Source organism: Sphingomonas sp., assembly GCF_050725575.1.
Taxonomy (GTDB): domain Bacteria; phylum Pseudomonadota; class Alphaproteobacteria; order Sphingomonadales; family Sphingomonadaceae; genus Sphingomonas.
This window is the reverse complement of the sequence record NZ_JBOHHW010000008.1, coordinates 1-56855: the sequence shown is the minus strand read 5'-3', so window position 1 is coordinate 56855 and position 56855 is coordinate 1. Positions and strand designations below refer to the sequence as shown.

Annotated in this window: 56 protein-coding genes and 2 tRNA genes (1 of these 58 running past the window's edge); 24 read left to right on the top strand and 34 right to left on the bottom strand. The window is 63.9% G+C overall.

All coding sequences use genetic code 11. The features are described 5' to 3' along the window. The 6 genes from ACRECS_RS07855 to ACRECS_RS07830 form a co-directional block, all read right to left on the bottom strand. Positions 1–1927: the 5' portion of a TonB-dependent receptor gene (locus tag ACRECS_RS07855; protein ID WP_431582407.1), read on the bottom strand. It extends 575 nt beyond the left edge of the window; 1927 of the gene's 2502 nt are visible here — the first part of the coding sequence; the start codon lies at positions 1925–1927; its stop codon lies beyond the left edge, outside the window. Between the two features lie 590 nt (positions 1928–2517). Then, positions 2518–3219, bottom strand: a complete 702-nt coding sequence (locus ACRECS_RS07850) for a class I SAM-dependent methyltransferase (RefSeq protein WP_431582406.1) — start codon at positions 3217–3219, stop codon at positions 2518–2520. Between the two features lie 203 nt (positions 3220–3422). Then, positions 3423–3499: transfer RNA gene (locus ACRECS_RS07845), tRNA-Pro, on the bottom strand. A 174-nt stretch (positions 3500–3673) separates the two neighbouring features. After that, positions 3674–3750, bottom strand: a tRNA-Ile gene (locus tag ACRECS_RS07840). A gap of 49 nt (positions 3751–3799) precedes the next feature. Then, positions 3800–4810 (bottom strand): polysaccharide deacetylase family protein, encoded by a 1011-nt coding sequence (locus ACRECS_RS07835; RefSeq protein ID WP_431582483.1) that lies wholly within the window; start codon positions 4808–4810, stop codon positions 3800–3802. An 11-nt stretch (positions 4811–4821) separates the two neighbouring features. Continuing rightward, positions 4822–6750 carry a histidine kinase dimerization/phospho-acceptor domain-containing protein gene (locus tag ACRECS_RS07830; RefSeq protein ID WP_431582405.1) on the bottom strand — a complete coding sequence of 643 codons (1929 nt, stop codon included), beginning with the start codon at positions 6748–6750 and terminating at the stop codon, positions 4822–4824. A gap of 185 nt (positions 6751–6935) precedes the next feature. On the opposite strand from ACRECS_RS07830, the gene ACRECS_RS07825 reads away from it, so the two are divergent. Further along, on the top strand, positions 6936–7403 hold the full coding sequence (locus ACRECS_RS07825; protein ID WP_431582404.1) for an Lrp/AsnC family transcriptional regulator: 468 nt from the start codon (positions 6936–6938) through the stop codon (positions 7401–7403). Between the two features lie 71 nt (positions 7404–7474). On the opposite strand, the gene ACRECS_RS07820 is transcribed toward ACRECS_RS07825, so the two are convergent. Continuing rightward, on the bottom strand, positions 7475–8800 hold the full coding sequence (locus tag ACRECS_RS07820; RefSeq protein ID WP_431582403.1) for a hypothetical protein: 1326 nt from the start codon (positions 8798–8800) through the stop codon (positions 7475–7477). Between the two features lie 196 nt (positions 8801–8996). Here ACRECS_RS07820 and yaaA point away from each other — a divergent pair, with 196 nt between their 5' ends. From yaaA to ACRECS_RS07795, 5 genes are all read left to right on the top strand, one after another. After that, positions 8997–9758, top strand: a complete 762-nt coding sequence (gene yaaA / locus ACRECS_RS07815; RefSeq protein WP_431582402.1) for a peroxide stress protein YaaA — start codon at positions 8997–8999, stop codon at positions 9756–9758. Next, positions 9731–10453, top strand: coding sequence for an SDR family NAD(P)-dependent oxidoreductase (locus tag ACRECS_RS07810; protein WP_431582401.1), 723 nt, complete (start codon positions 9731–9733; stop codon positions 10451–10453). The genes yaaA and ACRECS_RS07810 overlap by 28 nt, the downstream gene beginning before the upstream one ends. A gap of 99 nt (positions 10454–10552) precedes the next feature. Beyond that, positions 10553–10864 (top strand): hypothetical protein, encoded by a 312-nt coding sequence (locus ACRECS_RS07805; protein ID WP_431582400.1) that lies wholly within the window; start codon positions 10553–10555, stop codon positions 10862–10864. Between the two features lie 114 nt (positions 10865–10978). Beyond that, complete coding sequence (gene gyrA / locus ACRECS_RS07800; protein ID WP_431582399.1) at positions 10979–13750, top strand: DNA gyrase subunit A; 2772 nt, start codon at positions 10979–10981, stop codon at positions 13748–13750. Continuing rightward, on the top strand, positions 13747–14100 hold the full coding sequence (locus tag ACRECS_RS07795; RefSeq protein ID WP_431582398.1) for a DUF952 domain-containing protein: 354 nt from the start codon (positions 13747–13749) through the stop codon (positions 14098–14100). The genes gyrA and ACRECS_RS07795 overlap by 4 nt, the downstream gene beginning before the upstream one ends. 368 nt (positions 14101–14468) lie before the next feature. On the opposite strand, the gene ACRECS_RS07790 is transcribed toward ACRECS_RS07795, so the two are convergent. The 6 genes from ACRECS_RS07790 to ACRECS_RS07765 form a co-directional block, all read right to left on the bottom strand. Beyond that, complete coding sequence (locus tag ACRECS_RS07790) at positions 14469–15407, bottom strand: alpha/beta hydrolase family protein (RefSeq protein WP_431582397.1); 939 nt, start codon at positions 15405–15407, stop codon at positions 14469–14471. A 50-nt stretch (positions 15408–15457) separates the two neighbouring features. Next, positions 15458–16609 carry an AAA family ATPase gene (locus tag ACRECS_RS07785; RefSeq protein WP_431582396.1) on the bottom strand — a complete coding sequence of 384 codons (1152 nt, stop codon included), beginning with the start codon at positions 16607–16609 and terminating at the stop codon, positions 15458–15460. Then, the gene (locus ACRECS_RS07780; protein ID WP_431582395.1) at positions 16606–17037 is read right to left on the bottom strand and encodes a DUF488 family protein; all 432 of its coding nucleotides are present in this window, start codon (positions 17035–17037) and stop codon (positions 16606–16608) included. The genes ACRECS_RS07785 and ACRECS_RS07780 overlap by 4 nt, the downstream gene beginning before the upstream one ends. Continuing rightward, on the bottom strand, positions 17034–17675 hold the full coding sequence (locus ACRECS_RS07775) for a lysoplasmalogenase family protein (RefSeq protein WP_431582394.1): 642 nt from the start codon (positions 17673–17675) through the stop codon (positions 17034–17036). Before ACRECS_RS07775 ends, ACRECS_RS07780 begins: the two co-directional genes overlap by 4 nt. 52 nt (positions 17676–17727) lie before the next feature. Beyond that, positions 17728–18117: a VOC family protein gene (locus ACRECS_RS07770; protein WP_431582393.1), complete on the bottom strand. Its 390-nt coding sequence runs from the start codon at positions 18115–18117 to the stop codon at positions 17728–17730. A 133-nt stretch (positions 18118–18250) separates the two neighbouring features. Beyond that, entirely contained in the window at positions 18251–19339 is a 1089-nt protein-coding gene (locus tag ACRECS_RS07765) for an aspartate-semialdehyde dehydrogenase (protein ID WP_431582392.1), read from the bottom strand. A 287-nt stretch (positions 19340–19626) separates the two neighbouring features. Here ACRECS_RS07765 and ACRECS_RS07760 point away from each other — a divergent pair, with 287 nt between their 5' ends. From ACRECS_RS07760 to ACRECS_RS07750, 3 genes are all read left to right on the top strand, one after another. Beyond that, positions 19627–20169 carry a GbsR/MarR family transcriptional regulator gene (locus ACRECS_RS07760; protein WP_431582391.1) on the top strand — a complete coding sequence of 181 codons (543 nt, stop codon included), beginning with the start codon at positions 19627–19629 and terminating at the stop codon, positions 20167–20169. 87 nt (positions 20170–20256) lie between these two features. Then, positions 20257–20637, top strand: a complete 381-nt coding sequence (locus ACRECS_RS07755; RefSeq protein ID WP_431582390.1) for a hypothetical protein — start codon at positions 20257–20259, stop codon at positions 20635–20637. A gap of 55 nt (positions 20638–20692) precedes the next feature. Next, a complete protein-coding gene (locus ACRECS_RS07750; protein ID WP_431582389.1) occupies positions 20693–21145 on the top strand; it encodes a hypothetical protein in 453 nt (150 codons plus the stop codon). A 97-nt stretch (positions 21146–21242) separates the two neighbouring features. Here ACRECS_RS07750 and ACRECS_RS07745 read toward each other — a convergent pair whose 3' ends face one another. After that, positions 21243–21632 carry a hypothetical protein gene (locus tag ACRECS_RS07745; RefSeq protein ID WP_431582388.1) on the bottom strand — a complete coding sequence of 130 codons (390 nt, stop codon included), beginning with the start codon at positions 21630–21632 and terminating at the stop codon, positions 21243–21245. Between the two features lie 248 nt (positions 21633–21880). Between ACRECS_RS07745 and trmFO the strand changes: the two genes are divergently transcribed. Beyond that, positions 21881–23215 (top strand): methylenetetrahydrofolate--tRNA-(uracil(54)-C(5))-methyltransferase (FADH(2)-oxidizing) TrmFO, encoded by a 1335-nt coding sequence (gene trmFO, locus ACRECS_RS07740; RefSeq protein WP_431582387.1) that lies wholly within the window; start codon positions 21881–21883, stop codon positions 23213–23215. A gap of 17 nt (positions 23216–23232) precedes the next feature. On the opposite strand, the gene ACRECS_RS07735 is transcribed toward trmFO, so the two are convergent. Then, a complete protein-coding gene (locus ACRECS_RS07735; RefSeq protein WP_431582386.1) occupies positions 23233–23703 on the bottom strand; it encodes a histidine kinase in 471 nt (156 codons plus the stop codon). A 61-nt stretch (positions 23704–23764) separates the two neighbouring features. Continuing rightward, on the bottom strand, positions 23765–24427 hold the full coding sequence (locus ACRECS_RS07730; protein WP_431582385.1) for a squalene/phytoene synthase family protein: 663 nt from the start codon (positions 24425–24427) through the stop codon (positions 23765–23767). Positions 24428–24544: 117 nt separating this feature from the next. Here ACRECS_RS07730 and ACRECS_RS07725 point away from each other — a divergent pair, with 117 nt between their 5' ends. From ACRECS_RS07725 to ACRECS_RS07715, 3 genes are read left to right on the top strand one after another with little or no spacing between them, the layout of a single operon-like run. After that, the gene (locus ACRECS_RS07725; RefSeq protein WP_431582384.1) at positions 24545–26548 is read left to right on the top strand and encodes a TadE/TadG family type IV pilus assembly protein; all 2004 of its coding nucleotides are present in this window, start codon (positions 24545–24547) and stop codon (positions 26546–26548) included. Next, positions 26545–27216, top strand: a complete 672-nt coding sequence (locus tag ACRECS_RS07720) for a TadE/TadG family type IV pilus assembly protein (RefSeq protein ID WP_431582383.1) — start codon at positions 26545–26547, stop codon at positions 27214–27216. Before ACRECS_RS07725 ends, ACRECS_RS07720 begins: the two co-directional genes overlap by 4 nt. Further along, complete coding sequence (locus ACRECS_RS07715; RefSeq protein ID WP_431582382.1) at positions 27213–27905, top strand: TadE/TadG family type IV pilus assembly protein; 693 nt, start codon at positions 27213–27215, stop codon at positions 27903–27905. Before ACRECS_RS07720 ends, ACRECS_RS07715 begins: the two co-directional genes overlap by 4 nt. Before the next feature lie 52 nt (positions 27906–27957). Here the strand turns inward: ACRECS_RS07715 and ACRECS_RS07710 are convergent, their stop codons facing one another. After that, positions 27958–29373, bottom strand: a complete 1416-nt coding sequence (locus tag ACRECS_RS07710) for a pyruvate dehydrogenase complex E1 component subunit beta (protein WP_431582381.1) — start codon at positions 29371–29373, stop codon at positions 27958–27960. Further along, entirely contained in the window at positions 29373–30431 is a 1059-nt protein-coding gene (pdhA, locus tag ACRECS_RS07705; protein WP_431582380.1) for a pyruvate dehydrogenase (acetyl-transferring) E1 component subunit alpha, read from the bottom strand. Before pdhA ends, ACRECS_RS07710 begins: the two co-directional genes overlap by 1 nt. A gap of 153 nt (positions 30432–30584) precedes the next feature. Here pdhA and ACRECS_RS07700 point away from each other — a divergent pair, with 153 nt between their 5' ends. From ACRECS_RS07700 to ACRECS_RS07690, 3 genes are all read left to right on the top strand, one after another. Further along, entirely contained in the window at positions 30585–31868 is a 1284-nt protein-coding gene (locus ACRECS_RS07700; protein ID WP_431582379.1) for an MFS transporter, read from the top strand. Further along, entirely contained in the window at positions 31865–32785 is a 921-nt protein-coding gene (gene cysK / locus ACRECS_RS07695) for a cysteine synthase A (protein WP_431582378.1), read from the top strand. The genes ACRECS_RS07700 and cysK overlap by 4 nt, the downstream gene beginning before the upstream one ends. A gap of 202 nt (positions 32786–32987) precedes the next feature. Beyond that, on the top strand, positions 32988–34325 hold the full coding sequence (locus tag ACRECS_RS07690; RefSeq protein WP_431582377.1) for a cell wall hydrolase: 1338 nt from the start codon (positions 32988–32990) through the stop codon (positions 34323–34325). Positions 34326–34546: 221 nt separating this feature from the next. Here ACRECS_RS07690 and ACRECS_RS07685 read toward each other — a convergent pair whose 3' ends face one another. The 5 genes from ACRECS_RS07685 to ACRECS_RS07665 are packed head-to-tail and all read right to left on the bottom strand — an operon-like array spanning position 34547 to position 37997. Then, on the bottom strand, positions 34547–36349 hold the full coding sequence (locus ACRECS_RS07685; RefSeq protein WP_431582376.1) for an acyl-CoA dehydrogenase C-terminal domain-containing protein: 1803 nt from the start codon (positions 36347–36349) through the stop codon (positions 34547–34549). Between the two features lie 25 nt (positions 36350–36374). Next, the gene (locus ACRECS_RS07680) at positions 36375–36788 is read right to left on the bottom strand and encodes a MerR family transcriptional regulator (RefSeq protein ID WP_431582375.1); all 414 of its coding nucleotides are present in this window, start codon (positions 36786–36788) and stop codon (positions 36375–36377) included. 37 nt (positions 36789–36825) lie between these two features. Beyond that, entirely contained in the window at positions 36826–37335 is a 510-nt protein-coding gene (locus tag ACRECS_RS07675; protein WP_431582374.1) for a hypothetical protein, read from the bottom strand. Next, positions 37332–37694: a phosphoribosyl-AMP cyclohydrolase gene (hisI, locus tag ACRECS_RS07670; RefSeq protein ID WP_431582373.1), complete on the bottom strand. Its 363-nt coding sequence runs from the start codon at positions 37692–37694 to the stop codon at positions 37332–37334. The genes ACRECS_RS07675 and hisI overlap by 4 nt, the downstream gene beginning before the upstream one ends. Before the next feature lie 54 nt (positions 37695–37748). Beyond that, positions 37749–37997 carry a DUF7218 family protein gene (locus ACRECS_RS07665; RefSeq protein WP_431582372.1) on the bottom strand — a complete coding sequence of 83 codons (249 nt, stop codon included), beginning with the start codon at positions 37995–37997 and terminating at the stop codon, positions 37749–37751. Between the two features lie 129 nt (positions 37998–38126). Between ACRECS_RS07665 and purF the strand changes: the two genes are divergently transcribed. Together purF and ACRECS_RS07655 are read left to right on the top strand one after the other, a co-directional pair. Then, positions 38127–39599 carry an amidophosphoribosyltransferase gene (gene purF, locus ACRECS_RS07660; protein ID WP_431582371.1) on the top strand — a complete coding sequence of 491 codons (1473 nt, stop codon included), beginning with the start codon at positions 38127–38129 and terminating at the stop codon, positions 39597–39599. A gap of 226 nt (positions 39600–39825) precedes the next feature. Then, complete coding sequence (locus tag ACRECS_RS07655) at positions 39826–40536, top strand: SDR family NAD(P)-dependent oxidoreductase (RefSeq protein WP_431582370.1); 711 nt, start codon at positions 39826–39828, stop codon at positions 40534–40536. A 34-nt stretch (positions 40537–40570) separates the two neighbouring features. Here ACRECS_RS07655 and ACRECS_RS07650 read toward each other — a convergent pair whose 3' ends face one another. The 9 genes from ACRECS_RS07650 to ACRECS_RS07610 all read right to left on the bottom strand — a co-directional run bounded on the left by ACRECS_RS07650 (position 40571) and on the right by ACRECS_RS07610 (position 50008). Next, the gene (locus ACRECS_RS07650) at positions 40571–41116 is read right to left on the bottom strand and encodes a DUF7010 family protein (protein WP_431582369.1); all 546 of its coding nucleotides are present in this window, start codon (positions 41114–41116) and stop codon (positions 40571–40573) included. Between the two features lie 179 nt (positions 41117–41295). After that, entirely contained in the window at positions 41296–42480 is a 1185-nt protein-coding gene (locus ACRECS_RS07645) for a serine hydrolase domain-containing protein (RefSeq protein ID WP_431582368.1), read from the bottom strand. Between the two features lie 12 nt (positions 42481–42492). Further along, positions 42493–43761 carry a class I SAM-dependent methyltransferase gene (locus tag ACRECS_RS07640; protein WP_431582367.1) on the bottom strand — a complete coding sequence of 423 codons (1269 nt, stop codon included), beginning with the start codon at positions 43759–43761 and terminating at the stop codon, positions 42493–42495. Between the two features lie 62 nt (positions 43762–43823). Further along, a complete protein-coding gene (locus ACRECS_RS07635) occupies positions 43824–45191 on the bottom strand; it encodes a cryptochrome/photolyase family protein (protein ID WP_431582366.1) in 1368 nt (455 codons plus the stop codon). 13 nt (positions 45192–45204) lie between these two features. Then, the gene (gene fdxA, locus ACRECS_RS07630) at positions 45205–45546 is read right to left on the bottom strand and encodes a ferredoxin FdxA (protein WP_431582365.1); all 342 of its coding nucleotides are present in this window, start codon (positions 45544–45546) and stop codon (positions 45205–45207) included. A 22-nt stretch (positions 45547–45568) separates the two neighbouring features. Then, positions 45569–46603, bottom strand: coding sequence for a 2-oxoacid:ferredoxin oxidoreductase subunit beta (locus tag ACRECS_RS07625; protein ID WP_431582364.1), 1035 nt, complete (start codon positions 46601–46603; stop codon positions 45569–45571). A 12-nt stretch (positions 46604–46615) separates the two neighbouring features. Beyond that, entirely contained in the window at positions 46616–47152 is a 537-nt protein-coding gene (locus ACRECS_RS07620; protein WP_431582363.1) for a hypothetical protein, read from the bottom strand. Continuing rightward, positions 47152–49020: a 2-oxoacid:acceptor oxidoreductase subunit alpha gene (locus tag ACRECS_RS07615; protein WP_431582362.1), complete on the bottom strand. Its 1869-nt coding sequence runs from the start codon at positions 49018–49020 to the stop codon at positions 47152–47154. The genes ACRECS_RS07620 and ACRECS_RS07615 overlap by 1 nt, the downstream gene beginning before the upstream one ends. 19 nt (positions 49021–49039) lie before the next feature. After that, positions 49040–50008, bottom strand: coding sequence for a histone deacetylase family protein (locus tag ACRECS_RS07610; protein WP_431582482.1), 969 nt, complete (start codon positions 50006–50008; stop codon positions 49040–49042). Positions 50009–50072: 64 nt separating this feature from the next. Between ACRECS_RS07610 and ACRECS_RS07605 the strand changes: the two genes are divergently transcribed. Both ACRECS_RS07605 and ACRECS_RS07600 read left to right on the top strand, forming a co-directional pair. Beyond that, positions 50073–51047, top strand: coding sequence for an alpha/beta hydrolase (locus ACRECS_RS07605; protein WP_431582361.1), 975 nt, complete (start codon positions 50073–50075; stop codon positions 51045–51047). A gap of 215 nt (positions 51048–51262) precedes the next feature. After that, positions 51263–51742: an RNA pyrophosphohydrolase gene (locus ACRECS_RS07600; protein ID WP_431582360.1), complete on the top strand. Its 480-nt coding sequence runs from the start codon at positions 51263–51265 to the stop codon at positions 51740–51742. Here ACRECS_RS07600 and ACRECS_RS07595 read toward each other — a convergent pair. After that, a complete protein-coding gene (locus tag ACRECS_RS07595) occupies positions 51739–51948 on the bottom strand; it encodes a hypothetical protein (RefSeq protein ID WP_431582359.1) in 210 nt (69 codons plus the stop codon). The two genes, ACRECS_RS07600 and ACRECS_RS07595, sit on opposite strands and share 4 nt — an antisense overlap. Positions 51949–51976: 28 nt before the next feature. After that, on the bottom strand, positions 51977–52231 hold the full coding sequence (locus ACRECS_RS07590) for a hypothetical protein (protein ID WP_431582358.1): 255 nt from the start codon (positions 52229–52231) through the stop codon (positions 51977–51979). Between the two features lie 256 nt (positions 52232–52487). On the opposite strand from ACRECS_RS07590, the gene ACRECS_RS07585 reads away from it, so the two are divergent. The 4 genes from ACRECS_RS07585 to ACRECS_RS07570 form a co-directional block, all read left to right on the top strand. Beyond that, positions 52488–53309 (top strand): helix-turn-helix transcriptional regulator, encoded by an 822-nt coding sequence (locus ACRECS_RS07585; RefSeq protein WP_431582357.1) that lies wholly within the window; start codon positions 52488–52490, stop codon positions 53307–53309. Between the two features lie 65 nt (positions 53310–53374). After that, positions 53375–55183 (top strand): aspartyl protease family protein, encoded by a 1809-nt coding sequence (locus ACRECS_RS07580; protein ID WP_431582356.1) that lies wholly within the window; start codon positions 53375–53377, stop codon positions 55181–55183. 301 nt (positions 55184–55484) lie between these two features. Next, on the top strand, positions 55485–56060 hold the full coding sequence (locus tag ACRECS_RS07575; protein WP_431582355.1) for a hypothetical protein: 576 nt from the start codon (positions 55485–55487) through the stop codon (positions 56058–56060). A 457-nt stretch (positions 56061–56517) separates the two neighbouring features. Continuing rightward, positions 56518–56855, top strand: a 338-nt coding sequence (locus ACRECS_RS07570) for a helix-turn-helix domain-containing protein (protein ID WP_431582354.1), incomplete at its 3' end; no start/stop codon positions are given.

Sequence of the window (56855 nt, the reverse complement as noted above, 5' to 3'; positions counted from 1 at the left end):
AAGAATCGAAATCGGTCAGGAAGCCGGTGGCATAGGCGCTGAACAACGGAGTCGAGGCCTTCACTCCGGCTTCCCACATGCGAATGCCCTGAATGACCGGTACCGCCGTGGCGCTGGTGATGAAGCTGCCGACGCTGGGGAGGCGGAAGGTGGACGTATAGCGACCGAACGCCCCAGCCGAGTCGCTGAACTGCCAATTGGCGCCGATCGTGAAGCCGACATGATCGAAACGCCGGTTGAACGGCGTGAAGATGCCGTTTCCGGTCAGCACGCTGTTATCAGCGAGCGTCGAGGCATCGCCGAGATCGACCGTCTTCGTCCCCTCCTGCGATCCCTTGGTCGTGACGCGCTCATAGCGGATGCCTCCATCGATCCTGAGTTGCGGCGTCAGCTGCCATTCGTCCGATGCATAGACCGCGATGGTATCCGACGAACCCGAGCCATTGGCAAATTCCGATCCGTAGCGTGACACGCCATTCTGCGTCAGCGACCCGACCACCTGGCCGGCGGCGTTGATCGCGACGAGATCGAGCAGGCGCGAATTATCCGATACGTCCTGCAGCGTGGTTGCCGAATAGCGGCGGAACGTCTCGTCGATATGCGCGAAATAGACGCCGAACGCGATGTCGTGCGTCTGGCCGAACAGGTCGAACTTGCGGGTCAGGCGCAAATCGTCGAGAAATTCGCTCTCATCAACCGTCACCGGCCGGGCACTGTTCTCAAAGATCAGGCCATTGCCGTTCTGGCCCGCGAGATCGAACGCCTGTCCAGTGTCGGTGTAGCGCAGCACCACGCGCGTAGCATCCGGATGGGCCTTGAGCAGCGCGGTCTGTTTCGAGCCGACATAGGCCGCACCGGTATTGATCGCAGCCGGGTAGACGCCGTTGCGCACGGTGTTCGAATCGCGATAGCGCGCCTTGTTCGACAGCGTCCAGCCATCGCCGAAGTCCCAGTCCGCCATCGCCGAAAACTGATCCAGGCGAATGCTGCTGCCATCGGTATTATCGAACGACACCGGACCATTAGCGCTGCGCAGCGTTAGGAAGGCGCTCGCCCGGCTCGCGGTGGTGCCATAATGCGGGTCGAAGCCGGCAATGCCGACGATATCGCCCTTACGATCCTTAGTCAGCGGGATACCGGTATAGAAGATCGCATTGTCGGAGAGCCGCTTGTAGCTGAGGCTGACATGGCCATTGCCGAAGTCGCGCGACAGATCGGCGCGAATCTGGCCGCCCTTGTTCCCGGTATAGCCGGGATCGCGCACGCCGCGTTCATTGCGATAGAACCCCCCAACATCGAACTTCCAGCCCCCGCCGATCGGCCCGCCGACCCAGCCGTCGAAGCGATACAGGTCAGCGGTCGGACCGTAGAGGATCCGCGCATTGCCCGACAGCGACTCGCCTGGCCGCTTGGTGATGAAATTGACCACGCCGCCCGGCGCATTCGGCGAAAAGACCGACGACGGACCACCGCGCACGACTTCGATCCGATCGATCGATTCGTCCATGCGGAATGCCTGGTCGGCGTTGAGATAACCCAGCGCCGGATCATGCTGCACCGGCAGGCCATCCTCAAGCAGGTTGATCGACCCGAACCCATCGACCGGAATGCCGCGCGCGCGGACATTGCCGCTGCCTTCACCACCCGAGGCCTCGACCCAGAAGCCGGGCACGGACTTCAACGTCTCGGTCACGCTTGACGGCGCCCGCGACCGAAGCGACTCGTTCGACAAGGTGGTAACCGCGTAGCTGGTTTCGAGCTTGGTGCGCTCGCCACTACCGGCACGCCCGGTCACGATGATGTCCTCATCCGAATTCTGGGTGTCTGCCAGCGTGGTTTCCGCGACCGCCTGGGCGAGCGCCGAGGTACCGCACATCATCGACAGGACGGCCATGCCCAGTCCGGCCATCTTGGCTTCCTTCATCATTCGCGCTTCCCTTTAATCTCTGGCGGATCTGGCGATCCCGCTAGGATCGGCGCGTTGCGCTTTCGCGATGATCGGGCGACGGAATGATGACGGAACCGGTGACTTAATTTGACAGTCGCCGGATCCAACGCGTGGCGGTAGAGGCGCACGGCCCGCCGAACCGGCACATGGCTTTCTAGTATCGATCGGTCCGAACCGCCCCGCGAGCCGGCTTTCGTCATCAATTTAAGCGCCCGGCCATCTGGCAGAATACGCTGCTCCGTCGTTGTTAAGTCGGAGAATCTGCAAGGAATCACGCTTTATTTTCAGCGTGTTGATCCCGATTACCGCTGTTATGGATAACAGCGCATAACAGCGGATGCGGCGTCGCAGACGTCCGATCATATCACGATGAGAAACAGCGCGGCGCAGCCGGATAAAGCCTTGCCCGGCTCGATGCCATGACAAACGCCCGGGTCGAATCGGCGTGCTCTCAATCCGATGCGATGCATCAGAGATCAGGCAATCGGCAGCGTTCGAGCGTTAGTGAGCGGTAGCCGCAATGCGATTTCGCGACCCCAAACATCGTTCTTGCACCCAGTAACCTGATGTCAGAGCGCGCCGAATACGGCCAGATGGGGGGCTTGCCGATACAGGCTCGGCCCCTGCGATGCCATCGTGCTCATGAAGCGCAGCGTCGGGAACTTGGCGCGGATCACCGGCACGTCATTGAAGACCGAATAGCTGTAGAAAATGCCGTCACCGGGCGAATAATGATACCCCTTGCCGCGCGTCATCGCGAGATCGAACAATTGCCAGAGTCCGACCGCGTTGATCGCTTGCTTGATCAGGCGATTCATCGTGCCGCCCTGGCCGAAATTGTTCGAATCCGAGATGAAGACGCCTTTTCTGGCGACCCGGCACATCTCAGCGACGGCGCGGCGGTGATCCTTGATATGGTGCAGGACGCCAAACTCGCACGCAATGTCGAAGCTGTCGTCGGGAAAATCCAGTGCAAGCGCATTCCCATCGACCAGCTCTTCCGGTGCCAGGCCCTTGCGGTGCCCCTGCTCGCGAAGAGCGCCGACCGGCTCGACACCGACGAAGCGAATATCGTGCCGTTCCTTCAGATACCGAATGCCGCGGCCGGTGCCGCTGCCGATGTCGAGAACGGACGTAATGCCTTGCTGCCGTATAATGTTGGAGAGCCAATCCAGTGCGAGATAATGTTCGTCGCCGTCGGCAATGTGCATCTCGTCATAACGCTCGGCCGTTTCCTCATAGTAACGGCGCTGCGCATCGACTTCTGACAATGTTCTTCCCCGTTCAACGGCCGATTCAACCGAAGGCCTTGGTAGCTGCATCAAGTGGCACCCGCAACGGGAGCAGCGCGCTGAGCCGCCTCATGCTGCAGCCAGGCACCCTGGAATGTCGAACTGGTTGCCGGCTTGAACAACATGTCACGTTTCGGATTGGACCGATCCAGGATGCTTGGAAAACTGCTGAAAACCGGTGATGGTCGGGGAGACAGGATTCGAACCTGCGACATCCTGCTCCCAAAGCAGGCGCGCTACCAGACTGCGCCACTCCCCGACGAATGGGGGCCTCTACGCGGGTTAATGGGGCGGATGCAAGCGGCGTGGTCGGCCAACCGCGCTTTTTACCGGGAGGAGGCTTGCGGCACCTCCTCCTGCAACGGCGGCGGCGCATTGCCGCAACGCCGTATTGGCCCTATCAAAAGAGTATTGAAGAGTTGAGACGAAGCGTTGGTGGGCCCGGCAGGACTTGAACCCGCAACCTACCCGTTATGAGCGGGCAGCTCTAACCAGTTGAGCTACAGGCCCCACCATCTGCCCCGTTAGCGGAGCGGCAGCGCCGCTGGCAAGCCGCGCTTTACCGCCGCGTGCCCGCAGCAATCAGTTCGCCGAGCGATGCGGGACGAATGCCGCGCCGATCGAGATCGGCGAGGACCTTGTCCCACCAGTGATGGAACGCCACGAGATCCGCCGCATCGCGGACATAGGGCGTGTGCCCAACCGCAAGCGAGGGTGAGTGGAAGGAGAAGTTGAGCACCCGCACCCCCTGCCCCAACGCCACCGCGATCGCTTCCAGCGCGTCGGATAGCGGCATGTCCTCCGGCGTCAGGGCAATGCGCGACAAGAGGCCCATGCGAGCGGCCAGGCCACGACCTTTCGGAACGCGGCCAAGCGCAGCGTAAAGTCCGGCCCCGCCATGACGGGCCGCGCCAGTGAAGACGGTGGTCAGCGGCAACTCCATCATCTCGCCGACATGGAATGCGTGATTGCCGATCGCCCGATAATCCGGGCCGCCTTCTGCGCTATAGTCATAGGCGGCGCGCATCGAGCTATCGACCCGATAGCCGCGCGATGCCAGCAGCGCGACAGTCGCAGGGCCCAGGCCATAACGCCCGGCGCGATAGACTAAAGGCGATACACCGAACGCGTGAGCAATGGCGTCGGTAAGGACGCCAAGCTTTGCCGCTTCCAGCGTTTCCGGCAAATTGCCGGCAAAACTATTGGCCGGAGTCAATACTTCGTCGAACGGCGGATTGACCCAGGGATGGAGCTGCGTGCCGATCGCCGAGCGGCCATCCGTCAGCACGCCGCGCAAGATGTCGATCGACAAAGGGTCGGTCGCGACCGGGTGATCGATCAGATAGGTCAGGGGCACGCCGCGGTCGGCAAAACGGCGATGCCCTTCGGGCAGCGCGCCGATCGCCGACACATTGCGCGAGTCGCGCGACAAGGGCGCGCTCCAGTCGAATTCTTCCTCGGTATCGACCATGATCGTGAACCGCGTGCCGAAATCGTCGGGCCATAAGACCCGGTCCGCGGCGGCCGGTGGCGCGGGGCGATGGATCGACCCGATCGAGGGCGAGGCAATCCCTGCCACGCTCAGCTGGAAGAAGCCTGCTCCACAGGGGCAATAACGGCGGCGGGAAGGTGCAAAGTCAAGGCCTGCTCACCAATCACCAGCGCACCGCCAAGCTCATTGGCGAGATTGCGCGCGAGCCGGAGCGCAAAGCCCGTCCCGAGCAAAGGTGCGCCTTCGGCCTCGGCTTCCGCTTCGGCATCGATTGTCAGGATGCTCTCGACGCCATAAGCGGCAAGCGCCTGCGGGCGATCGAAAGTCAGCACGACCTGTGCGTCGGCACCGGATTCGGCGGTGATCTCGATCTTTTCGCCCTTGCTGCCCGACGCGACCAACGTCGCCATCAGCCGTGCGATCAGCCGCTCAACGGCACGGTCGTCGCCAGCAATGGCCAGTTCCGGTGCACTGGATCCGATCGTCAGAACGGTACCACGCAACCGCGCGAGCGACGTCAGATCGTCCGCGATCTGCGTCAGCAGGGATGCAACGGGAACCGTGCCCGGCCGCAGGTCGAGCGCGTTGGATTCGATCCGCGCCGCAAGATCGATATCGTCGATCGCCGTCAGCAGGTCCGCCGCCTGGCTACGGATCTGGCTGGCATGGTCGCGATAGGGCTGCGGGACGGGCCCGAGCAATTGCGTCTCGATCATCTCGGCAAAACCGGCAATGGCATTCGTCGGGGTGCGCAGTTCATGGACGAGCTGGCGCAGCGCGTCCGATTGCGGATTGCGCGAGGGCCGCGCCGGCTCAGCGCTTTCGTCCGCACGGGGACGACGGGCGGTGCCGCGATAGCCGGTGAACCGTCCGGTTTCGCGGTCGAAGACCGGAATGCCGGTGATCCTCCACTGGCCCGCGGCGTCCGAATTGCCCTCCACAATCAGGCGGGCATTGGCAAATCCGGCACGACGGCGGAACGCACCTGCCGCGACGCCGTCGACGCGCGACCCCGCGGGCAATGCCGCGAAATCGAGCGACAAGCCGATCAGCGGTGCGCGCGCCGCCCCCTCGATCCAGCGGACCAGTCCCGCCGCATCGGTTTCGAACCGGAAACTGGGCGACTGGACAGGCTCGAGATCGAACAGCGCGGGCTGGTCGTCATTGTCGCCATAGTCGCTCCGCAACAGGGGGACGCCGGGCTTGTCCTCGCGCTGACGCTGATAGGCGTCGATTCGCTGGAGCAGTTCGTTGATCTCGAAGGGTCCGGCGGCCTGGCTGTCGAGCGGGTTGGTACCCGGCGAGGTCGCATCCTGGCCTTCCGCTTGACGAAGTGCCTCGGCGACGACCGGCAAGCCGAGCGCGACCGACCCGAGCGACACGAATGGCGATTCGGCCGGGACAGGCTGCATCGGTAAGATGACGGACTCAACCGGCGCGACGGGTTTCAGCTCCGTCACTGCGGCCGATGGGCGCTCAGGCACGTAAGATTCGTTCCCTGACAGTCCGGCTTTGGCGTCGGGCAAGACCATTTTCGGAAGTTCAGGCTCAGGGGCGATCCCGTCCGGCACGAAAAACGCTTCGCTACCAGCGGCAGACAGGCGAAAATCGACCGAACCGAAGCTCTCCAGGGCACGGCGGACCTCAGGCGCAAGGTCACGCCGGTGACGCAGGACCGACCGGCCGGCCGGTGACAGGCCGGGCAGCATCTCGATCCATTGGCCGGCACGCATCCTGGCAATGCGCAACACGGGCGCCGCGATCGTGATGTCGTCCTCTGCAAACAAATGCACCAGCTCGGCCGGCGGATCGGCATAGGACAACGACCGGGCACTCGCGGCGCGCACCGGCGGCGGCACCTGTGTGCGAATCATTTTGAGGCGCGTGATCGCTGCCGGGCTGACCGGCACCCGGCGCCGCCCGATCAGATCGACCAGCTGACGCCACGCCGACTGCGCGCCGAACGGCGTCGACATGTCTGCCGAGAGGACCGTTTCAAGGCTATCGTCGAAGCGCAAACCGGTACCCCTGTGCCGACGCGCGAAAGGGCGCGCCGTAATAATTTCTTAACCGGCATACGCCGCTTGAGGAACTGTTGATTTCGGGACGTAGCAATGTGGGACAATTGCGTTCCCCCGCAATTATCTTATGCTGAACCACAGAGACGCACGCGAAAATTCGCGTCGCGCGGGAGTTGTACGCAATGGCGTTTGATCAAATCGACCGGCAGATTTTGGGATTGTTGCAGGACGATGGACGGATGACGAATGTCGAGCTCGCCGAAAGGGTCGGTTTGACAGCCCCGCCCTGCCTGCGCCGCGTCCGCGCGCTTGAAGATGCCGGCGCGATCAAGGGCTATCATGCCGAGCTCGATGCAGCAGCCCTGGGATATCCGATCACCGTCTTCGCGATGGTCAGCTTGCGCAGCCAGGCCGAGCACGATCTCGCCGCGTTCGAGGATCATGTCGCGGCGATTCCTGAGATTCGCGAATGCCATATGCTCAATGGTGAAATCGACTTCATCCTGAAGATCGTTGCCGGCGATTTGAAGAGTTTTCAGGACATATTGACGACGCATCTCACCCCGGCCCCAAATGTCGCGAGCGTCAAGACCTCACTGACCATCCGGACCGCCAAGTCGGTCCCCGGGATCCCCGTCCGCTCCGCCTGAAGCCCGGTCCCTAAAGCGAAAAAGGACGGCATTGCTGCCGTCCTTCTCGTTTTCGGAGCAGGCCAGACCGCTTAGGCCGCAGGCGCACCCGCCGCCGGCGCATCGATCCAGGTCGTCCACAGCGTTGCGATCTCGTTGCGCGGCGGGTTCTTGACCAGAGCGAACGCTTCCTTTGCACCGGGCTTGTCGCCCGTTGCGGTCAGCGCGATGCCGAGATGGGTATTCACTTCATCGGCATCGACCGATCCCTTGGTCAATGCGAGGCGGTACATCTCGATCGCCTTGGCATAATTGCCGCTGCCCAGGCAGAAATCGCCGGTATCGGCGGCCACAGTGCCGGTCTTCGCCGCATTCGCCTTGGTCTCCTGCGCGGCAAGCGACCCCTCGGTAGCGATCTGCTTGACGGCGTCGGCACGGAACTGGGTCGCGGTCGCGCTCGATGCCGGGATCTTGCCGTTCTTCTTGCCCTCGTCGAGCACGGCGATTGTCTCGCTGCCAAGGCCGATCGAGAAGGTCAGCTCGGCATATTCGAGATAATCGTCCTGGCCCGCCAGGCCATTGGTCGCGCGCATCAGGCGGAACAGATCGACGCGCTGCTTCTTGTCGATGCGCTTGGCGCCCGCGCCCTGGAAACCGAACACATAGATCGCGGTACGCCAGTTCTTCGGCGTGCCATAGGCGTGCAGCCAGTTGCGCGTCCAGCGCTGGACCGCGGCATTGTCGTTCGTCTTCTGCAATGCCGTGATGGCATAGGTGTAGAGATCTTCCGCCACTGGCTTGCCGGCCGCCCGGTCCGCCGTCACGGCGGTTTCGATATCTGCGATCCCGCCAACGGGGTCGCCGCCAAGGACCTTCGCCTTTGCCATCAGCAACGGCAGATCGGGGTTCGTAAAGCCGGCTTCCTTCGCGCGGGCATAATTGCTCAGCGCGACCGGATATTGCTTGGCGTTGAAGGCGATATTGCCGCGCGTGAACGCATAACGGCCGATCGCTTCCTTTGGCGTCTTGGGATTGGCGAGCAGCGCATCGAGCGGAGCGGCCATGGCATTGTCGTTGCCGCCGGACCCCATCTTGATGACTTCGTACTGGAGACGATAGGCCTGGGCGAGGTAGCGCTCGTCATCGTTCTTCGCCACGCCCTCAAGACCCGGCAAATTGGCTTCCACAGCGGCGGCATAAGCCGCATCGGCCTGGGCCTTGCCCTCTGCCGGCGCCGCTTCGCGCGCGCGCGCGGCCTCGTCGATCTTGATCGCGAATTCGCGCGCTTCCTTGCTGAGCTGAAGGCCTGGCGCCTTGGCTTCTTCTTTCTTCTTCGCATAGGCCGGCGCCACGATCGCGACGCTCGAGGTGCTGGCGATCAAGATGGCCGCCAGTGCGGCCCGGGACAATGTCTTCACGATGAAACTCTCCTTTTGGCGGCGCGCAGCGCCATCCTGGCCCGGCCGCTGTAGCCACCCCCGGGCTCGGGTTCAAGCAAGCCGCATGAGGAAAGGCATGACCCGCACGCACCACACGACGATCAACCATGCCGATCGGTTCCGTGCGTCGAAGCATCGCTTTGACCGTGATCGATCGCGCCGCTAACCGGGCGCGATGATCGCTGTGCTCTCCCCTGCAAAAACCCTGGATTATACCAAGCCGGTTCCGGCCGTGACGCCAACCGAGCCGCGTTTCGCGGTGGAGGCGGGGGGACTGGCTGCGTCGGCGGCCAATCTCAGCCAGAAACGGCTGGCGGCGCTGATGGATATTTCCAAACCATTGGCGAAACTCAACGCGGACCGGTTCGCCGGATTCGGCGATGCGCCCGATCGCCCGGCGATCTTCGCCTTTGCCGGGGACGTCTATACCGGATTCGAGGCAAGAACCGTCGATGAGGCGGGAATCGCTTTCGCCCAGGACCATGTCCGGATGCTGTCCGGCCTGTACGGCCTGCTCCGCCCGCTCGATGCGATGCGGCCCTATCGCCTGGAAATGGGCACGCGCTGGGCACCGCGGCGCAAGAGCCTCTATGACTGGTGGGGCAACCGGATCGCCGACCTGCTCGCCGGCGATGTCGCTGCGGAAGGGTCGGGCATCCTGCTCAATCTGGCCAGCCAGGAATATTGGGCCGCGGTCGGCGGCAAGCTACCGCGGGATATTCGCGTCATCCAGGTCGACTTCCGCGAGCCCGGCCCGAATGGCCCGCGTTTCGTCAGCTTCAACGCCAAGCGCGCACGCGGGATGATGGCGCGCTGGCTATGCGAGCACCGCATCAGCGATGTCGAGGCGATGAAGGGCTTCGACACCGACGGCTATCGCTTCGACCCGGCCGAGAGCAACGACACGCTATGGCGTTTCATGCGGACCGCCGCTTGACCGGCGCGGCGGTCGTCATTGGGGCGTCGGGCGGGATCGGTGCGGCGTTTGAAGCGGCGTTGATCGAGGAGGACGCATTCGATGTCGTATATGGCTTTGCCCGACGCGAGAACGGCAAGCGGCATATCGACCTGACCGACGAGGCGAGCATTGCCGCTGCGGCGGCGATTGTCGCAACGGGGCCAGCGCCAACGCTGATCTTCGTCGCGACCGGCCTGCTCCACCAGGGCGATCATGGTCCCGAAAAGGCCCATGGCGAGATCGACCCCGACTGGCTCGCCCGGACCTTTGCGGTCAACACGATCGGCCCTGCCCTGATTGCAAAGCATTTCCTGCCGCTGATGCCCAAGACCGGCCGCACCGTCTTTGCCGCCTTGACCGCGCGGGTCGGCAGCATCGCCGACAACCGGCTGGGCGGCTGGTACGGCTATCGCGCCTCCAAGACCGCGCTCAACATGCTGATCCGAACGCTCGCGATCGAGGAACGGCGCCGCAACAGCAGCTCGATCGTGGTCGGCCTGCATCCCGGCACAGTCGATACGGCCCTGTCCCGCCCGTTTCGAGGCAATGTGACGCCCGGCAACCTGTTCGCCCCCGACCGCGCCGCGGTCCAGCTGCTCGACGTGATCGACGGGCTGCGCGTGCCGGACAGCGGCAAGGCTTTTGGCTGGGACGGTGCCGAAATTCCCGCATGACAATCATTTCACCTGTAGGTCACATCGCCGACACCCGCCCTGGCGCACTACCCTGATCAGTGGCGCGATGACGCGCTGCACTGGACAGGAGTTGTTCCCATGTCGAAGACACTGATCACCTCGATCCTCGCCGCATCGGCGCTGTTTGCCGGTGCTGCCGGCGTTGCAACCGCCCGGCCGGTCGCGAAAACCGCTGCGGTCAAGACCGTGGCGACGACCAAAACCGCCGTCACGCCGACTGCGCGTACGCCCGCGGTGAAGACTCAGGCTGCCGTCGCCACGCACCGCACCACCAAAACCGCGGCAGCGACCCCGGCGGGCCGCATGGTCACGACCAAAACCACCACCGGCAAGCAGATCACCTATAATTGCTCCAAAGCCGGAAACGCGACCAAGAAAGCCTGCAAATAAGTCCCGGACCAGCCACCCCCTCGCGCGCGCCCGTACGCGTGCGGGGGTGGTCAGCGCAAAGCGGATCGGCTAGTGACGTAACCACAACGTCACACAACCCGAAAGCTTTGAAATTTGACCGACGAGACACTCCTCGCCGACCCTTCGGACGTCTCCCCCATCTCGATCGTCGACGAGATGCGTTCGAGCTATCTCGATTACGCAATGAGCGTCATCGTCAGCCGCGCGCTGCCCGATGTCCGCGACGGCCTGAAACCAGTGCATCGGCGCATTCTCTATGCCAGCCAGGAGGGCGGCTTCGTCCCCGGCCGGCCGTATCGCAAATGCTCCAAGATCGTCGGCGACGTGATGGGCAATTACCATCCGCACGGCGACAGCTCGATTTATATGGCGCTCGCCCGCCTGGCCCAGGATTGGGCGATGCGCGTGATGCTGGTCGACGGCCAGGGCAATTTCGGATCGATGGATCCCGACATGCCCGCCGCGATGCGCTACACCGAGGCGCGCCTGACCAAGGCAGCGATGACGCTGCTGCAGGATATCGAGAAGGACACGGTCGATTTCGCGCCGAACTATGACGGGTCGCGCGAAGAGCCGACCGTATTGCCGGCGCGTTTCCCCAACATCCTGGTCAATGGCGCGGGCGGCATCGCCGTCGGCATGGCGACCAACATTCCGCCGCATAATCTCGGCGAAGTGATCGATGCCTGCCTCGCCTATATCAACAATGGCGGGATCAGCATCGAAGAACTGATGGAGATCGTGCCCGGTCCCGATTTCCCGACCGGCGCGATCATCCTCGGCCGTTCGGGCTGCAAATCGGCCTATACCGAAGGGCGCGGTTCGATCCTCGTCCGGTCGCGGCACGTGGTCGAGGAAGGTCGTGGCGACCGCCGTTCGATCGTGCTGACTGAAATCCCCTATCAGACCGGCAAGAATGCGTTGGTCGAAAAGATCGCCGAAGCCGCGAAGGACAAGCGGATCGAGGGTGTGAGCGACATTCGCGACGAATCGAACCGCCACGGCGTTCGCATCGTCATCGACCTGAAGCGCGACGCGACGGCCGAGGTCGTGCTCAACCAGCTGTGGCGCCACACGCCGGCGCAATCGAGCTTCCCGGCTAATATGCTCGCGATCCGCGGCGGCCGGCCCGAGACGCTCAATTTGCGCGACATCATCGAGGCGTTCGTCAAGTTCCGCGAGGAGGTCATCACCCGGCGCTCCAAGTTCGAACTCGCCCGTGCGCGCGAACGTGCCCACATCTTGCTCGGTCTGGTCATCGCGACGACCAATCTCGACGAAATGGTGCGTATCATCCGTGGCTCGTCGAGCCCGGCGGCCGCACGCGAAGCCTTGCTCTCCCGCGACTGGCCAATCGCCGAGATCGCGCCCTATATCCGCCTGGTCGAAGCGGTCGAGGCCGAGGTCACCGGCGACACTTATCGCCTGTCGGAAATCCAGGTCCGCGCGATCCTCGACCTGCGTCTGCACCGCCTGACCGCGCTTGGCCGCGACGAGATCGGCGACGAGCTCCGCAAGCTCGCCGAGTCGATTACCGAGCTGCTCGCGATCCTCGCCGACCGCGCCAAGCTCTACGAGGTGATGCGCGAGGAACTGACCGCCGTGCGCGAGCAATTCGCCACGCCGCGCCGGACCGAAATCGCAGCGGCAGCCGACGGCATCGACGACGAGGACCTGATCGAGCGCGAGGACATGGTCGTCACCGTGACCATGCAGGGCTATATCAAGCGCACCACGCTCGACACGTTCCGGGCGCAGGCCAAGGGCGGCAAGGGCCGCGCGGGCATGGCCACCAAGGACGAGGACGTCGTCACGTCGATGTTCGTCACCTCGACGCACACGCCGGTGTTGTTCTTCTCCAATCACGGCAAGGTCTATCGCAAGAAGGTCTGGCGCCTGCCCGAGGGCGGCGCCGCGACGCGTGGGCGGCCGATGGTCAATCTGCTCCCGCTGGCCGAGGGCGAAACCATCTCGACCGTGCTGCCCCTGCCCGAGGACGAAGCGGAATGGGGCGCGCTGCACGTCATGTTCGCGACCGCCAAGGGCAATGTCCGCCGCAACTCGATGGACGCGTTCACCAACGTGCCGACCAACGGCAAGATCGCGATGCGCTTCGATGACGAGAGCGAGGATCGCCTGATCGGCGTCGCGCTGCTTAACGAAACCGACGACGTGCTGCTCGCCACGCGCAAGGGCAAGGCGATTCGTTTCGCCGGCGATGACGTGCGCGAATTCCAGAGCCGCACCGCGACCGGGGTGCGCGGCATCTCGCTCAAGGGTGATGACGAGGTCATCTCGCTGTCGATCCTCCACCGTGTCGGCACGACGCAGGAAGAGCGCGAGGAATATGTGAAGTTCGCCGCCTGGAAGCCGGAGAAGGAAGGCGAGCCGACAATGAGCGCGGAACGCTTCGCCGAACTGCGCGCACGCGAGGAATTCATCCTGACGGTCTGCGCCAACGGCTATGGCAAGCTATCCTCGGCCTATGAATATCGCCGCATCGGCCGCGGCGGCCAGGGCATCACCAATATCGACAATCTCGCCCGCAACGGCGACGTCGTGGCGAGCTTCCCGTCGAAACATGGCGAGCAGCTGATGCTGGTCACCGACCAGGCCAAGCTGATCCGCATGCCGATCGAGCTGCGCCATGAGCGCGGCGACGATCAGGGCTTCCGCATCATCAGCCGCGGCTCGGCCGGGGTGAGGCTGTTCGATGTCGCCAAGGACGAGCATGTCGTTTCGGCCGCCCGGATCGAGGAAAGCGAAGAAGAGCCCGAGGCCGACGCCGCAGATGTGGCAGCATTGCCAGCACCGGATACCAGTGCGGCCGATGACAGTGCGGCCGCGCCGAAGGATGGCGAATGAGCGAGCTTCCCGTCACGGCCTATAAGGTCCTGACCGCCGATCAGATGGCGGTGCTGGAACGTGACGGGATTTTCCTCGGCGCGCCGATCGACCTGGCCGACGGCTATATCCACCTCTCGACCTGCGAACAGCTGACCGAGACGGTGGACAAGCATTTCGCCGGCCAGACGGATCTGCATGTCGCGGCGGTCGATCTCGGATCATTCGGCGCCTCGCTGAAATGGGAAGAATCGCGCGGCGGGCAGCTGTTCCCGCATATCTACGGCCCGCTGCTGCTTGAGGCCGTCTTTGCCTATGGGCCGCTGGAGCGGCTCGCCGACGGGTCGGTCAAGCTTCCGGTGGCTGGCTAAGGCGCTCGGCCGCCCACCGATTCACGGCAGTCTGTTTTCCGACACTGAGAAAGAGCGCGCCGGTGCGAGCCCGGTACGGGATGATATGCCCGACCTTGCGCCATGCTTGAATCGCTGAGGGCAACCGCGCGAAGCCCACCGACGGCGGGAGATATGGGACACCGGTAATGTCCGATATCTCCCGTCACCATTTCCGCAATATTCTGAAATAAATCATTATATATCAAATATTTATATGAAACTTCTTAGACGGAGCCCCCACTGTCATCCTCGCGAAAGCGGGGATCCCGCTTCTTTTTTGAGCGCGGGCAAGGCAGCGGGATTCCCGCTTTCGCGGGAATGACGATGGTGGTTTATCTCAGGCGCTGTCAGCGCGGCGCCATGTTCAGCTCGAGCTGGTTGAACGACACCGCGCCCTTGCCGGCGGCGTCGCCAATGATCTTGCGGGCGATCACCGTCGTGACCGGCGCGAGGATGCTGAAATGGGTGCGTCCCGGCACCTTGAAGAAATGCAGTTGCGGATTGCTGGATTCGGCGCTCAGCGCGTCGAGCGAGTCGCCATTGCCCTGATCCGCGCCCTCGAACACGAATGTCGGGCTTGTCACTGACCCGAGCCAGCGGATCGGTGAGCGCAGCTTCACCTCAGTCGCGTCGTTCAGGTCGGCATAGAAGAACTGACCGCCATAATCGCTCGCCTCGGCGACCGGGCCAAAGGCGAATATCCCGCGGAAACGCTTGCTCATCTCCGCAGTCAGCAGGACCAGTGTACCGCCAGTGCTGTGCCCGCCGAGATAGATGCGCTGCGGATCGACATAATCCTGCGTCGCAAGATAATCGGCCGCCGCCAGGATATCGTCGACCTCGCCGTAAAACCCTTCGCGATAGCCCGGATTGTCATTGCCGCCGCGCAGCGAAGGATACATCGTCACGATCCCGGCATCGCGAAACGCCGCGGCGGTCTGGTCATTCTCCGGATCCGCCTTGTCCCACAGATTGCCGATCGAATTGCTGTCGCCGCCGGTAATCCAGATGATCGCCGGGTGGCGGCCACTGCCCGCCGGGCGCGGCGTGATATAGGCGGCGAGTTGCCCCGCGGGCGATTTGTACCGGATCAGGTCGAGCACGCCTTTCGGCGGCTGCGGTACCGGCGTGCCATCGCGGGTCTGTTGCGTGAGGTGCGTCTTGAACCCGGTACGAGCCGCCGCCAGGTTTTGAGCCGTTTGCGCAGTGTCCTGAGTGCCGCCACAGGCCGCCAGTGCGATCGGCATGCACAAGGCCGCCAATGCCAATATTCCCCGCTTGTGCATGTCGTCCCTTTCGCTATTCGCCGCCAACAACTCGTCAGATTGGCCAAGGTTCACCGCGTCGGCCATGCCCAGCGCGGCGGATCGTCCTGTTGCTGCGCATGGGTCTCGCCAAGTTGCTTCCGCAGGATGATCTGCCGTGTCAGGTCATGCTCGACCAGCGCATCGACCAATGCGGCCGCATGCGACACGACGATGATCTGGCAGTGCCGTGCGGCAAGCGCGATCAGCCGTGCGAGCGGCGCGAGCAGGTCGGGATGGAGGCTCGCCTCGGGTTCGTTGAGAATCATCAATTCGGGCGGTCGCGGCGATAGCAAGGCGGCCGTCAGCAACAGATAGCGCAGCGTACCGTCCGACAATTCGGCACCGCGCATCGGCCGCAACAAGCCATGCTGATGCATCTCGACCTCGAAATCCGCCCCGACGCTGATCCGCGCGCCGGCAAAGGCGTCGCCGACCGTTTCCTGCAACGCATCGCCGTCGCCGATCTCGATGATCGTCTGGATCGCGGCGCCGATATCGCTGCCGTCGCCGGCCAGCACCGGCGTGAAGGTGCCGATCTGCGGGCGGCGCGCAGGTGCGGCGCGATCGGTGCGCAAATCGTCATAGAAGCGCCAGCGGCGCATCCGCTCACGCAGCATCAGCAGTTCGAGGCCGTCGCCCGGGTCGGCGCATTGCGTGACCATGCTATCGAACGACGACAATCCCGTGCGGCTGTCATGCCATTGGCCGCTGCGTTCGCCGCGAATGCGTGCGGTCGGCCCACGGCGTTCGGCCACCAGCATGGCCGGCCGCAGCACGGCCCCATTCCACACCGCCTCGACCTTGATCTCGGGATCAGCGGCAAAGCGTGACAGCGATGGAACCGGCAGGCCGAGATCAATCGCATAGCCGAGATCGTCCCGGGCAAAACCGAGCTTCAGGCTGACCGGCCCGTCACGCACCACACCCTGGACTGGCTGTGTTCCCTGCTTCATCTCGCGGCTGAAGCGTTCCGGCCCGGCCCATAAGGTCGACGCCAATCCGCCTTCCGCCGCCAGCGACGCGATCACCCGCCCCTGTGCGACATCCGACAACAGGCGCAGCGCACGATACAGGCTCGATTTGCCGCTGCCATTGGCCCCGGTAACGACGGTCACGTCGCCCAATGCCAGCGTCACATCGCGCAGCGAGCGATAGCCGGAAACCGCCAGCGTGTGGATCACGGATACAGGTCTACCACCTCTGCGCCGTCACCCACCGCAGCGAGCAGCAAGGTGCGGTGACAATGGCAGGGATCGCGCTCGAAACACAGCAGGGCCGAGGGTTTCTCGGCGGCAAGCTCAAGCATTTGCGCCGCCTGGACCTGCGCTTCGGGCAAATCGAGCTGCGCCGCATAGACCGCCTTCAAGGTCGCGACATCGCCTTTCTTGGCGGCATCGCGGCCTGGCTTGGGCGTGCCCAGCGCCTTGAGATGGACATAGCCGATGCCCGCCTCGGCCAGCGATGCGGCGAGGATATTCTTCGAAAAGCCGGGGCGCCGCGACAACGGCAAGGCCCGCACATCGATCACCCGCTCGACCCCGGCACCGGCCAGTGCCGAAAGGAAATCGGCCATCGTCGTCGCTTCATAACCGATGGTGAAAATCTTCATGCCGGCCTCTTTCGATCGAGTGTCGCCACCACGCCCCAGGCGATCAGCGCCTGACCGCCGAAATAGGTCGGCCAGATGAGGAGATTGGGAATGGACGATGCCGACAAAGGACCGATCCGGGAGAAGATCAGCAGGTCGGATATCACGAACAGCAACGCGCCCAGTCCGACAGAGTTACGCGGGAAACGGCTCAGCCTGGCGCTCGCCGCCATCGCGCCCAGGCCAGTTGCATATAGCGCGACCCCGGGTGCCGCGCTGCGATCGGTCGGCAGCAACCATGCCGCGACCGGCGTGCCGATCAGCACCAGCGCCGCGACCGCCCAATCCGCCGCACCGGCCGCACGGCGGTTGGCGAGATACAGACCGACCGCGACGAGATGCCCGGCAAGGAACGCCAGTGCGCCGATCGTCAGCCCCGCCACCTCAAGCAGCACATCGCCCAGCGCGCCGAGCGCCAGAACCGCGGCAATCAGCCAGCCGGCACGATCGCGCGCCTGCGTCGCCGCCCATAAGGCAAGCAGGCCGACCCCCGCTCCTTTCCAGACGATCGCGGCGGTTCCGGGGGCCAGGACATGGTCGACGACATAATAGCTGGTCCCGGCGATCAGCGCGGCGATGAAAAGAAGGCGGTTCGACATGATTGCCTTGTATCGCATCGGACGCCGCTGTCAGCCCATCCTTTGGCGCCGCTCAGCTGTCGGCCAGATGGCAGACCGCCTCAACATTGATGCCGTCGGGATCATGGACGAACGCGGCATAATAATCGGGATGATATCTCTTCCGGAGACCGGGCGCGCCATTGTCACGCCCGCCGGCGGCCATGGCGGCAGCATAAAAGGCATCGACCTGGTCGCGGGACTTTGCGCAGAACGCGACATGAGTCCCCTCCCCGACGGCTTCATTGTCGGCGATGACGAAGAAGATGCCGTCATCGCCCATCATCACCGCCGTCCCGCCGCTCTCGGTCTGGCTGGGGTCGATCACTTCGATCGTGCGGATGCCCAGAGGCGCAAGCGCCGCTTCGTAAAAGGCGCGCGACCGGGCAATGTCGGTCACGGCAAGGCCGATATGGTCGATCATGTTGCTCTCCCTTGGCTGAGTTTCAGGCAGAGAATAACGCACAGAATCCCCATCGGTTTAGCCGCATGGCGAATCCCTGGGCGAATCCCTGGGCGAAACCCTGACGGATCACGCCATGCGGCATAGCGAGGGGTCAGCGGCCGAGCAGGCGCTCCAGGATCTGGACCGCATTCAGCGCAGCGCCCTTCAGCAACTGGTCACCCGATACGAACAGAGCGAGCGTATGGCCGGTCGGATCGCCCAGATCGGTACGGATCCGCCCGACCAGCACATCGTCGATCCCGCTCGCCTCGGACGGCATCGGGAAGTGATTGGCGGCGCGGTCGTCGACCACCCGCACACCCGGCGCGGCGGCAAGAAGGTCACGCGCTTCTTCCGGTGAGACGGGCCGCTCGAACTCGATACTGAGCGCAATCGAATGCGCGCGCAGCACCGGCACACGGACGCAGGTGATGCCGATCGGCAGGTCCGGCGTGTCGAGAATCCGCCGCGTCTCGGCTGCCGCCTTCAGTTCTTCGCCATTATAACCGCTCTCGCCATCGACATCGGCATTATGGCTGAACAGGTTGAAGGCATAAGGATGCGGCAGGACCTTCGCTTCGAATGGCCGATCCTCCAGATGTGCGGCGGTCGCCTGGCGCAGTTCCTCCATCGCCGCGGCACCGGCGCCCGATGCGGATTGATAGGTGGCGGCGAAAATGCGCCGGATCGGCGCGGCGCGGTGCAGCGGCGCCAGCGCCATGGTCATGATCGCCGCGACGCAATTGGGATTGGCGATGATGCCGCTATGCCCGGCCAGCGTCGCGCCATTCACTTCGGGCACGACCAGCGGAACATCGGCCTGCATGCGAAACGCCGAGCTGTTGTCGACCACCATCGCACCGGCGGCGACCGCAAGCGGTGCATAGCGGCGTGAAATGGTGGCGCCGGCCGAAAACAGCGCCACATCGACGCCGGCAAAACTGTCATCGCGCAGTTCCTCGACTGGCACCTGGTCCGCGCCATAAGGGAGCGTGCTGCCGGCCGACCGTGCCGATGCCAGCAGGCGCAGCGCACCCACCGGGAAGCCGCGCTTTTCCAGGCACTGCATCAGTTCCACACCGACCGCGCCGGTCGCACCGACAATGGCAATCACCGGGGCAATCACCGGGGCAATCACCGGCGCAGCGGCAGACTCGTCCTGGCGGCGGAGAGAATTGGGATTGGATAATGTGTTCGGCATAACGCTTCCTTCCATGGTGCGGAGGACGGCGCTGTCTGGATCGACTGGCCCCGTCCGTTTCCGGCGGGGCCTCTGTTGCTATGTCGTGGGGATCACCACGCGCACCAGAGAACGCCCGCTTTCGCGGTCGTTTTAATAATGCTCATGGTGCTGATCTTCATCGACATGCGCGCCGGCTATCAGGCGGCAATGAATATGGCAATAACGTCGTTGCCGGCTTCACGCGACCGGCCCTTGACCCGCCCGTTCATATCCTGTATTTCTGAAATAACAGAAATGAAAGACACATGCAGATCACCAAACCTTCCGACGTCAAGGCTTTCATCCTGCATTGGGGAGAGATGGGCACGCATTGGGGCGTCAACCGCTCGGTCGCGCAGATCCATGCCCTGCTCTATCTGTCCGACCGGCCGATGCACGCCGAGGAGATCGTCGAGACACTGGTCCTCGCACGGTCCAACGTGTCGACCGCGCTCAAGGAGCTGCAGGGTTACGGCATCGTCCGCCGTGTCCATGTCGAGGGAGACCGGCGCGATCATTTCACCGCCGAGACCGATTTGTGGGAAATGCTCATGCGCATCGCGGCCGAGCGCAAGCGGCGCGAGATCGACCCGACGATCGAGCTGATGGGGCAATTGTCGGCGCGGCTGAAGGCCGACGGCAAGGCGCCCGAGCATGTCCGTGACCGCATCACGCGGATGCATGAATTCCTCTCCACGCTCGGCACCTGGTACGATCAGGTCCGCGTCCTGCCCAAACCGACGCTCGTCACGCTGATGAAGCTCGGCGGCAAGGTCGCGCGCTTCATTCCCGGCAAGTCCAAGGACTGAGGAGACAATGATGCTCCCTCTTCCACCTTAGCTGCGCCCGATTACTTCTTAAATTACAGAAATTTCAGATACAAAAAGGAACGAACCATGGTCGAGACCGTCTATGCCCTGTACTTCGTCATCACGATCGCGATCACCATCTGGGTCGCACGCACGCTGTCGAGGAATGGCGTCGTGTTCCTGATCCAGTGCTTCGGCCAGAATGAGGTGCTGGCCAAATCCACCAACCATTTGCTGGTGGTCGGCTTCTACCTCGTCAATATCGGCTTCATCACCCTGACGCTCAGTCTCGGCAACGAACCCACCACGCTGACCGGTGCGATCCGCTTCCTCAGCGGCAAGGTCGGCCTGGCGGTCGTGGTGCTGGGCGCGATGCATTTCTTCAACATGGGCGCGATCGCGCAGTTCGGCCGCAAGGTGAATGGCTGGCTGAACGAACAGGGAGATTCCGCGCAGCTGGCGGCCTGAGCCATCCGAGCGGGGCGGTCGTACCGCCCCGCCTCTTCAGATCGGGAGAATGATGATGCCCATTCGCCATCGTCCAGCGACAAGCTATCGCGGCTTTAAACTGGCGACCTTCCTGGCCGGCCCGATCTACGTCGTCAGCATTGGCATCACCGCCTGGGCGACGGATATGAGTGCGGCCGTGCCGCTGCCGGACGACTGGAACTGGGTTATCGCGCTCCTGCCATTGACGATGTTCACTATGGTCGGCGGCGCGTTCTTCTCCATCCTCCCGAACCTTATCGGGCTCCAGGCGATGATGTGGCTGGGCAGCCACAATACGGGCATGCAATTACCGATCAGTTGGGCATTGGCCGGCGCATTGTCGATGGCGTTCGTCACCACGCTCGCAGAACCCGATGGTGCCGTATCCATCCCCGGAATCGCGCTGGCGATCACCGGCACGGTGTGTGCACTACTCTGCCGCCGCGGCGTCAGCTGGGAAGAATGTTCGTTGGCGCCTGATCGATAGCGACGAAGCTTCTTCGCGCTCTACCTGGAAGTCCTCGCCTCTCTCGCTGCTTTCGGGCAGCAGATGCACCGCTGAGGCGCGGGCATTCCATAGCCCGTCACTCCACCGCCTCCGCATTTGACTCCAATCGAAATATGATATCGTCAAAGTCGTCATTCGGATTGCCATCATTGCAACGATATCGGCGACCAAATTCGGTCTCTTCGATGATCATTGCCGCGCCATTATGCCAGGAATGCATGGTTCCATCGCCGGTGTCCCACACATTCTTGACCTGGCAAACGCCGTCATTCGCATGAACTTCGAGAATGACAATCCGGGGCGCAGTGTCCGCCCAAAGCACTATTGCTTTGGGAAAGGTTTCGCTGCCGATTTTGAAATGGCCTTTGGTGGCCAGATGAACCCCCCTGCCGCCACCTGGTATTTTTGCTGCTTTCGCGCACGACCCGAAGATTGCCCCCGGGTGGCAAGGGGAACGTGTCGCCAAGGTGGATCGTGTTTCCTTCATATTCGACCGGGCGCCCCCGCGAGGCAAAGAATAGGCGCGCGAACTCAACCACCGCTTCCATTAATCCTGTGCCCAAGGTCCGCGTTCTATGGCGGCCGATTTCCCTGACCTCACCTTATTTGTCGCGAATGATATTCCGGTCCGACCCCAGCGTCCATCGAGCAAGAGGCGCGGCCCCTTTGGACAAGAAACTTTGTGTTGGTCGACGCCCTCGCTATCTGACGCGCATGACTCATGACATTCAGATTATCGGCGGCGGTCTTGCCGGTTCCGAAGCCGCCTGGCAGCTCGCCCAGGCAGGCTACACTGTAAAGCTCTCCGAAATGCGCGGTTCGGGCGAGATGACCCCGGCGCACCACACCCACGGCCTCGCCGAACTGGTCTGCTCGAACAGCTTTCGCTCCGACGACGCGACCAGCAACGCGGTCGGCCTGCTTCATGCCGAAATGCGCGCGCTCGGCTCGATCATCATGCGCGAGGGCGACACGCACAAGGTGCCGGCCGGCTCCGCCCTGGCGGTCGACCGCGACGGCTTCTCGGCCGGCGTGACGGCGGCGCTGGAGGCACATCCCAATATCACCATCGTGCGCGAACGCGTCGATGCAATCCCCACCGACGGCCCCGTGATCATCTCGACCGGCCCGCTCACTGCCGCGGGCCTCGCCGAAAGCATCGGCACCGCGACCGGATCGGAAGCACTGGCCTTTTTCGATGCGATCGCGCCGATCGTCCATTTCGACAGCATCGATATGGACACCGCCTGGTTCCAGTCGCGCTGGAACAAGGGAGAGGGCAAGGATTACATCAACTGCGCGATGGACCGGGATCAATACGCCGCCTTTCATCAGGGGCTGATCGACGGGGAGAAGACGCCGTTCCGCGACTGGGAAATGGACACGCCCTATTTCGAGGGCTGCATGCCGATCGAGGTGATGGCCGAACGCGGATTCGACACGCTGCGCTTCGGGCCGATGAAGCCGGTCGGGCTCGACGATCCAAGGACCGGGCGCTGGCCGCATGCCGTGGTTCAGCTGCGCCAGGACAATGCCTCGGGCACCTTGTGGAACATCGTCGGTTTCCAGACCAAGCTGAAACATGCCGAGCAGGTCCGCCTGTTCCGCACCATTCCCGGGCTTGAGAATGCCGAGTTCGCGCGGCTTGGCGGGCTGCATCGCAATACCTTCATCCGCTCGCCGATCCTGCTCGACGAGACGCTCCGGCTGAAGGCGCGTCCGACCGTGCGCTTCGCCGGGCAGATCACCGGCTGCGAAGGCTATATCGAGAGCGCGGCGATCGGCTTGCTGGCCGGGCGCTTCGCGGCGGCGGAGCTTGCCGGCGCGACGCTCGCGCCGCCCCCGGTCGAAACCGCACTTGGCGCGCTGCTCGGTCACATCACCGGCGGCGCTGAGGCCGACTCTTATCAGCCGATGAACGTCAATTTCGGCCTGTTCCCGCCGATCGAGGGCCGCACCAAAAAGGCCGATCGCAAGAAGATGTATACGGACCGCGCCCGTGCGGCGCTGGAGGAATGGGTCAAGGCCACCGGCAGCCGCGCGGCCTGAGCCGATCCCGGATCGATTCAGCTGTCCTCGTCGCGCGGCGCGGCAGCGGGCGGGCAGTCGCCCTTTGGCCGAGCCTTCCGCTTTGGTGCGGTGGTCGCGAATTCGGCCGCGTTCATGCTGCCGGACTTGTCCTTGTCGGCCTCCGCGAACTTGGCGGTCGCCCGGGTCGCCCATTCGTCGAACGACAATTGCCCGTCATGGTTGGTGTCGAGCTTCGCATAGGCCTTGCGGCGCTGGGCGAGATATTCCTCGCGCGCGACGATGCCGTTGCGATCCTTGTCGTAACGGTTGAAGCGCTTCTCCTCGCGCGTCTTCGCGCCGGCCTCGGGGATGGTGTCGGGCATTGCCTCTTCATCATCGGCGCTCTGTTCGGCGCGCGGCGGTACCGCCGCCAAGGGAGAAACCGAACGCGCCGGGCCGTTGAACAGCACGATTCCCGCCCCGATCAGCAGCAATGCCGCCACGCCGCCAGCCACATAGCGCCACATCGCCCGTTCTCCCCATCCGCCAATCCAGCCGGCGTTATCGCTCAGCCGAGATGAACGGAAGCTAACGTCCCGACAGGCGATGAATCAAGATGCGCCACACCCGCCGCGGCGCGCCGCGTGCGATCGGCTCGCTGAGCGGCGCCGCAAGGTCGAGCCGCGCCAGATGGGCGAGCGCACCAAGCGGGCGCCCCGCCCTGCTCCACCGCGCCATCGTGGCGGCCGTCAATGGCCCCTGCGCGAGGCCGAGCGCGCGCCGCGCAACGTCACCGTCCTGAACATGCCGCGCGAGATCGGCCAGTGCCCATCCCCGTCCGGCCGGCGCGACCGGATCGGATGGCGGCGTGCCGAGCAGGCTTCCCGCCGCGCCGAACAGGATCACGCCGCGCGCGGCATAATGTTCCAGCGTGGCGTCATCGGGCAGGTCCGGATCGAGCAGCACTTCCCAGGCATCGATCATATTGGCAAGCCGGGCGCCGGAAATGCCGTGCGGGATGGCCTCGGCCGCAAGTGCCGCCAGCACCGGTTCGGCCGGCACGATGCCGCTATCCAGCCGGTTCAGCGCCTCGTGCCACCAGGTGAGCCGCATCTGGCCGATCATCGGCTCGCTGGTGGTGCGAAGGATAGCCGCCAGCGCATCGTCGAGTGCAAACAGCGCCGACACACCCGCGCGCTGCGCAGGCGGGGCGTAGGACAAGGCCAGGCTGCGTTCGGGGTCGGCCGTCACCCCGCGCACCCTTCACATCGTGAGCGTAACATTAACCACATCGCTTGAGCCGCGATTATCCCTTCTCCCCGCATAGCCCCCTGGTTGGGACCAACACGATTATTGCGGGGCGGCTGGATGTCGGGGATCAGGGCGATCGAGCGAGCGGTGGCGCGTGGCTTTATGGGGCGGCTTGCCCGCGATGTTCGCGGCAACACGCTGGCGATCATGGCGGCGGCATTGATCCCGCTCGCGGGAATGGTCGGAGGCGGTATCGACATCAGCCGCATGTACATCACCAAGACGCGCCTGCAACACGCCTGCGACGCGGGCGCGCTCGCTGGCCGCAAGGCGATGGGCGGCGGCAATTGGGGCACCGACGATAATGCCGTGGCGCAACAGTTCTTCAAGGCAAACTTCAAGCCCGGTTCTTACGGCGCCGGCACGGCCACGCCGGTATTTACCGAGAGCGCCGGAAAGGTCACGGGCACGGTATCCACCGCTTTGCCGATGACGGTGATGAAGATTTTCAAGAAATATTCCGAGACGCTGACCGTCACGTGCGACGCCGATATGCGCCTGCCCAATACCGATATCATGTTCGTTCTCGACACAACGGGCTCGATGAAGTGTGACAGCAACGGCAACAATTGCAACAATGGTTCCGGTTCGAAAATGGCCGGCCTGAAGGTTGCGGTCAAATGCTTCTACGAAATCGTCGCGCGGCTCAATACGGACGTCAATTGCGATGCCGGTGTACCGAGCGGGGGTACGGGAAACCAGACGCAAATCCGCTTCGGATTCGTTCCTTATTCGACCAACGTCAATGTCGGGAAACTATTGCCCAATAGCTATATGCCCGACAGCGTCGAATACCAGACCCGCGTCGCCAACTGGACTATTCCCAGCCCCGTCACCACCACCAATGGGCCCTATTGGCAGACCTATACAGACTCGATTTCTCAAGACAATTGCTTGAAATATATGAAGAATCAGTCGTTCAGCGGATTCACGCCGACGCCGTTGAACTCAGGGGGGCCCGCGCCGACCCCGACCGTCGTGACATCCTTTTCCGACGACGGCGTGGCAACGGCCGGCGGCACCGGCGAATGGGGCTGGACTGGCGCAGGCGACACCAGCGGCACGTCGCGCAGCTGCCGGCGCTCGCGGACCGATGTCACCACGACATATCCGACCTTCAAGGATTGGGATTACAAGCCTTCGCAGATCGATATTTCCGGACTGAAGGCTGGTGAAAGCAACTGGAACAATTCGATTACCACGCAGACGGGTAACAACGGGACCAATGCCACGATCACCTGGGATGGCTGCATCGAGGAACGCAAGACCGTTCAGGCAACCAGCTACAGCCCCATTCCGAGCGGCGCGAGGGATCTGGACATCGACTCGCCACCAATACCGGGGAACGCCGAGACGCAATGGAAGCCAGCGCTGCCTCGCCTCGTCTATCAGCGCACGACCGGCAACGGGACGAGGACTCGCAATGCCGTTACGCAATCGAACAGCAATTTTTCCACCATTGCGTCATATTATTTCTGTCCGAGCCCGGCAAAGAAGCTGCAGCCATGGCCCGATCCGGTAGCGTTCGATAATTATGTAAACGACCTGGTACCGGACGGTAACACCTATCATGACATCGGCATGATCTGGGGCGCACGGCTGATGTCGCCCACTGGAATCTTCCGCTCCGAGAATGAATTCACGCTGCCGACCCAGTACACTCAGGGTGGTGCGGATATCGAGCGTCACATGATCTTCATGACCGATGGCGACGCGGTATCGCAGGCTTGCGACTATACCGCCTACGGCACGGCATTCTGGGATAGGTTTACGACAGACGATGTCGGAACAAGCGCGGAATGCCCCGGTATTGACGGCGGGAGGCCCTCGCTCAACACGCAGGTCAACCTTCGTCTCGCGGCGCTGTGTGCGGCGGTCAAGAACAAGAACATCACGCTATGGGTGATCTCGTTCGGCAATGGCTCGAATACCGACACCGAAAGCCGGCTCGCAACCTGTGCATCGCCAGACCGCTTTTTCACGGCGCGCGATTCCGCGGCGCTTCAAAGAACCTTCGCGTCGATCGCCAACCAGATCTCGCAGTTGAGGCTGACACGATGAAACGGTCATCCCTGCCTCGCCCCAGCCTTGCCTGTGCCAGCCTTGCCTGTGACAGACGCGGCGCGACGATCATTGAATTCGCCATCATCGCGCCGGTGCTCGGGCTGCTTCTGCTCGGCGCATTCGACACCGCGCACTCACTCTACATGCGCGCAACCTTGCAGGGCATCGTGCAGAAGGTCTCGCGCGATTCCGCGCTTGAATCGGGCGCTACAGGCGCCCAGCAAAATGCCCTCGACAACAAGGTCCGCACGTCGGTGAAGGCGATCGCCAACAACGCGACGATCGAATTCACCCGACGCTTCTATCGCACCTTCTCTTCGGCCGCCGCGGCGCTGGCCGAGCCGTTCCCAGCGGCAAACGACACCAATCACAATGGCATTTGTGATAATAACGAGATTTTCCAGGATGATAATCGCAACGGCGTCCGTGATATGGACGGTGGCGATTCCGGTCAGGGCGGCGCGAAGGACAGGACTCTGTATACGGTCTCTGTCAGCTATCCGCGCTTCTTTCCATTGTACGGGATCATCGGCGGATCGAATATGACCCGAATTTCGGCCGAGACCGTACTCCAGAACCAGCCCTATAGCGACCAGGGAAGCTATGATGGCTCCCTGGAAGGGCATTGCAGGCCACCGCCAGAGCCGGAGCCCCCAGCCCCATGATCCGCATTCCCATGATCCGCATTCTTCGCCTGTTCACCCGGCTTCGCAACGATCGTAGTGGCCTTGCGCTGCTCGAATTCGCCTTCGGGTTGCCGATCTTCCTGGTCATGACGCTGACCGGCGCGGAAATGATCAATTATATCACCGTGAAGATGCGCGTGGGCCAGCTTGCCTTGCATCTGGCGGACAATGCCGCGCGGATGGGCAATGGCAGCCTGCAGTCGGCCAAGACGGTCAGCGAGAATGATATCAATGACCTGCTGACCGGCGCCGGACTCCAGGCAGGCGAACTGAATTTATTCGAGCGGGGCCGCGTCATTGTCTCCAGTCTTGAGGTCGATCCCGCCAATGCCGGTAAGTATCGCATCAGATGGCAGCGCTGCCGCGGCGCCAAGGTCGCGCACACGTCGGGGTATGGCGTGGCGGGCAACAACAATCTCGACGGCATGGGTCCAAACGGGCGCAAAGTGCAGGCGCAAGACAATAATGCCGTGATGTTCGTTGAGGTCTATTATGAATATTTTCCGCTCATCGGCCGCGGTTCCCTCGCGCCGACCGCCGACTTCACAGAAATAGCATCGATGTCGGTCCGTGACCGGCGTGACACGAGCGACGACAGTAACGCCACGCCCTCCCTTCACCCAAACGGTGTGTACAAGGTCGACGGCGTGACGGCCTCGACCTGCTAGAGTCTGCGCCCGGCACCCAGAAGGTGCCGGGCATGACTCCAGTGACGGGACATCAGCGCCGGTACGTCACTTTCTTCACTGCCTCGACGATCTTGGCCGAGCTGAGCAGCGCAAGCTTTTCGAGATTGGCCGCATAGGGCAGCGGCACATCCTCATTGGCGACGCGCAATACGGGCGCGTCGAGGTCGTCAAACCCTTCCTCCATGCAGATCGCGACGATTTCCGACGCGATCGAGCACGTCGCCCAGCCCTCTTCGGCGACCACCAGGCGGTTGGTCTTCTTCAGGCTCTTGAGCACGGCCTGCTTGTCGAGCGGGCGCAGCGTGCGCAGATCGATCACCTCCGCCTCGATGCCCTGCTTGGCCAGCTCATCGGCGGCTTCAAGCGACAGGCCGACGCCGATCGAATAGCTCACGATGGTCACATCCTTGCCCTCGCGCATGATCCGCGCCTTGCCGATCGGCAGGACATAGTCGTCGAGCGCCGGGATCTCGAAGGTGCGGCCGTAGAGCAGTTCGTTCTCGAGGAAGACAACCGGATCCTCGCTGCGAATCGCGGCCTTCATCAGGCCCTTCGCGTCGGCCGCGTCATAGGGCGCGATGACGATCAGGCCGGGAACGCTGGCGTACCACGGGCCGTAATTCTGGCTGTGCTGCGCGCCGACCCGGCTTGCCGCGCCATTGGGGCCGCGGAACACGATCGGACAGCGCATCTGACCGCCCGACATGTAATTGGTCTTGGCGGCCGAGTTCACGATGTGATCGATCGCCTGCATCGCGAAGTTGAAGGTCATGAATTCGACGATCGGGCGCAGACCGCCCATCGCCGCCCCCGTGCCGACGCCGGCAAAGCCATATTCGGTGATCGGTGTGTCGATCACGCGCTTGTCGCCGAATTCGTCGAGCAGGCCCTGGCTGACCTTGTAGGCGCCCTGATATTGCGCGACTTCCTCGCCCATCAGGAACACGCGGTCGTCGCGGCGCATTTCCTCGGCCATCGCATCACGCAGCGCTTCGCGCAGCGTCAGCTTGACCATCTCGGTCCCGGCCGGGATCGCCGGATCAACCGGGCCGTCATATTTGGTCGCGTCATGGTGTGAACCGGTCGCCACCTGCGGCTGCGCCGCCGGCGTCTCGGGCACCTTTTCCACCGGCTGTTCAGCCTTCGGCGCCGCTTCGGCAGGCGCTGCCGCGGGCGCGGCAGGCGCAGGCGCCGCGGCCTCCTCGCCTTCGGCGTTCAGCGTTGCGATAACGGTGCCGACCTTCACATTGTCGGTGCCTTCGGCGACCAGGATCTTGCCGATCGTGCCTTCATCGACCGCTTCGAACTCCATCGTCGCCTTGTCGGTCTCGATCTCGGCCATGATGTCGCCGGACTTGACGGTATCGCCTTCCTTGACGAGCCATTTGGCGAGCGTGCCCTCCTCCATCGTCGGGGAAAGCGCGGGCATCTTGATTTCAATCGGCATCAGTAGGTTTCCACCAGCACGTCGGTATAAAGTTCGGCGGCCTCCGGTTCGGGCGCGCTCTCGGCGAAGTCGGCGGCTTCGTTGACGATCTTGCGAATCTCCTGCTCGATCGTCTTGAGCTCGTCTTCCTTGACGCCCTCAGCTTCCAGCAGCTTCTTGCAATGGTCGATCGGGTCGGACTTGTCGCGCACCGCCTGGACTTCGTCACGGCTGCGATATTTCGCCGGGTCGGACATGGAATGGCCGCGATAGCGATAGGTCTTCATCTCGAGGATGATCGGCCCCTTGCCGGCGCGGACCCAGGCCAGCGCCTCTTCGGCGGCGCCCCGCGCCGCCAGCACGTCCATGCCGTCGACCTGGATGCCGGGAATGCGGAAGCTTTCGCCGCGGCGATAGAGCTGGTCTTCCGCCGAGGAGCGGTTGACGCTGGTGCCCATCGCATACTGGTTGTTCTCGATCACATAGATGACCGGCAACTTCCACAGCTCGGCCATGTTGAAGCTCTCATAGACCTGGCCCTGATTCGACGCGCCATCGCCGAAATAGGCGAGGCACACGCCGCCATCGCCCTTGTACTTATGGCTGAAGCCAAGGCCGGTGCCGAGCGAGACCTGCGCGCCGACGATGCCGTGGCCGCCATAGAATTTATGCTCGACGCTGAACATATGCATCGAGCCGCCCTTGCCCTTGGAGATGCCGGCCTGACGCCCGGTCAGCTCTGCCATCACGTCCTTGGGCGGGATGCCGCAGAGCAGCATATGGCCGTGATCGCGATAGCCGGTGATCACGCTGTCCTTCTCCGACAGCGCCGATTGCAGGCCGACCGCGACCGCTTCCTGGCCGATATACAGATGGCAGAACCCGCCGATCAGGCCGAGTCCGTAAAGCTGCCCGGCCTTTTCTTCAAAACGGCGGATCAGCAGCATCTGCTTGTAGAATTCGAGCAGCTCGTCCTTCGACGCCTTGTAGAGCTTGGGCTCGTCGGGGCGTTCCCGGTTCGGCACCGGCGGTTCAGCTTTGCGAGCGGCGGACTTGGGAGCGGCGGGGGCTTTTGCCACGATGGGAAAACCTCGTTTCCGTAGGGGAGGAAGCGGTGCCTATAAGCCGCTTTCGGGCCGGACATCAATCGTCTGAGGAAACAGGCGAAGTTTGCGCCCCCAAAGCAATCGACGATTGCCCCGCCGCGATCACCATGCCTAAAGCTTTCGGCAATGGCCTTAGCCCCGCACCCATTCCGCATTGCCAATTTCCGCGCCTATTGGGCGGCGCGCTTCGCGATGACGATCGCACAGAACGCGATGATCATCGTGATCGGCTGGCAGACCTACACCATCGCGCGCCAGACCATGTCGCCCAGCGCCGCTGCGGCGCAGCTCGGGCTGATCGGCCTGTTGCAGTTCGTGCCGCTGTTCGTGACCACGCCGGTCAGCGGGTGGGTCGCCGACCGCTTCGACCGCCGCTGGATCACCCGCGTGACGGTGACGATGCAGCTCACTTGCGCACTGATTCTCGCATCGGTCACGCTCGACGGCGCGATGACCCTGCCGGTGCTGTTCGGAGTCGCGGTGCTACTTGGCCTTGCCCGCGCCTTTTCCGGCCCTGCCTTCAGTGCGCTTGCGCCAAACCTCGTGCCGCGCGAAGTGCTGCCGACGGCGATCGCGCTCAGCTCGATCTCATGGCAGGTCGGGACGATCATCGGCCCGGCAATCGGCGGCTTTGCCTATTCGATCACGCCGTCGGGCGCGTATTGGCTCGCCAGCGCCTTGTTCGCCATCGCCTTGGTCTGCGTGTTCCTGATCGGCAAGGTGCCGCGCTCGATCGCGGTCGGTAATGCCCATCCGCTGAAGCAGATCGCCGACGGCCTGACCTATGTATGGCAGAACAAGATGGTGTTCGGCACGATCACGCTTGACCTGTTCGCGGTGTTCCTCGCCGGCACCAGCGCGCTGCTGCCAATCTATGCGCATGATATCTTGAAGGTCGGCCCACAGGGACTGAGCGCACTTGCCGCCGCCCCCGCCGTCGGCGCCTCGGTCGTCGCATTGTTCTTCTCGTTCCGCCCGCTCAAGACCAATGTCGGCCCCAAGATGCTGGTCGCGGTGCTCGTCTATGGCACCGCGACGGTCGTTTTCGGCCTGTCACAGATCATGGCACTGAGCCTGATCGCGCTCGCGGTGGCCGGCGCGGCCGACATGTTCTCGGTCTATATCCGCCAATCGCTGATTCAGCTCTACACGCCGGATGACAAGCGCGGGCGGGTCGGCGCTGTCTCGCAATTGACCATTTCGGCCTCCAATGAACTGGGCGAGGCCGAATCGGGGTTCCTCGCCGCAGGGCTGGGGCCGGTCGGCGCAGTCCTGGTTGGCGGCGGCGGGGCGATTGTGGTGACGATCCTGTGGACCTATCTGTTCCCCAGCATCCGCAACGCAAAGACATTCGATCCACCCGAGACGGCGCGCGACGCCGCAGACATTGAGATGGAGGCAGCACGATGAAAGCCAACACGATCCTCGAGACGATCGGCAATACCCCGCATATCCGCGTGGCGAAGCTGTTCCCCGACCGCGAAGTGTGGATCAAGTCGGAGCGCTCCAATCCCGGCGGATCGATCAAGGACCGCATCGCGCTCGCCATGGTTGAGGCAGCCGAGGCCTCGGGCGACCTGAAGCCCGGCGGCACGATCATTGAGCCGACCAGCGGCAATACCGGCGTCGGCCTGGCGATGGTCGCTGCGGTCAAGGGCTATAAACTGGTGCTGGTCATGCCGGAAAGCATGTCGCTCGAGCGCCGCCGCCTGATGCTCGCTTATGGCGCGACCTTCGACCTGACGCCGCGCGAAAAGGGCATGAAGGGCGCGATCGAGCGCGCGCTAGAACTGGTCGACCAGACCCCCGGCGCGTGGATGCCCCAGCAATTCGAGAACCCCGCCAACATCGCGGTCCATACCCGCACCACAGCACTGGAGATCCTCAATGATTTCCGCGACACGCCGATCGATGTGATCATCACCGGCGTCGGCACCGGCGGCCATATCACTGGCGTCGCCGAGACGCTCAAAAAGGAATGGCCGGATCTCAAAGTCTATGCGGTCGAGCCCGAGGCCTCGCCGGTGATTTCCGGTGGCCAGCCCGGCCCGCACCCGATCCAGGGTATCGGCGCGGGCTTCGTGCCGGCCAATCTCCACACCCAGGCGATCGACGGCGCGATCAAGGTCGAGGCCGGCGCCGCCAAGGATTATGCCCGCCGCGCCGCGACCGAGGAGGGGATGCTCGTCGGGATCAGCTCGGGCGCGACGCTTGCGGCGATTCGCCAGAAGCTTGCCGATCTGCCGGCGAATGTCCGGGTGCTCGGCTTCAACTATGACACCGGCGAGCGCTATTTGTCGGTCCCGGACTTCCTGCCGGAAAGCTGAGCGCGATAGCGGCCGGCGGGGCGGGAGCGGATTCCTGCCCTTGCCGGCGGCCCGGGTGGTCGCATGGCCGATTTCTCATTCGCGGCATTCTGCGCTAAAGGCCGCTGCCCGATCCGCCAGGAGCCGACCGTGATCCCCTTCCAGCTCCCGACTGAAGGCCGCTGAGCCGTTTTCCGTGATTGAATCTTCCGCCATCACCGCTGTGAGCAGACCTGCGCGTCCGGGTGTCGTGCTGCGGCTGCTGCTTGCCATGCTCGCCGTCGCCGCCATTGCGGTGCCCGCGCTGATCGTCACCTTTGCGCCGCCGATCCGGCCGTATCGCCACATCGTCGTGCCGCCGCAGCGCATCGTGCCCCAGGCCGAGCTACCGCCGGTCGAGCCGCTCAAATACCAGGACCTCCCGCCCGAGGATGCGCGCAGCTTCAACGGGACGATTCCCTATTCGACCGCGCCCAACCCCGCGGCACGCCCCTTTGCGCTGGCCGGGACCGACGAAGACAAGGCGCGCGCGATCGACTGCATGGCCGCCGCCGTACTGTACGAGGCGGGCGACGACACGCTCGGCCAGCGCTCCGTGGCGCAGGTCATCATCAACCGCACCCGCCATCCCGCCTTTCCCAAGACGATCTGCGGCGTGGTGTTCCAGGGATCCGAACGGTCGACCGGGTGCCAGTTCACTTTCACCTGCGACGGCGCCCTGGTCCGGCACCGCTGGTCGGACGTGGCATGGAAGCGGGCGCGCGAAACCGCGACCCTGGCGCTGACTGGCTCGGTGTTCAAACCGGTCGGCTATTCGACGCATTATCACACCGACTGGGTGGTGCCTTATTGGAGCTCCAGCCTCGACAAGGTCACCAAGGTTCGCACGCATCTGTTCTTCCGCTGGACCGGCTGGTGGGGCACCCCGCCCGCCTTCGGCCGGCGCGTCCTGTCGAGCGAGCCGGTGATCGCCAAGCTTGCCGCATTGTCCGACTCGCACCGCATGGGCGCGGCGCTGGAAGAAGCGGCTGCGGCGACGATCGAGGGCGCAACCCTGGCCGGCACCCTGCCCCCGCCAATCGTGACCGACACCAACAGCTTTCTCATCACACTCGATAAGAAGATGCCGCCGGAAAACTTTGCCACGCTTGCGTCCGCTACCTGTGGCGAGCGGCCCTATTGCAAGGTCATGGCTTGGAACAGCAAGGCCAAGACCCCGACCGCGCTGCCGCTACAATCGAGCCAGGTCGCGGCGATGTCGTTCAGCTATCTGCGCGACCGCGCCAAGGGCTATGACAAGGCCTTGTGGAATTGCGCCGAGTATCGCCGCCCCGACCTGAATCAGTGCATGAAGCTGCAGGTGTTCGTCCCCGTGGTTCGCCCGACCATGACCTTCCGGCTCGAAAACCTGCCCGGGTCGCGAGTCCTGCCGCCGCCGCTATCGACCACCTTGAAACCCGCGACGGATGGCCTGACTGGCGTGCGTCGCCGCGCCGAGTTTTCAGCCGCGCCGGTGAAGCCGGCGCCGCAGCCGACCACCGGGCCAGTGACCAAGCCCTGATCCTGTGCACGTTGATCGAGCCATCTTATGACGTAAAGCAGCATGCCGGGACGACCGCTCTCGCACGCCAGCACCTGAGGGGCGCTGCACCCGGGGAGAGCGTGGCGCGAGATCATTCAGAGCAGGATAACATTTGATTGAACCACCACCGTCATCCCCGCGAAAGCGGGGATGACGGTGGGCTGGTCAAAGGTCATACTGCTCCAGTCGCCGTCCGCCGTTCAGGCGGCGACGAACATTTCCGGCGGCAGGGTCATCAGCGCTTCCGCACCGCCCTCGATCTTGCGGCGCAGCGCACCGGCATCGGGCATGATGCGCTCGGCGAAATAGCGCGCGGTCACCAGCTTGGCGTCGAGGAAGGCGGCATCGCCCTCGCCCGCAGCCTTCAGCGCCGCCGCGGCCTTCGCCATGCGCAGCCACATCAGGCCGGTCGCGACAATGCCCATGATGTGCATATAGCTGTGCGCGCCGGCGCCGACATTGTCGGGATTCTGCATACCGTTCTGCATGAACCACATGGTCGCGGCCTGCAGCTCGCCGGCGGCCTTTTCGAGCGCGGTCGCGAACGCGGCGGTCGCCGGATCGGCCTTGCCCGCCGCGACATCGTCAGCCACCACCTTGAAGAAGGCCTGCACCGCACGACCGCCATTCTGGGCGAGCTTGCGGCCGACCAGGTCCATCGCCTGCACGCCGTTGGTGCCTTCATAGATCATCGCGATCCGCGCATCGCGGACATATTGCTCCATGCCCCATTCGGCGATGTAGCCATGGCCGCCATAGACCTGCTGCGCATTGGTCGCGATGTCATAGCCCTTGTCGGTGCCATAGCCCTTGATCACCGGGGTGAGCAGGCCGATCAGGTCGGCGGCAAGCTGCTTCTCCTCATCGGTCGCGGCGGCATGTTCGAGATCGACCTGCAGCGCGCCCCACAGGCAGAGTGCGCGCAACCCTTCGGTCAGCGCCTTGGCATCCATCAGCATGCGGCGGATGTCGGGGTGAACGAACAGCGTATCGGCCTTCTCGTTCGGCTCCTTCGGCCCGGTGAGCGCACGGCCCTGACGGCGGTCATGGGCGTACTGCACCGCATTCTGATAGGCGGTTTCACCGACCGCCAGGCCCTGCAGCCCAACGCCGAGGCGCGCGGCGTTCATCATGATGAACATCGCGGCGAGGCCCTTCATCTCGTCGCCGACCAGCCAGCCGATCGCCCCGTCATAGTTCATCACGCAGGTCGAATTGGCGTGGATGCCCATCTTGTGCTCGATCGAGCCGCACGACACCGCGTTGCGCGCGCCCAGCGACCCATCGTCGCCAACCATGAACTTCGGCACCACGAACAGCGAAATGCCCTTCGAGCTGTCCGGCGCGCCCGGCGTCTTGGCCAGCACGAGGTGAATGATGTTCTCGGTCAGGTCATGCTCGCCCGACGAGATGAAGATCTTGGTCCCGGTGATCGCATAGCTGCCATCCGCCTGCGGCTCGGCGCGAGTGCGGATCAGGCCGAGATCGGTACCGCATTGCGGCTCGGTCAGGTTCATGGTGCCGCCCCATTTGCCAGACACCATGTTGGGAACATACTTCTGCTGCTGCTCGGGCGTGCCCTTGACCAGCAACGCGGCGATCGCCCCGTGAGTGAGGCCAGGATACATGGCGAAAGCCATGTTCGAGGAGATCATGAATTCCTGGAACGCAGTCGACACGACATGCGGCATGGCCTGGCCGCCGAATTCCTCCGGCGCGGACAAGGTGCCCCAGCCGGATTCGACGAATGCCTGATAGGCTTCCTTGAACCCGGCGGGCGTGGTCACGCTGCCGTCGTCATGGCGTTTGCACCCTTCCTGATCGCCCGAATGGTTGAGCGGGAACAGCACTTCGGCAACGAACTTGCCGCCCTCGTCGAGCACCGCATCGACCACATCGGGGGTCGCATTCTGGAAGCCGGGCAAATTGGCGTAGCGGTCGAGCCCGACGACATGTTCGAGAATGAAGCGCACGTCGCGAACGGGGGGCGTATATTGCGGCATTATAAGTCCTTCAGCCTTGCTGGAATTAGGGAATCTGGGAGCGTTCGAGGACGGCGACGAACTCGGTGAGTTCGGCGATCGCCGCGTCGATATCCTGCTTCTGCGATGCGAGCAGCGCGACGCGTTCGCGGCAGCGCTCGATCGTCACTTGGCGCTGCGCCTTGCGGCCATCGCCAATGTCGTAAAGGTCGATCATCTCGCGAATCTCGGTCAGCGAGAAGCCGACTCGCTTGCCGCGCAGAATCCAGGCGAGCCGCGCGCGATCGCGATGCGAATAGATACGGGTCGTGCCGCGCCGTTCCGGGGCAATCAGCCCTTCATCCTCATAGAAACGCAGGGCGCGGGCGGTCACGCCGAACTCGGCGGACAGATCGGAGATCGAAAAATGATCGCGATCTGAACGTTGCGGAACGACGGCATAGGCGGCGACGGTCGACATGCCCGCCATTCTAGTGCCGCTTACGTGAACGTCAATGTCAATTGGCGCCGCCGCAGAGCGCCTTACCTTTCGCGTCGCGCAGCGTGGAGGCTTCCGAGATCGATTCGCTCAGCCGATCGACATTGAGCGCGGCGATCGAGGCGCGCTGTTCGCACAGCGTCGCGCAAGCGTCGGGTACCTTGCCCGGGAAGGCGATTCGGTCGCCTTCGAACCGCGCATCGAAGCTGCACCCCGGCGCCGAGGGGAAATCGAGCGTCAGCGTCTCGCCGACTCGCGTGACGACCCCGCTGCCGCCGCAATGCTGATCGCCATAATCGACGAACACGCCGATCCGGTACGCGCTGGTGGCGGGAACGATGCACACCCGGTCGGTATCGCGGGCATAGAGCCCGGTAATGTCACTGCTGTCGGGATCGGGAATCACCCCCGCTTCGATCGCCGCCGCCTCGAGCCCGTTTGCCGGTGTCCCCTTCGCCTTGGCTGGTGCCTCAGGCTGGCGCGAACAGGCACTCAGCGCCAGCAACAGCAGGATCAGGCCGGCTTTCACTCAACCGGGCTCAGCGCGCCGCCATCAATGCGGCGGTAGAAGCAGCTCCGCTCACCGGTATGGCAGGCAGGACCGGCGGGATCGACGATCAGCCAGATCGCGTCCTGATCGCAATCGATGCGAATCTCGGCGACGTGCAGAATATGCCCCGACGTCTCGCCCTTCTTCCACAGCTTGCCGCGGCTCCGTGACCAGAAATGCGCCTCGTTTGTGGCGATCGTCGCGGCCAGTGCTTCGGCATTCATATGCGCGAGCATGAGCAGCTCGCCGCTCGCACGGTCGGTCGCGACGGCGGTGATCAGGCCGTTCGCATCGTAATTGGGGTTCAGCTCAAGGCCGGTGTCGCGGGAATCAGGCATGGCCAAGCCATACGCCGGCCGCGAAGCCGGCGAAAGCGGTGGCGATCTCCCAACTCACCCTTTGCGAATCGCCTTGACCAGCGCACCCTTGTCCATCGTCGAGCGGCCTTCGATTCCGATCTCGCGCGCTTCCTTTTCCAAATCGGCCTTGCTGCGATCCTCCAGCTGCGTGCTGCGATGGTCGAGCGTGCCGGCCGCCTTGGCGTTGGCGATGCGCGCGGCCTTCTCCTTCGATGCGCCGTCGCGGCGCAAATCCTCATAGAGTTTGTCGTTCTTGACCGTCGGTCCGTGATCTTTGGCCATGATAAGTACCTCCTGAACCACGAAAAACCGCCGATGCGGCAGATTGCTCCCGATTGATGTGACAAAAACGCGACAAACGCGGATCGCATGCCTATATGGCGGGCGCCGCTTACTCCCCCGAAGGGCGCCATGCTGACAACCAATCCGTTCGACCTCCCCGATGCAAATGGGGACAAGCTGCGCGAAGAGTGCGGCATCTTTGGCGCCTCAGGCAGCGACGGCGCCGCCGCGCTTGTCGCGCTCGGCCTGCACGCGCTGCAGCACCGCGGCCAGGAGGCGGCGGGAATCACCAGTTTCGACGGCGCCGAATTCCATACCCACCGCGCGATGGGTCATGTCGCAGGCAATTTCGACAGCCCGGCGATCATCGCCCAGCTGCGCGGCAATGTCGCCTGCGGCCATGTGCGCTATTCGACCACCGGCGAGACTGCGCTGCGCAACGTCCAGCCGCTCTATGCCGATCTCGCCTCGGGCGGCTTCGCGATCGCCCATAACGGCAATATCTCGAACGCGATGCGGCTGCGGCGCGACCTGGTGCGGCGCGGATCGATCTTTCAGTCGACCTCCGACACCGAGACGATCATCCATCTCGTCGCGACCTCCAACTACCGCACCTTTGTCGACAAGTTCATCGACGCGCTGAAGCGGGTCGAGGGCGCCTATTCGCTGATCGTGATGACGCCGGAGGGCATGATCGCCTGCCGCGACCCGCTCGGCATCCGCCCGCTGGTGATGGGCAAGCTCGACGATGCGGTGATCTTCGCCTCGGAAACCGTCGCGCTCGACGTGGTCGGCGCGACCTTTGTGCGCTCGATCGATCCGGGCGAGCTGGTCATCGTCAAGGGCAGCGAGGTCTCCTCGCACCGTCCCTTCGCGCCGACCGAGCCGCGCCCGTGCATCTTCGAATATGTCTATTTCTCGCGCCCCGATTCGATCTCGGAGGACCGCAGCGTCTATACCGTACGCAAGGAAATCGGCGCGCAGCTGGCGATCGAGAGCCCGGTCGATGCCGACCTGGTCATTCCGGTGCCGGATTCGGGCACGCCCGCCGCGCTTGGCTATGCCCAGCAATCGGGCATTCCGTTCGAGCTCGGCATCATCCGCTCGCATTATGTCGGGCGCACCTTCATCCAGCCGAACAACGAGGTCCGGCATCTCGGCGTCAAGCTGAAGCACAATGCCAACCGAGCGCTGATCAAGGGCAAGCGAATCGTGCTGATCGACGATTCGATCGTGCGCGGCACCACGTCCTTGAAAATCGTGCAGATGATGCGCGATGCCGGCGCGGCCGAAGTGCATATGCGCATTGCCAGCCCGCCGACGCGGCACAGCTGCTTCTACGGCGTCGACACGCCCGAACGCGCCAAATTGCTCGCCGCCAACATGAACATCGCCGAGATGAACACCTATATCCAGGCCGACAGCCTGGCGTTCGTATCGATCGACGGCCTGTACAAGGCGCTGGGCGAGGCGAACCGCTCGGACACCCGCCCGAGCCATTGCGACGCCTGCTTCACCGGCGATTATCCGACCATGCTGACCGATCATGACGATGTCGCCTCGGTCGATCAGTTCGCCCTGCTCGCGGAGCGAGTCAGCTAAATTGCTCGCGGAGCGAGTGAGCTAACCAACAAAATAACGTCATGCTGAACTTGTTTCAGCGTTCGGACTTTGGTTTGCCCCCAGCAAACCAAGATTGTATCCGGGGGATACAATCTCGTCCGAACGCATGCGCGGTCATGGACCCCATGAGCGTCGCCCGTTTGACGGGCGATCGCGCCTGGACGCTGAAACAAGTCCGGGGTGACGACGTACGATGGAACCTCTGATGACCGACAAACCATTCGCCAACCAGATCGCGCTCGTCACCGGCGCCAGCCGCGGGATCGGCGCAGCGACCGCCAAGGCACTGGCCGCGGCCGGCGCGCATGTCATTCTCACCGCGCGCACCGCCAGGGATCTGGAAGAGGTCGAAACCGCGATCTTCGATGCCGGCGGCAGCGCGACGATCGCACCGCTCGACCTGACCGAAACCGACAGCATCGCCCGGCTCGGCGCGGCGATCGGCGAGCGCTGGGAACAGCTCGACATCATGGTGCTCAACGCCGGCATGCTCGGCAGCCTCGCGCCGGTACCGGCGATCGACGCCAAGGAACTGGCCCAGGTCCTGACGCTCAATGTCAGCGCTCAGGCCGCGCTGATCGCCGCGTTCGACCCGATGCTGCGCAAATCGCCGCGCGCCCGTGTGCTCGGCATCACCTCCAGCGTCGGGCGCAAGCCGCGCGCCTTCTGGGGCCTTTATGGCGCGTCAAAGGCGGCATTCGAAACGCTGATCGCGGCTTATGGCGACGAGATGCAGCGGATCAGCTCGATCCGCACCGCGATCATCGACCCCGGCGCAACCCGCACCGCGATGCGCGCGCGCGCCTATCCCGGCGAGGATCCGGCCTCGGTGAAGGAACCGGAGGTGGTGGCCAACCGGATCGCCGCGCTGATCGCCGAGGATTTCGACACCGGGCATGTCGAGCGGATCGACTGACGAAAGGAACTGCTTCTGCCCCGGGGCGGTGCAGTTACCGTGCGGATGACGGCTTTCTCATGGCTGCAATAGCATAGATATAGGTCAAAGCTGCGGCACCGGCGATGGTCGCACCGCGGATCGCTTCAGGGGCCAACAGATAGGCGGCGTAGCAGAGTACCGCTCTTATCACGAAATGGATGAAGCCGGCCGGATCGTCCGCGCCCCATCCATGCGGGACCCACATGATCCCGGCGAAGATTGCGAGACCGAGTATCAATATGTCGAGATTGCCGGCAGCCTGCGCCGCGATTGCAGCGAACGGAATCAACAGCCCGACGACGGTAATGAAGCGCATGAACAGCTGGCTCACCGGATTGTCCTGACCTTCCGCCCAAATGCCCAGTTTTCCGCGCAATTTGTCGATGATCAACGCAAGCGGGACAGGGCTGGCAGCCGCAACGAAGGGCGCGAAAATCGGGAGATCTTTACCGAGGCTGTAAGAAGCCAGGGCCAGCGCCGTCCATGCAATGAGTCCGCCGATCGGCATGGCCGTGGTGCAGGTCGCGAGGTAATCCCGTCGCGCATCGGCAAGCGTCATCGTTGAATAATCCACCAAGTGCCGCCCCAATCGATTGCAATGACCTATGCTCGGACGCGGAAGGTGTAGCTCGCGACCTATGTCGCGTCACGCTCCGATCGCTGTACGACCGTTATCGTGACAGGCCTTCTCAATGCCCCATTCGGCGTCTGGCTTCTGGCTCCCTCAATCCGGCGACCTTACTTCCCCGCCGCCTCGATCACCTGCAGCTGGAACATCGCCCGCTCTGCCTTCAGGTCATCGCCGGTCGCCCTTGGCCAGGCACCCGACGCAACAATGACGATCTTCTTCGCCGGGTCGATGAAGATGCTCTGGCCGAAAATCCCCTGCGCGCCGAAACGGCCATAGGGATAGGTCCACCATTGATAGCCATAGCCATAAGCGGGCGAGGTCTCGACCTGCGCGCGGGTCGCATCGGCGAACCAGCCGGCCGGCACGATCCCCTTGCCGCCGTCGAGCACCAGCTGGCCCATCCGCGCATAATCGCGCAGCGAGACCGACAGGCAGCAGCCGCCGATTTCCTGGCCTGACTGGTCGATCATCCAGAACGCGTCGCGCTCCATGCCGTACGGCTTCCACACTTTCTCGCTGAGATAGGTCGCCAGCGGCTTGCCGGTGGCCTTTTTCACCAGCACCCCGATCAGATTGGTCTCGCCGGTTTTGTAGACCCATTTCTCGCCCGGCGGGCTTTCGCGCGGCAGGGTGCGCATATAGGCGACGGTCGGATCGACACCGGCCGGCACCGGCTTGGCATACATCGTCGCGACATCGGATTTCGGATCGGTGTAATTCTCGTTCCATTTGACGCCCGAGGTCATCGTCAGCAGCTGTTTGATCGTCACCCCGTCATAGCCGCTGCCGGCCAGCTCGGGGATGTATTTGGTCACCGGCTCGGACACCGATTTGATAAACCCGTCGCGGATCGCCGCGCCGACCAACGTCGAGCTGAACGATTTGGCGACCGAGAAGGAGGTGTAGCGCCCCTCCGCCGAATAGCCGCGGGCATAGCGTTCGAGGCGGATTTTGCCGTCCTGCAGCACGATCAGCCCGGCGACATTCTGCGCCGCCATATAGGCGTCGACCCCCGCGGCATCGAGCGGCAGCGGCTTGCCCTGCGGCAAGGGATGGACCTTGCCGCCTGCGCTGACGATATGGCCGGGAAAGAGCTTCTCCATCGCCGGGAAATTCTGATCGCGCTGCGCCTGCGACCAGAACAGGATCGTCGCCCCCGCGCTGCGTATCTTGTCCGTATCGCCGGTCGACAGGCGAACTTCAGGCGATTGGACCGCTTGCGCCCTGCTTTGCTCGACATGAGTTGCGATCCCCGCCAGCGCCACCGCGCCCAATATCGCCAGCCGCCGCATTCTCGTCTCCCTTTATTGTTTGACCAGCGTCACCTGCGCGACATCGATCCCACCGCCGCGAAAACCGCCTTCACAGTACATCAGATAATAACGCCACAAGTCCACGAAATCCTTATCGAATTCCGGCGGAAGCTGCCCAGCCTCGACCACCGCATCGAAAGCCTCCCGCCAGCGCCGCAGCGTCTCGGCATAATGCAGGCCGAAGCCGACCCGGTCCTGCCACGCCAGCCCGTTGCGTTCCGCCAGCGCGCGGAAACGGCTTTCCGAGAGCAGCATGCCGCCCGGAAAGACGAAGCGCTGGATGAAGTCGACATTGCGCGCATAGCCCTCGAACAGCGCGTCATCGATGATGATATACTGGATCGCCGCGCGTCCGCCGGGCTTCAGGGCATGGGCAATGGCGCGAAGATAGGCCGGCCAGTAATGCTGCCCGACCGCCTCCACCATCTCGATGCTGACCACCGCGTCATAGGTGCCGGCGACATCGCGGTAATCGGTCAGCGAGACGGTGACGCCGTCCAGCCCGGCATCGGCGATGCGCTGCTCGACCATCGCCTTCTGCTCGGCCGACAGCGTGATGCCATGGACCTTGCGCCCCGCCCGCGCGGCGCGTTCGGCGAATGAGCCCCAGCCGCTGCCGATCTCGAGGATCGTATCGCCCGGCTTGGTCGCGGTGCGATCGAGCATCGCCTGCAGCTTGGTGCCTTGCGCCGATTCAAGCGTCTGGGCCGGGTCGATCGGCTCGGCGAACAGCGCGCTCGAATACGTCATGCCGGGGTCGAGCCACAGGCGGTAGAAATCATTGCCGAGATCGTAATGGAATTCGATATTGCGCCGCGCTCCGGCCTTGTCGTTGCGGCGCAGCCAATAGCCGATGCGCCGCGCGAGCCGCGCCACGCCACTGGCCCGCGCCGTATCGCCAAGCGATCGCCCATTGCGCATGAACAGATCGAACAGCGGCACCGGATCAGGGCTCGACCATTCCCCCGCGACCCAGGCAGTGTACCAGCCGGCCGATCCGTTACGCACCAGACGGAGCAGCGCGCGCCAGCTGCGCAGGTCGACGATCGACACCGGTCCCGGCTTTCGGCCGCCGAGCAGGCGCCGCGATCCATCGGGCAGCGACACCTCGATCGCGCCCTGCTCCAGCCCCCGGTCGATCCGGTCAAGGACACGGTGGAACGCCCACGAAAAGCGGTTGAGCAGCCAGCCGGCGCCTCCCTCTCCCCGCGCCGTTCTTGCCCCGAACCGGCGTCCCCTGTTTGGCACGGTCGCACTCATATCCGCAGCCTCATGCACCCGGTACGGGGCGGCGAAAAGCGATTCTTGATGGCACGGTCACGTCACTGCCTCACCGCCGCCAGCGCGCGTTCCCGCGCTTCGCGGTGGCCAATGATCTTTGCGGGATAGGTTTTCGGACGGCACCCCGCCGCCTCGGGATCATGGATCGCAGCGTCGCTCAACGCGGCGAGTTCAGGCACCCATTCGCGGATATAATCGCCCGCGTCGAACTTCTCCGACTGAGTGAGTGGCGCCATGATTCGCACGAACATGTTGGAATCAACGCCCGTGCCGGCGGTCCATTGCCAGTTGACGCTGTTGCTGGCGTAATCGGCATCGACCAACGTGTCCCAGAACCATTGCTCGCCGATGCGCCAGTCGATCAGCAAATGCTTGATCAGGAACGACGCCGCGATCATCCGCACGCGATTATGCATCCAGCCAGTAGCCCAGAGCTGGCGCATGCCGGCATCGACGATCGGATAGCCGGTCCGTCCCGTCTGCCACGCACTCAGATCGGCATCAGCCGCTTTGCCGCTCCGCCAGGCCAGGCCGTCCAGCGCCGGCCGGCCATTGGCTTTGCCATAATCGGGATATTGCAGGATCACGTTCTGCGCATAATCGCGCCAGGCGATCTCCTTCAGGAAAACCGTCGTATCTCCCTTCGCCTTGAGCGCGTGGTGCCACACCGTGGCAGGGGAAATCTCGCCGAAATGGAGATGCGGCGAGAGGCGCGAACTCGACTCTTCGGACGGCAGGTTGCGGCCGACATCATAATGCGCCGCCTTGGGGATGAAATCGTCCAGCCGCTCGATGGCTCCCGCTTCTCCTGGCGTCCATTCCTTGCGAAAGCCCCCTGCCCAGTCGGGCCTGTCGGGCAACAAACCCCAGTCGTTCAGGCGGTCACTCTCGGGCCAATGGTCCGGTGCCGGAATCTCATGCGGCGCAGGCGCAGGTTCGGGCGGCGGCATATGCTCGTTCAGCGCCCGCCAGAACGGCGTATAGATCTTGTAGGGCTGGCCCGCGCCAGTGGTCACCGATCCCGGCGGCACCAGATAATTGCCGTCATGGCACACCAGATCGAGCGATGTTGCGACGGCCTTCTCGGCATTGCGCCACCAGGGTTCGTAATGGCGCAGGCAATGCACCCGCGTCGCGCCGGTTTCCGTCGCCAGTGCGGCAAGAACCTCGTCCGACTTGCCGCACCGCAGGATCAGCTGGGAGCCCTTGTCGCGCAGATCGGCGCCAAGCGACTGGAGGCTATGGTGCAGCCACCAGCGCGAGGCGCCGCCCATCCTGCGGTGCCTTGGGGTCTCGTCGTCAAGAATATAGACCGGAATGACCGGCCCTTCCCCCGCGGCGGCGGTCAGCGCGGCCTGATCGCCCAGTCGCAGATCCCGTCGCAGCCAGAGGAGCGTCGCGCCCCTCATGTCAGGCGCTGGATCAATCGCCCTCGCCCGGCAAAGCGGAAAAATATTTCTCGTATTTTCCGGCCTCGCCCTTGTGGTCATCGGCATCGGCCGGCGTCTGGTTGGCCTTGTTGCTCACGATCGGCCACTGCGCCGAGAAGGTCCGGTTGAGCTCAAGCCATTGCTCGAGCCCGCTTTCGATATCCGGGACAATCGCTTCGGCCGGGCATTCGGGCAGGCACGCCGCGCAATCGATGCACTCGTTGGGATTGATGACCAGCATGTTTTCGCCTTCGTGGAAACACTCCACCGGGCAAATTTCCACGCAATCCATATATTTGCACCGAATGCAGGCATCGGTGACGACGAACGTCATGATCGCTTCCTCAAGCCCTCACTCACATCGCGTGCGGCTGTTTTTCGACCTGCCAGGTCTGGCCCTGCGACAGCAGCTTCTGCAAATCGGGCTTCTTGCCCTCGGACGCCTGCTTGTTCTGCGCGACCACCGCGCTTTCGAAGGTCGGTGCCGGGTCATTGTAGATCACGCCGAGCGCGACCGGGAAGGTGCCGAGCGGCAGTTCGACCAGCATATGCGCGACCGCGCGGTTGGTCTGGTCATGCACGATGACCTTCGCCGCGGCCCAATCGCCATCGACGACATCGACGATCTTGAGGATCAGCCGCTCCTGGTCGAGCGCAATCCCCTTGGTCCCGCCGGCGAACAGCAAGGGCTGGCCATGCTCGACCCATAATTGCCCGGCCTGCGCCTTGTCCTTGTCAGTGAAGCTGGCGAACACATCGTCATTATAGACGATGCAATTCTGGTAGATCTCGATGAAGCTCGCGCCCTTGTGCGCGTGCGCCGCCTTGAGCACCGTCGGCAAATTCTTGTTCACGTCGATCGCGCGGGCAACGAAGCGCGCGCCCGACCCGAGCGCGAAAGCGCAAGGGGAAGCCGGCCGGTCGACCGACCCGAACGGCGTCGACGGCGAACGCGTGCCGACCCGGCTGGTCGGCGAATATTGCCCCTTGGTCAGGCCGTAAATCTCGTTGTTGAACAGCAGCACCTGGCAATCGAGATTGCGGCGCAGCAAATGCATGGTGTGGTTGCCGCCGATCGACAGCGCATCGCCGTCGCCGGTGATGATCCACACGTCGAGATCGGGATTGGCCAGCTTGACCCCGGTCGCCACCGCCGGCGCGCGGCCATGGATGGTGTGGAAGCCATAGGTTTCCATATAATAAGGGAAGCGCGACGAGCAGCCGATGCCGCTTACGAACACGGTGTTTTCCGGCCGCACACCCAGTTCCGGCATGGTCCGCTGCACCGCCTTCAGGATCGCATAATCGCCGCATCCCGGGCACCAGCGCACTTCCTGGTCGGTTTCCCAGTCCTTCGGGGTGGTCTTGGCGATGGGTGTCATGTCGTTCATCGGTCAGGTCTTTCAGTTCGACTTTGCCGCAAGCGGCGCCTTGATCATCACCGCTCCACCGAGCAGCCGGGCACGGATGTCGTCAAATACGCGACGACGATCCTCGGTACGGAAGATAGTCACCGAAACCATGGTCCGCTGCCCCCCACGCTCGAGCAGCCAGGCCTGTTTCAGACCTTTATTGGTCAGATACTCACCAAAAAACGTCACTGCGTCGGGGTGCCCCGGCACCGCGAACCGGCCTTCGAACAGGATCTTGATCAGGCCGGCCACCTTGGCATCGCCCCGCCCGAGCGTCCGTGCGGTGTCCGGGCTGCTCGGCGTGCCGATATCGGCCATCGCCACGGCAATCAGCGGGCTCCCGTCGAGTTGACCGCCATAGACCACCAGCGGCTCACCCGGCTCGCGTGGCCGATGCTGAACGCCGGCAATATCGGTCGGCAATGCATCGAGCGCAGCCTCCAGCCGATCGCTCGTCACGGGCTGAGCCTGTACGGCCGGCGCGACAGTCGCGGCGAGGGCCACCAACAGGGTCAGCGAGCGATACATTATGCCAGCGCCCCTTCGATCGCGGCTTCGATCTCGGAGATCATGAAGGGCTGGCCGGAAATCTTGTTGAGCGGTTTCGCATCAACCAGGAACTGATCGCGCAGCACCGTCTTGAGCTGCCCGGTGTTCATTTCCGGTACGATGATCTTGTCATAACCCTTTAGCAAGTCACCGAGATTTCCCGGCATCGGCCAGATATGGCGGATATGGATGTGCGACACGTCATGCCCCTTGCGGCGCATGCGCCGCACCGCCTGATGGATCGGGCCGAAGGTCGATCCCCAGCCGACCAGCGCCAGCTTGCCGCTCGTCTCGCCAAGCTCGACCTGCTGATCGGGCACCGCGATGTTCGCCACCTTGTCGCGGCGGATCTCGGTCATCTTCTGGTGGTTGGCGGCACCATATTCGATATTGCCGGTGCCGATCTGCTTCTCGATCCCGCCGATGCGGTGGAGCAGGCCGGGCGTGCCGGGCTTGACCCAGGGCCGCGCCAGCTTCTCGTCGCGGCCATAGGGCAGGAACCCGCCCTCCGGCACATGGTCGAAATAGGTCACCGGGAACGGCGCGTAGCTGCTCATGTCCGGCACTTTCCACGGCTCGGCGGCATTGGCGATATAGCCGTCGGTCAACAGCATCACCGGCGTCATATATTGCACCGCGATCCGCACTGCCTCGATCGCGCAGTCGAACGCGTCGGCGGGCGAGCGCGCCGCGATCACCGGCATCGGCGCATCGCCGTTGCGGCCATAAACCGCCTGATAGAGATCCGACTGCTCGGTCTTGGTCGGCAGGCCGGTCGACGGGCCGCCGCGCTGCGAATTGACCACCACCAGCGGCAGCTCGGTCATGATCGCCAGGCCGATCGCCTCGCCCTTCAGCGCGATGCCGGGACCGGACGAGGAGGTGACGCCAAGCTGCCCGGCATAGGACGCGCCGATCGCCGAGGCGACCGCGGCGATCTCGTCCTCCGCCTGGAAGGTGGTGATGCCATATTCCTTGAGCCGCGACAGGTGATGCAGGATCGCCGAGGCCGGGGTGATCGGATAGCCGCCGAAGAACATCGGCACATCGGCGAGCTGCACGCCGGCGACCAGGCCCAGCGAGATCGCCTCGGCGCCGGTGACAGTGCGATACAGGCCCTCCTCCGCCGGTGCCGCCGCGATGTGATGCTGCTTCATCGGCCCGGCGAGCTCGGCGGTCTCGCCGTAAGCATGGCCGGCATTGAGCGCGGCGATATTCGCCTCGGCCAGCACCGGCGCCTTGGCGAACTTCGACTTCAGCCAGTCGATAATCGGCTGGCGGTCGCGATCGAACATCCACAGCGCGAGCCCCAGCGTCCACATATTCTTGCAGCGCAGCGCTTCCTTGTTGCCGAGCCCGAACGGCTTCACTGCATCGAGCGTCAGCTGCGAGATGTTGAAGGCGAGCAATTGCCATTTGGCCAGGCTGCCGTCGGTCAGCGGGCTGACCTCATATTTCGCCTTGTCGAGATTGCGCTTCGAGAATTCGCCTTCGTCGGCGATGATCAGCCCGCCGGGCTTCAGCGCCTCGACATTGGTCTTGAGCGCCGCCGGGTTCATCGCGACCAGCACATCGGGCGCATCGCCCGCGGTCTCGATCGCGGTCGAGCCGAAATTGATCTGGAAGGCGGAAACACCGAACAAGGTGCCCTGCGGCGCGCGGATTTCGGCCGGGAAATCGGGGAAGGTCGCCAGGTCATTGCCCGACAACGCTGTCGACAAGGTGAACTGGCCGCCAGTCAGCTGCATGCCGTCGCCCGAGTCGCCGGCGAAACGAACCACGACGGATTCTGCAAGCGGGTGGGCGGACGCCTCTTCGGGTGTCACCTCATGCACGGCGGTCGCCATTGTCATCTTCCTGTAAACTTCAGTGTGCGTCGTCTAGGCCCGCGACGCTGCGAGCCCAAGGTAGAAAATGCGCGGGCGGGTGCAACTGCTTCTTTTCAAAGGCGCGTCCCAGCGCGAGGATTGAACTGACATGGCGGCGCGCAACCTCCATCGCATCCAGCCCATAGCCCCCACCCACGGTACTGGCGAGCGCGATACCGCGATCGATCATCAGCCCGGCGATCAGCGCCTCGCGCCGCGCCAGCCCGTCCAGCGTCAGGCTGAGCCGGCCAAGCCGGTCGCCCGCGAACGGATCGACCCCCGCCTGATACAGCACCAGCGCCGGCTGGAACGCGTCGATCAGTGGCGTCAGCGTTTCGCGCAACGTGTCGAGATAGGCCTCGTCCCCGACCCCGTCGGCGAGTGGCACATCGAGCGTCGAGCGGGCTTTGCGCACCGGGAAATTCTTCTCGGCATGGATCGAATAGGTCGCGATATCGGGACGCCCCGCGGTCAGCGCCGCGGTCCCGTCGCCCTGATGCACGTCGCAATCGACCACCAGCACCCGCTCGACACTGCGTTCCTCGACCAGCCGGATCGCGGTGACGGCCAGATCGTTGAACACGCAGAAGCCCGCGCCGGTATCGGCCAGCGCATGATGGCTACCGCCCGCGGTATTCGCCGCAAAGCCGCGGTCGAGCGCCAGCTGCGCCGCCAGCCAGGTGCCGCCCGGCACCACCGCCGCACGCCGCGCGACCAGCGGCGTGACCGGAAAGCCGATCCGCCGCTCCTTGCCCGCCGGCACGCGTGCCTCCAGCACTTCGGCGACATAATCGGCATCATGCGCCGCCTCGAGCCAGGCGACCGGCATCGGCTCGGGCTCGAACCACTCCAGCTCCGCCTCACTCGCCTTCAGCAGGTCGCGGATCAGGCCGTTCTTGTTCCACTGATAGGTGCTGCGCGCCGGGGCCGGCGCGACATAATCCGGGTGATGGACGAGCGCGATCATCATGCCTAGGTAAGCGCGAACGCCGGTCTTCGCCATGCACCGGCCCTGTCAGGAGACGCCATTCATGTCCGATCCGTTCGTCCGCCCCGATGTCCGCGGCTTCCTGACCTATCTCAACAATGTGCCGGGCCCGAAAATGCATGAGCTCGACGCGCCGGCGGCACGCGCGATCTATGTCGCGATGAAGGATGTGGCGGATCTGCCGCTGGGCGACCTGGCGACGGTCGCCGACCTGACGATCCCCGGCCCGGCCGGCGACATCCCCGCCCGCCTGTTCGACGCCCGCGCCGCGCGCGAGCCGGGCCCGGTGGTGCTGTTCTATCATGGCGGCGGCTTCGTCATTGGTGACATCGTCAGCCATGCCAGCTTCTGTGCCGAGGCCGCGCGCGTGCTCGACCTCCCCGTCGTCTCGGTCGATTACCGGCTCGCGCCGGAACATCCCTGGCCGGCCGCGCCCGATGATTGCGAAGCCGCCGCGCGCTGGGTCGCGCAAAGCCCGGCCGAACTCGGCCGCTCGGTCACCAGCCTGATCGTGTGCGGCGACAGCGCGGGCGGCAATCTCTCGATCGTCACCGCCGTCGCGCTGCGCGACGCCCCCGCCAAGGTCCCGGTGATCGCGCAATTCCCGATCTACCCCGCGACCGATTCAAGCCGCGAGCTGCCCTCCTTCGACGAATTCGCCGAAGGCTATCTGCTCACCCGCGACAGCATGAACTGGTTCGAGGCCGCCTATCAGGCCGAACGCACCCATATCCGCACCTCGCCCCTGCTCGGCCCGCTCGCCGGCCTGCCGCCCGCGCTGGTGGTGACCGCCAGCCTCGATCCCTTGCGCGACCAGGGCCGTGCCTATGCCGCCGCGCTGATCAACGCCGGCGTGCCGACCACCTATCGCGAGGCTGTCGGCAATATCCACGGCTTCATCACCCTGCGCCAGGCGATCCCATCCTCACAGGGCGATGTCGCCGGCGCGCTGGCGGTGTTCAGGACCATCATCGCCGAAGCCGAGGCCAACCGCGTCATGGCGCAGGCGGCGAGTTAGGCAGACCAGATCCTCCCCGTGCCGGGGAGGGGGACCATTCGCTTCTTCAGCGAATGGTGGAGGGGGATCTCCCCAGGCGGAACGCTGCTTGGCACACCCCCTCCACCAGCTTCGCTGGTCCCCCTCCCCGTGCCGGGGAGGATCCTGGTTTGACGCAGCGGCAACAGGACGGATAGCCAAGCGGAATCGCACCGATCTCACCGGGACAAAAACCAATGACCGACCCCGCAACCCTGCCCTACCGCCCCTGCGCCGGCGTGATGCTGCTCAACGCCCGGGGCAAGGTGTTCGTCGGCCAGCGGATCGATTCCATGCTCGAGGCCTGGCAGATGCCGCAAGGCGGGATCGATGACGGCGAGGACGCCGAACAGGCGGCGATCCGCGAGCTCGGCGAGGAAACCGGCATCACCCCCGACAAGGTCGAACTGATCGCGACGATCGACCGCGAACTGTTCTACGACTTGCCCGAGGACATGATCAGCAAGGTGTGGAAAGGAAAATGGCGCGGCCAGCGGCAGCGCTGGTTCCTCTATCGTTTCCTCGGCGAGGACAGCGATGTCGACATCAAGACCAAGCACCAGGAATTCCGCGCCTGGCGCTGGGCCGACCCGGCCGAACTGCCCGAGGTCATCGTCCCGTTCAAGAAAGCGCTCTACGATGAAGTGCTGGCCGGGTTTGCGTCCTATCTGGCTTAGGACGGGCCGACCATTTCCTTCAGTCGGTCCAGCTGCGCCGCATGCTCGTCGCTGTCCCAGACCCTGACTTGCACGATCGAGCCCTTCGGCGAGACACCGGCATGAAAATGCAGCAGCCCCGGCAGACGCCTGAGCGCCGGGATGATGTACGCGGAGCTCTTCTTGCTCGCGGCATCGACCGCGGTTGCCGGTAATGACTCGGCCATGGTGAGTCTTTTCGTCATGGGATGTCGACTATCGGTTTGGGGATGAAACGCAGTGGATTGCACCGCTTTCATCCGGATAGTGGATCAAGCCAGCCTCGGCGGTATGGATCATTACGCCTGAGGACAGAGTGCCGCCACCGAGCATTTCAGTCTCGGGCGTGTCCCAAGCCTCATAGCCTTCTGCAAACTCACGGCCATCAAAGTCACAGACGACCACTCCTTTCATGCCATCGGCGATAACCTCGTCGCCGGCCCTGATCTTCTGCCCCGTCGCATATTGCATCGGCTATCTCCTCACAGATCTGGAGTGCCCTCCCGAGTTCAGACACGTCCAATTGAGTGACATTGCGATATTGCCATAGTTTGCTGGGCTGTAATTCGGTGGACAAATTCGGTGACAGTTTACTTAACCCCCTTATTGAAGCCTCCACCACTGGCCCGTCCATCACGCGTCAGGGAAAGCGTCCGGGAAATTCGGTGACGTCGCGTCATTGAGCTTCACGATTGAGGCAGCGCGAAGGGCGCGGTAGAGCGGGGTCGTGCACCCATCGAGCGACCTTTCCGTCACCCATGTTCCGGCGCGCGTCTCGCTCGGCGACGGGCTGGGCGACGTCGCGGCGCATGGGCTGCTCGCCAGCCACCGCCAACATGATGGCGCGGGCAGCTTGCCGCGGCACGAGCATGGCGCGGCCTATCTCTGCGTGGTGCTGGCGGGCGGTTACGCCCAGGCGGCAACGCGTGAGATCGATTGCCGGCGCGGCTCGCTCGTCGCGCATCCCGCCGGACATGTGCACGCCAACCGCTTCGGGGCACAATCGACGCGCTGCGTGAACCTTTATTTCGACGCGCAGTGGCTCGACGATCCGGCACTGGCGGGGTTGTTCGGCGATTATCGGGCGGTGCGGCTCGATCCGGGCGATGCGGCGCTGGGCCGGCTGGAGCGCGAGCTCATGACGCGCGATTCCGGCGCCGCGCTGGGCGTGGTCGGCGCGGTGCTCGAGATCGCGGCGCGCGCGGTGCGCGGCGCTGACCTCGACATGGCGCCTGCGTGGTTGGGGCGCGTGCGCGATGCGATCGCGGCCAGTCCGGCGCGGCCGCCCGACCTGTCGGCGCTGGCGGCCGAGGCAGGAGTCCACCCGGCGCATCTGTGTCGCGCGTTCCGGGCGGCGACCGGCGAGACGATCGGGGCCTATTCGCGGCGCATGCGGCTGGCGCTGGCGGACACGATGATCGCCGGCGACCTGTCGATTGCCGAGATCGCGGCGGCGACCGGCTTTTACGACCAGGCGCATTTCACGCGCTGGTTCCGGCGGCACTATGGCGTGGCACCGGGCACGCGGCGCATGCAACGCGCGTCCTGATCGCGCTAACGCCGTCCAAGACCGGACGGGAGCGCCTGCGCTAACCTGTCCACAAGGAGACGGCGATGGTGCGGACGAAATGGATCATGAGCGGGGCGGCGTTGCTGCTGATCGGGAGCGCGCCGGCAAGCGAATGGCAACCGCGCGAAACGCTGGTCGCGAGTGGAAAGATCACCGCCGCCGGGCTGGCGGGAACATGGCAATCGGTCAACGACCTGGGTGACGGACGCTTCGCGACGCGCACCGACCTGACGGCGTTCCGCATTGCCGAGACTTACGACGGACACACGCACTGGCGGGTCGAACCATCGGGCGGCAGCCATAAGCTCGACAGCCCCTTCGCGCAGCGGCGGACGCAGACCAGTGCGTGGCTGGCCCGGTTCGGCTGGCTCCAGGCGGGATTCGGCGGCGCACGGCGCGGCGCGGCGATCGAGCGGACCGAAAAGGGACAGCGATATTCAGTGGTGACCGCGACGCCGCGCGGCGGCGAGCCGGTCGAATTATGGTTCGATGCGGCGACCGGCGATCTGGCGCGCGCGGTGGAGCAGGACTGGTTCCGCAAGCTCGAGACGCGCTACACCGACTATCGCACGGTCGCGGAGCGGCGCTTGCCGTTCGCGGTGGTGCGGTCCGACGGCAACAATGAAGAGCGGACCATCATCGACACCTACCGCCTGCTCCCCACGGCGCCGGCGGACAGCTATGCCGCGCCACGCCAGCCCGACGATCACCTGCTTCCCGCCATGGGCACGACGGTCGCCGCGACGGTCTTTCCGCAGCTGGTGATCGAGGCAAGCATCAACGGCCGGCCGATGCACTTCCTGTTCGACACCGGCGGGCACAGCATCGTTTCGCCTGACGCGGCGCGCGCGCTCGGCCTGACCCCGGTCGGCGGCGTGCGCAGCGGCGGCACCGGCGCGGGCACGATCGAGCAGCAATTCACCCGCGTGAAGGAGCTGCGGATCGGCGATGCGGTGATGCGCGACCAGGCCTTCTCGGTGCTCGATCTCGGTTATTCGTCGCTGGAGCGCGGCGCGCAGCCGCCGCTTGCCGGTCTGCTCGGGCTGGAGGTGGTCGAACGCTTCATCACCCGGCTCGACTATCGCGCCGGCACGCTGACCTTATTGCCGCGCGACCAGAATGTGACCTGCAAGAGCGGCTGGGTGGCGACGCGTTTCACGGACGACATGCCGACGATCGACGCCCTGCTCGACGGCGTCCGCGCGCCGTTCACCATCGATACCGGGAACAACGGATCGACCATGCTCTATATGCATTGGCTGAAGCAGAATGGCCTCGTCGCGCGCTACAATCGCGGCGTCCAGGCGGTGTCCTACGGCGCCGGCGGCGCGTCGCAAAACTGGGTCAGCTACGCGCGGACGTTCAGTGTGGGTGGCACCGTCGGTGGCGGCACGGTGCGCTATCCGATGGTCCGCACATCGGACGACAAGGGCGGGGTCAGCCTGTCGGTCAGCGAGGCCGGCAATCTCGGCACGCATACGCTGGCCAACTATACGATCACCTTCGATTATGGCCGGTCCCGCATCTGCATGGATTATGTGCCGGGATATGTGCCGGTCCCGTTCAGCCGCGCCGGGCTGCGCGCGATCAAGACCGATCCGGAGACGGTCCTGCTCAGCCTCGTGAACGAGGGCGGACCCGCCGCGCAGGCAGGACTGCGCAAGAACGACAAGCTGCTCAGCATCGATGGACGCAGCGCGCGGGCGATCAGCGGCGGCGACCTCACCCGTGTGTTCACGCAGCCGCCGGGAACTCATGTGCCGGTGCGCTACGTCCGCGATGGCCAGGAGCGGGATGCCGAGATCGTGTTGCGCGAAATGCTGCCGCTGCCCGGCAAGCCGCGGCGCAAATGAACCTCGCCAGGGTGAGCATCGATAATTCGGTGACAGTTTACTTAATGACTCGGCTCATAGAGTGCCCCGCCGTCGCGACCTTATTAGGAATAATATCACTAATATTCAAAGGTTTATCGGAGCACCGCCAAGGCCGGCGATGCCGTTCAGCTCATACGACATGACTTCCTGTTTCGGGGACACAATACCAGGTCATACACTCATAAAGCGGTCATTCCGCTTCCGTCCCAAACCGCGCCGTTCAGCGCCGGCATTTCGAGCCCTGATTGCAGACTTTGAGTCAACCAACTAGCATGGGAGTATGCTCATCATTCTCGCACTCCTTGCGCAGGATTACATGCTTCGGGACTCGCAGACGAGTCCCGTCGCTGCTTACGGTGCATTCCGATTGGAGCGCGAAGACTGTGTTGAGAGCAATCCGCCCGTAGCGGTTCTCCACTATGCCGCCTGCGTAGCGAAATTACGTCTGACCTGGTCATCTGCGGACGGAAAGATATCCGCCCTGTACGAGGATGACGGCGAAACGCTCACTCGATCCTATCGATATCCCATTCGCGCAAATCTGCCGGATACGTGCGTACTCGGTGGCTACTACACAGCTTATAGAGCGCGGCCGGGCAGCGCCAGGGATTGGCGATCCGGAACGAAGGCCTTTGGTTTAACCCTCGCGCGTTGCAGCGCGATCGAACCGGAGCAAATCAAGGCCTACCAGGCCGAATTTGCCGATGCAGCTCTCGATTACGAACGCGCTGCCGTTGGCCTTCGCTCCGTCGCTTCCTCTATGTTCAAAAGTTTACGGCGCTGTACCCAGCTGAAATATTCACCCCGGCATGGCGGTCCCGATGCCACGGCCACCTGCACTCGCCGGGAGGGATAGAGGCCGCTTACCTCAACTATCTGCCAGAAGCTGCCAGTCGCCTGATCACGAATTTTGCCGTTCAACCCCATATGTAAGTGGCTCCCATTTTATGGGTTCACGGCCTGCTTCGCCGTGCCGACGGTCTGCCCTTCCTCGCGCCCGCTATGGTATTTGCTGTCGTGGCCTGGCTGGCGATCCGGGCATGGAAACGGGGCGCCCATACCGCGCCGCTCGGCCCCGTCGGCACAGGCATTGCGCTGGTCGTGACTGTGCCCGTCATGCTGCTCCTGATCTGGATTGCGATACTGACCACGATATGCCGCCTCTATAATAATCACCTATATTCAGTGATTTACTTCAAATTTCCAACACATCGTCGCACCGAAATACGGCACAACCGGTGTAACATATCTCCCCTGCGCACTTTATCGTGCCCTCGATTCAAACCCCATGAAACCCGCGTTATCCCGGCAGCATGGAAACACGTCCTTCAACTTTCAAAACCGATTATATCCGCCAGGCGCAGGAGCTTTATGCCCAGGGCCTGACCGATCGCGAACTTGCCGCAGCGTTCGGCGTCTGTCGCATGACGATCTTTCGCTGGCGCGCCGCCTATCCTGAGTTCGCCGAGGCGACCCGGCTCGGGAAAGAGGTCGCCGACGACCGGGTCGAGCGCGCGCTGTACGAGCGTGCGATCGGCTATGAGGAGGAGGCGGTGCGCGTCTACCACCCGGTTGCCAGCGAAGCGCCGGTGATCGTGCGCTACAAGCGCGAAGTGCGCCCCGACATCACCGCCGCGCTGCAATGGATGCG

Coding starts and splice junctions, on each gene's coding strand:
- ACRECS_RS07825 (WP_431582404.1), top strand. CDS start 6,936: ATGGCGTTTGATCAAATCGACCGGCAGATTTTGGGATTGTTGCAGGAC.
- yaaA (WP_431582402.1), top strand. CDS start 8,997: ATGATCGCTGTGCTCTCCCCTGCAAAAACCCTGGATTATACCAAGCCG.
- ACRECS_RS07810 (WP_431582401.1), top strand. CDS start 9,731: ATGGCGTTTCATGCGGACCGCCGCTTGACCGGCGCGGCGGTCGTCATT.
- ACRECS_RS07805 (WP_431582400.1), top strand. CDS start 10,553: ATGTCGAAGACACTGATCACCTCGATCCTCGCCGCATCGGCGCTGTTT.
- ACRECS_RS07795 (WP_431582398.1), top strand. CDS start 13,747: ATGAGCGAGCTTCCCGTCACGGCCTATAAGGTCCTGACCGCCGATCAG.
- ACRECS_RS07790 (WP_431582397.1), bottom strand. CDS start 15,407: ATGCACAAGCGGGGAATATTGGCATTGGCGGCCTTGTGCATGCCGATC.
- ACRECS_RS07780 (WP_431582395.1), bottom strand. CDS start 17,037: ATGAAGATTTTCACCATCGGTTATGAAGCGACGACGATGGCCGATTTC.
- ACRECS_RS07775 (WP_431582394.1), bottom strand. CDS start 17,675: ATGTCGAACCGCCTTCTTTTCATCGCCGCGCTGATCGCCGGGACCAGC.
- ACRECS_RS07770 (WP_431582393.1), bottom strand. CDS start 18,117: ATGATCGACCATATCGGCCTTGCCGTGACCGACATTGCCCGGTCGCGC.
- ACRECS_RS07765 (WP_431582392.1), bottom strand. CDS start 19,339: ATGCCGAACACATTATCCAATCCCAATTCTCTCCGCCGCCAGGACGAG.
- ACRECS_RS07760 (WP_431582391.1), top strand. CDS start 19,627: ATGCAGATCACCAAACCTTCCGACGTCAAGGCTTTCATCCTGCATTGG.
- ACRECS_RS07755 (WP_431582390.1), top strand. CDS start 20,257: ATGGTCGAGACCGTCTATGCCCTGTACTTCGTCATCACGATCGCGATC.
- ACRECS_RS07750 (WP_431582389.1), top strand. CDS start 20,693: ATGCCCATTCGCCATCGTCCAGCGACAAGCTATCGCGGCTTTAAACTG.
- trmFO (WP_431582387.1), top strand. CDS start 21,881: ATGACTCATGACATTCAGATTATCGGCGGCGGTCTTGCCGGTTCCGAA.
- ACRECS_RS07735 (WP_431582386.1), bottom strand. CDS start 23,703: ATGTGGCGCTATGTGGCTGGCGGCGTGGCGGCATTGCTGCTGATCGGG.
- ACRECS_RS07725 (WP_431582384.1), top strand. CDS start 24,545: ATGTCGGGGATCAGGGCGATCGAGCGAGCGGTGGCGCGTGGCTTTATG.
- ACRECS_RS07720 (WP_431582383.1), top strand. CDS start 26,545: ATGAAACGGTCATCCCTGCCTCGCCCCAGCCTTGCCTGTGCCAGCCTT.
- ACRECS_RS07715 (WP_431582382.1), top strand. CDS start 27,213: ATGATCCGCATTCCCATGATCCGCATTCTTCGCCTGTTCACCCGGCTT.
- ACRECS_RS07710 (WP_431582381.1), bottom strand. CDS start 29,373: ATGCCGATTGAAATCAAGATGCCCGCGCTTTCCCCGACGATGGAGGAG.
- ACRECS_RS07700 (WP_431582379.1), top strand. CDS start 30,585: ATGGCCTTAGCCCCGCACCCATTCCGCATTGCCAATTTCCGCGCCTAT.
- cysK (WP_431582378.1), top strand. CDS start 31,865: ATGAAAGCCAACACGATCCTCGAGACGATCGGCAATACCCCGCATATC.
- ACRECS_RS07685 (WP_431582376.1), bottom strand. CDS start 36,349: ATGCCGCAATATACGCCCCCCGTTCGCGACGTGCGCTTCATTCTCGAA.
- ACRECS_RS07680 (WP_431582375.1), bottom strand. CDS start 36,788: ATGTCGACCGTCGCCGCCTATGCCGTCGTTCCGCAACGTTCAGATCGC.
- hisI (WP_431582373.1), bottom strand. CDS start 37,694: ATGCCTGATTCCCGCGACACCGGCCTTGAGCTGAACCCCAATTACGAT.
- ACRECS_RS07665 (WP_431582372.1), bottom strand. CDS start 37,997: ATGGCCAAAGATCACGGACCGACGGTCAAGAACGACAAACTCTATGAG.
- purF (WP_431582371.1), top strand. CDS start 38,127: ATGCTGACAACCAATCCGTTCGACCTCCCCGATGCAAATGGGGACAAG.
- ACRECS_RS07655 (WP_431582370.1), top strand. CDS start 39,826: ATGACCGACAAACCATTCGCCAACCAGATCGCGCTCGTCACCGGCGCC.
- ACRECS_RS07650 (WP_431582369.1), bottom strand. CDS start 41,116: ATGACGCTTGCCGATGCGCGACGGGATTACCTCGCGACCTGCACCACG.
- ACRECS_RS07645 (WP_431582368.1), bottom strand. CDS start 42,480: ATGCGGCGGCTGGCGATATTGGGCGCGGTGGCGCTGGCGGGGATCGCA.
- ACRECS_RS07640 (WP_431582367.1), bottom strand. CDS start 43,761: ATGAGTGCGACCGTGCCAAACAGGGGACGCCGGTTCGGGGCAAGAACG.
- ACRECS_RS07635 (WP_431582366.1), bottom strand. CDS start 45,191: ATGAGGGGCGCGACGCTCCTCTGGCTGCGACGGGATCTGCGACTGGGC.
- fdxA (WP_431582365.1), bottom strand. CDS start 45,546: ATGACGTTCGTCGTCACCGATGCCTGCATTCGGTGCAAATATATGGAT.
- ACRECS_RS07625 (WP_431582364.1), bottom strand. CDS start 46,603: ATGAACGACATGACACCCATCGCCAAGACCACCCCGAAGGACTGGGAA.
- ACRECS_RS07620 (WP_431582363.1), bottom strand. CDS start 47,152: ATGTATCGCTCGCTGACCCTGTTGGTGGCCCTCGCCGCGACTGTCGCG.
- ACRECS_RS07615 (WP_431582362.1), bottom strand. CDS start 49,020: ATGGCGACCGCCGTGCATGAGGTGACACCCGAAGAGGCGTCCGCCCAC.
- ACRECS_RS07610 (WP_431582482.1), bottom strand. CDS start 50,008: ATGATCGCGCTCGTCCATCACCCGGATTATGTCGCGCCGGCCCCGGCG.
- ACRECS_RS07605 (WP_431582361.1), top strand. CDS start 50,073: ATGTCCGATCCGTTCGTCCGCCCCGATGTCCGCGGCTTCCTGACCTAT.
- ACRECS_RS07600 (WP_431582360.1), top strand. CDS start 51,263: ATGACCGACCCCGCAACCCTGCCCTACCGCCCCTGCGCCGGCGTGATG.
- ACRECS_RS07595 (WP_431582359.1), bottom strand. CDS start 51,948: ATGGCCGAGTCATTACCGGCAACCGCGGTCGATGCCGCGAGCAAGAAG.
- ACRECS_RS07590 (WP_431582358.1), bottom strand. CDS start 52,231: ATGCAATATGCGACGGGGCAGAAGATCAGGGCCGGCGACGAGGTTATC.
- ACRECS_RS07580 (WP_431582356.1), top strand. CDS start 53,375: ATGGTGCGGACGAAATGGATCATGAGCGGGGCGGCGTTGCTGCTGATC.
- ACRECS_RS07575 (WP_431582355.1), top strand. CDS start 55,485: ATGCTCATCATTCTCGCACTCCTTGCGCAGGATTACATGCTTCGGGAC.